We start from the raw sequence: 54,759 nt of genomic DNA, 5'->3' as shown, positions 1-54,759 counted from the left end.
GTCGATGAAGCGGCGGATCGCCTCCATGCCGTGCCAGAACACCAGAGCCTGCAGCACCCACATGACCATGAACGATACCCAGCCCAGGGTCGAGAGACCCGCGAAGCCGTGCTGCGCCACGTCGGCATAGGCGTCGAGCGAAGGGTAGAAGTGCAACGCCAGGATCATGAAGGCGCTGGAGGCAAGGTAGGTCTGGATGCCGTACCAGGCCACCGCGATCAGCCCACGGATGATGGCCGGGATGTTGGCGCCCAGCACGCCAAAAGAGGCGCGGCAGATCACCGGGTAGGGCACGCCCGTCACCTGGCTGGGCTTGGCCACCAGGTTGCAGAAGAACTGCACGATGACGATGCCGATGAGGAGCGCCGCCATCACGTGCCAGCTGGACAACCCCAGCGCGAACAGGCTGCCAGCCGTGACATAGCCGCCCACGCTGTGCACGTCGGACATCCAGAACGCGAAGATGTTGTATTGGCCCCAGGTCTGCTTTTTCAGCGGAGCGAGGTCTTCATTGGTCAGGCGCGGGTGGTAGTCGGGCTTGATGAGCGCGTTGCCGCCATGCGGCGAATGGCCAGACGGGGCCGTGGATGCTGGCATGGCGCCGGCAGGGGGTGTGGCTGTGGACATGGTCTCTCCTGGTGCATTGCTTTGGTGCGGTGGGTGATTTGTTTGCACACGTTTCATGCATCCATGTTTGTATACAAATATGGATGCAGTTCCTAGTCCCTGAACGAGTGCAAAAGCTAGGACTTACCCGCGCTGGGGTAGAGCTGAGCAAGACCCATGCGCGCCTGCAAGCCGGCTGGCGCTCAGGCCGATCTTCGCGGTAGATACCTTCCGTCGCTGTGCACTCCGTGGTTCGGTCCCGGTGCCACGTGGCGGCAGAATGCACGGCGGAGACCCTTCATGACCGCCACCGCTTCCACTGCATCGCCCGCACCCGACCCCGCCACCGAGCCCGCGCGCTTCCTCGAATACCTGCTGGGCGCCGCCATCCGCCGCGCGCTGCCGCTGCACAACACCGCCGCGTTCCTGCCCGAGCCGCCCAGCGCCGCGAGCGGCGGCAGCACCCTGGTGCTGGGCGCGGGCAAGGCAGGAGGCGCCATGGCGCAGGCGGTGGAGGCGCTCTGGCCGGCCGAGGCGCCGCTCGGCGGCCTGGTCGTCACCCGCTACGGCCACACGCCGCCCCGGCCCGCCGGCCTGCCCCGGCGCATCGAGGTGGTGGAGGCCGCGCACCCGGTGCCGGACGCGGCCGGGCTGCAGGCGGCCCGGCGCATGCTGGCGCTCACGCACGGGCTGACGCGAAACGACCTGGTGCTGTGCCTTATCTCCGGCGGCGGCTCGGCCCTGCTCACCCTGCCGGCAGACGGCCTGACGCTGGAGGACAAGCAGCGCATCAACCGCGCATTGCTGGAGAGCGGCGCCGCCATCGACGAGATGAACTGCGTGCGCAAGCACCTCTCGCGCATCAAGGGCGGGCGGCTGGCGGCGGCCTGCGCGCCGGCGCGCGTGGTCACCCTCACCATCAGCGACGTGCCGGGCGACGACCCGTCGATCATCGCGAGCGGCCCCACCGTGCCCGACGCGACCACCTGCGCCGACGCGCTGGCGATCCTGGAGCGCTACCGCATCGACGTGCCGGCCGACGTGCGCGCCGCGATGCAAGCCGGCGCGCTGGAGACGCCCAAGCCCGGCGACCCGCTCTTCGCCGGCCATGCCGTGCACCTGACAGCCACGCCCCGCCAGGCGCTGGAGGCGGCGGCCGAGGCGGCGCGCGCGGCGGGCGTGGCGGCCTACATCCTCTCGGACGCGATGGAAGGCGAATCCCGCGAAGTGGGCAAGGTGCATGCCGCCCTGGCCCGGGCGGTGGCGCGGCACGGCCAGCCATTCGCCCGGCCCTGCGTGATCCTGTCGGGTGGCGAGACCACGGTGACGGTGCGCCCGCAGGCGCCGGGCACGCCGCGTGGCCGGGGCGGCCGGGCGGGGGAGTTCTGCATGGGCCTGGCGCAGGCGCTGCAGGGCGAGCCCGGCGTATGGGCGCTGGCGGCCGACACCGACGGCATCGACGGCGTAGAGGACAACGCCGGCGCCCACGTGGCCCCGGACACCCTGTCCCGCGCCGGCGCGGCCGGCCTGCGCATCGCGGCGCACCTGGACCGCAACGATGCCTATGGCTTCTTCGGCGCCCTGGGCGACCTGGTGGTCACTGGCCCCACGCACACCAACGTCAACGACTTTCGTGCGCTATTGATTTTGTAGCTAAAGGCGCTTGTTCCATGAGCGCCGGCGGCCGATTCGGCCATGAAAAATGTCCGCTGTCAAGTCTTTAGTGCAGACAGACAGCACGATGAAAGGTCTTACGGGGCAATAGGTTAGACCAGATTTCAGCCTCCGCGTGCTCTTGCCGCTTTTTGAGCTAGGCGCCACATAGGCGCTTCGCGGTGGAAAGCTCAAGGGCACAGCAGCGAGCAAGGTCGCTGCATCCACATACCTTCGCGCGATGCAGGCGGCTTACCCCTACCTCAAGGCTAGCGGCGAAGGGCGCGTTATCTACTTCGGTTCGATGGCCGGTGTGGTCGGGCTGGTCGGCTACGGCCCTTACAACATGGCGAAGAGGCCATTCGCGCCCTGACCCGAACGGCTGCCCGCGAATAGGGTTGCGACAAGCTCACCGTGAACAACGTCCTGCCGGTCGCTGAAACGTGGGGTCCGGAAGTCAACGTGCCGGCGGCGACCAATGCCCTGGGTCGCTACGGTTCACCAGAAGAAGACACTGCCCCGGTCGTGCTGTTCCTCGCCAGCAAGGACAGCCAGTTCATTACCGGATCGAGCCTCACGCCCGTTGGTGGCTCCATCATCGACAGCGCCCGCTGATCTGTGGCCTCCTCGAAAAGGAAACGAGCATGGAAATTGTCCGCAGTCGCGGTGGTCAAGCCAAATGGAGGCAGACTTGGTCACCTGAAGGTGCGCGACAGAGCGGGCTGTTTAAGCCGAGCCTTTCGGAGGCGCGAGCGAAGTTCTTCGGCTACGGCGAAACGGTAACGCAGATGCCGAAGTTTCATCGCGTGTCACATTGAGGCGGTGGGAATACCGTGCGGATCTGGCGATGCCGAAAGGATCACCTGCTGCGATATCGCTGAACCACGTCCATTTAGGAAGTTGCGCAGCAAGGCTGGATTGTCCGGATGCGCGGCCTCGCGCATTGACACCTGCCCGGCGAGGACAGCGCGCTAGGCTAGGGCCTTGGGCAACCTCTCGAAGAAGCGAAACTCGCCTAGTTCGTCGAACACGTCGAAATAGCAGCCATAGTCCCGATCACTTCGGAGCCCTTGCCACGTAGCCGGCTCACGAGCGGTTCAACGAGGCCAGGATTTTGTCCCGGCACACTGTCAGGATTTCGTCAGCCAGCGGCGCATCGTCCGGGCATGCACGAGACAGCACGATGGCGCCGACCACATGCGCCAGCGCGTCGACGGCTTGCTCGCGCGACTGTCTGGCGTCGACTTCGTCCAACGCACTGTCCTCCCGGTTGAGTGCCGCCAGCAGGCACTCTATCCCCTCCGCGAAGCGCATTCGAACGGCTTCGGGCTGACGTGCGGCGTCCCCGCCCAGCGCCGCCATCGTGCATCCGGTGGACCGGCTGTCACGGTGCTCACGTGAGAGATACACCCGCACGAAGTCCCGCAGGTCCGCACCGGCGCTGAGCGCGGCGGTTTGCGCGATGCCACAGGCGGCCGACTCCGCCATCAGGTCCGCTTTGGATGCGAACTGCTTGTAGAAGCCCCCGTGGGTGAAACCGGCGGCCGCCATGAGATCGGACACGCCGACCCCGTCGTAGCCCCGTTCTCGAAACAACGCGGACGCTGTCTCGACAACGTGCGCCCGGTTGGCTTGTGCCTGCGCCTTGGTGACTTTCATGGTTCTGCCATCGTGGGTTCATGGGTGTGCGAGAGATCAACTATACATTGATGTCGATCATCATCAAAATATTGACTATTAAGATTACGAACGTCATCATAAAGGCTTTTTCAACACGACGAGTCGCTGCAACATGACCGAAAAGACACTGTTTGACGCTTACGCCCTGGGCGATTTGACCCTGGCCAACCGCATCGTCATGGGCCCGCTGACGCGCAATCGTGCGGGCGCCGGCCTAGTGCCGAGCGCGTTGGCCGCCACCTACTACGCCCAGCGCGCATCGGCTGGCTTGGTCATCACCGAGGCGACCCAGGTGTCGGCCCAGGCGCAGGGTTACCAGGACACGCCCGGCCTCTACACGCCCGAGCAGATCGCCGGTTGGCGCCAGGTCACCGATGCGGTGCATGCCAAAGGTGGCAAGATTTTCGTGCAGCTGTGGCATGTGGGCCGTGTCTCGCACGTGTCGGTGCAGCCCGGTGGCGCTGCGCCAGTGGCACCGTCGGCCATCCGCGCCCAGACCAAGACCTTCGTAAATAACGCTTTTGTCGACGTGTCCGAACCGCGTGCGCTGACGCTGGAAGAAATCCCGGACATCGTCGAGAGTTTCCGTCAGGCGGCGGCCAATGCCATCGCGGCCGGTTTCGATGGTGTGGAAGTGCACGGTGCCAACGGCTACCTGCTCGACCAGTTCCTGCGTGAAACCGCGAACGTCCGCACCGACGCCTACGGCGGCTCGGTCGAGAACCGTGCCCGGCTTCTGATCGAGGTGACCGCCGCAGTGGCCAAAGAGATTGGTGCCGAGCGCACGGGCGTGCGCATTTCCCCCGTGTCGCCGGCCAGCGGCATCGTGCCTTCTGCCAATGAGCAGGCCCAGTTCGACTACGTCGCGGAACAACTGAGTGCGCTGGGCATCGTCTACCTGCATGTGGTCGAAGGCGCGACCGGCGGCCCGCGCGATGCGACGCCGTTCGACTTCGATGCGCTGCGTAGCCGCTTCCAGCAGACCTACTTGGCCAACAACGGCTACACCCGCGATCTGGCTGAAACCCGCTTGCGGGAGGGAAAGGTCGATCTCGTCGCCTTCGGCCACGACTTCATCGCCAACCCCGACCTGGTCGAACGCCTGAAGACCGATGCCCCGCTGGCTCAGTTGAACCCGGCCACGCTCTATGGCGGTGGCGCTGCGGGCTACACCGACTATCCGGCGCTGTCCGCCTGAATTTCAGCAGCCCATTCACAGCACTTTTTGGAAGTCGATGCCATGAGCAACACCCACATCAGCGCACCCACCCAGTTCATCGAGGCCAACGGCGTACGTTTCGCCTATCGCCGCTTTGGCGCCGAGTCCGGCACGCCGCTGGTCTTCCTGCAGCACTTTCGCGGCGGCATGGACAACTGGGATCCCCTGGTCACCGATGGCCTCGGCCAGGGCCGCCCGGTGATCCTGGTCAATTACGCCGGCGTGGCCAGTTCCGGCGGCGCGCCCGCCACCACCGTCGATGGCATGGCCGATGGTATCGCCGATTTTGTCCAGGCGCTCGGCCTGCCGCAGGTGGACGTGCTGGGCTTTTCCATCGGTGGCTTCGTGGCGCAGAGCTTAACGCACCGCTATCCGGGCCTGGTACGCCGCCTGGTCCTGGTCGGCACGGGCCCGCGTAATGGGGAGGCCAACCCGGACAAGCGGGTGATGCAGGTGGCCGGCAATCCCGTACCGAGCGAGGATGATTTCCTGTACCTCTTCTTCTCGCCTTCCGAGGCCAGCCAGGCTGCAGGCCGTGCATTCTGGAAGCGCCGGCACGAGCGCCAGGACCAGGACCCGCCGTCCTCCGTCGAGGTCCTGAAAGCCCAGTTCGCCTCCATCATCGATTGGACGCAGCCGCGCGGCGAGCGTTACGCGTACCTGAAGGAGATTGGCCAGCCCACGCTGGTGGTCAACGGCCACAACGACATCATGGTGCCCAGCATCAACGCATTCACGCTGCAGCAGCACATTCCCAATGCGCAACTGCTTCTTTACCCCGACTCGGGGCACGGTTCGCAGTTCCAGTATCCCGAATTGTTCGTCGCCCACACGGCGCTGTTCCTGGACTCGCCGGCCGCCGCGTCCTGACCGGGTCACAGCGACCTCCCTCCACTTCTACCTCCTGGCGCAACCACCGTTGCGCCAGCTTTCCCGACACTGCCAGGAACCAACCATGACCATACTGCCCACGGTCCTCATCACCGGCGCCTCCACCGGCATCGGCGCCGCCTATGCCGAGCGTTTTGCACGCCGAGGCCACGACCTGGTGCTGGTCGCGCGTGACCAAGCACGGCTGGAAACGCTCGCGGCGCGCCTGCGCCAAGAAACCGGCGCTGCGGTCGACATCCTTGTCGCCGATCTGACCCAGCCCGGCGACTTGGCTGCCGTCGAAAAGCGTTTGCGCGAGGACGCCCGGATTGGCACCCTGGTCAACAACGCCGGGGCCGCGCTGTCCGGTCCGTTCATCGACCAGCGGACAGACGACGTCGCTCGCCTGGTCGCCCTCAACACCACCGCGCTGGTCAGGCTATCCAGTGCCATCGCCCCGCGTCTGGTGCAGGCCGGCCAAGGTGCCATCATCAACATCAGCTCCGTGGTCGGCCTGGCGCCTGAGTTCGGCATGTCGGTCTACGGCGCGACCAAGGCCTTCGTGCTATTCCTGTCCCAGGGGCTGAGCCTCGAACTCTCGCCCAAGGGCGTCTACGTCCAGGCGGTGTTGCCTGCAGGAACCCGTACCGAGATTTGGGAGCGTGCCGGCATCCCCGTCAACGCGATGTCCGACTTCATGGGCGTTGACGAGTTGGTGGATGCCGCGCTGCTCGGCTTCGACCGCCGTGAACTCGTGACGATCCCGCCGCTGCAGGACGGCGCCCACTGGGAGGCGCTGAACAAGGCCCGCCAGACGCTGATCGGAGACATCCGGCAGGCGCAGGTGGCAGAGCGCTATCGCACCACGAACTGAACCGCATGCGAGATTCGCCACCATGAACAAACAAGCCAGCAACACACCCGGCGGAGCCCCGTCACACGAATGGACGCGCCGCGGCTTCGTCGCCATGGCCGCAGCCGGCGTGACCTCAATTGCCGCATCCGTACCCGCTGTCGCACAGCCGCAGACGGGTTCCACCGCCAACGCAGCGCCCGAGCCGGGCGCTTCGTTGCTGCAGGTGACCAAACATACGCCTCAACTCTGGCGGATCACGGTCAGAAACCCACCCTTCAACCTCGTCGTGCCAGAGCTGGTATCTGCCTTGCACGCCCTGGTGCTGGAACTCGAACGCGACCCCAGCGTGCGGGTCGTGGTGTTCGACAGCATGGTCGAGGGCTACTTCATCAATCACTTCGACTTGGCCAAAGCAAAGGACTTCCCCGTATTGCCGGGCACGCCTGCCATGTCCACCTGGACCGACCTGGTGCTGCGCCTGAGCAAACTGCCGGTCGTCAGCATTGCCAGCGTTCGCGGGCGCACCCGAGGCGGCGGCAATGAGTTCGCACTGGCCTGCGACCTGCGTTATGCCAGCATCGAGAAGGCTTTCTTCGGCCAACCCGAAGTCGGCACGGGCATCTTGCCGGGCGGCGGCGGCACTGAGCGCCTGCCGCGCCTGGCAGGCCGCGACCGCGCCCTGGAGGTCATCCTGAGCAGCCAGGACTACGGCGGTGCCGATGCCGAGCGCCTGGGCATGGTCACCCGCGCGCTCCCTGACGCCGAACTCGATGCCTTTGTCGACGCACTGTCGCAGCGGCTGGCCAGCTTCGACAAACAGGCTCTGGCAGGCGCCAAGGCACAGGTCAATCGCGCCACGCTGCCACCGGACGGCGACTTGCACGCCGCCTACGCCGAATACAGCCAGTCGCTGGCCTGGCCGGGTTTTCAGGCGCAGCGGCCCCGCATGGGGCAACTTGCTGCCCAGCACGGCCCCGCTGAGCTTGAGCGTCGCCTGGGGCACTACATCGGTCAATCCAAGCAGTTGAAGTGAGCGTTTCGGCCAGGACAACCGCGCAAATGCCCTCAGTCACCGTCCCGATTTTCCAGAAACCTCCACCCATCTGACCCGGAGAAGAACCATGTCTTACCTTTCACGCGCCAGCCTGTGCCTGCTCGCGCTGTCTGCAGCGCTGCTGTCCGCCTGCGCCACGGCCGACAAGCCGTCGACGACCGCGCGCACCACCACCAGCGCAACGACCACGCAAAACGCCACATGGAAAACCGTGCCCACGCAGTTCATCACGGTCGACGGGATGGACTATGCCTACCGTGAGTTGGGGCAGCACAGCGGCACGCCGGTGATCTTCCTGGTGCACCTGGCAGCCGTGCTGGACAACTGGGATCCGCGTTTGGTGGATGGCATTGCAGCCACGCACCACGTCATCGCCTTCGACAATCGCGGCATCGGCGCCAGCACCGGCAAGCCGGCCGACACCATCGAACAGATGGCCGACGACGCCATTTCATTCATCCAGGCCAAGGGCTTCACGCAGGTCGATCTGCTCGGCTTCTCGATGGGCGGCATGATCGCCCAGGAGATCGTGCTGAAGGAGCCGCAACTGGTGCGCAAGCTCATCCTGGCAGGGACGGGACCCGCAGGGGGGCCGGGCATCAGCACGGTGGCGGGCGTGGCGAATTACGACCTGATGCGCGCGATCTTCACCGGCCAGGATCCCAAGCAGTACCTGTTCTTCACGCGCACACCCAACGGCATCGCGGCCGGCAGGAATTTCCTCGGCCGCCTGCAGGAGCGTACGGACAACCGCGACAAGGAGATCTCGGTGCGGGCGTATCTGGCCCAGCTCCGTGCCTTGAAGGCGTGGGGCCGGAAACCAGCGCAGGATCTCTCCGTGGTGACGCAACCCGCGCTCGTGGCCAACGGCGATCATGATCGCATGGTCCCGATCGAAAACACCTACGACCTGGCCAAGCGCTTGCCGAACAGTGAACTGATCGTCTATCCCGACGCTGGGCACGGCGGCATTTTCCAGTTTCACGAGGACTTCGTGCCTCGGGCACTCGCGTTCCTGGCGAAATGACTTGGCAACCCGAGGAACGGACAATGACCGACAGCCATATCACTGCACAGACCCGCCACGTCGAGGTCGATGGCGCCCGGTTCGCCTACCGCCGCTGGGGCAACACTGCCACCGCGCAGCCGCCCCTGCTGATGCTGCAGCACTTCCGTGGCGGCATGGACCACTGGGACCCGTTGATGACGGATGGCCTAGCTCAAGGCCGCGAGGTCATCCTTTTCAACGGCCGAGGCGTCGCATCCTCCACGGGCACGCCGCGCACGCGCATCGAGGACATGGCCGACGACGCAGCCGCAGCCGTTCATGCGCTCGGCCTGGAAAAGATCGACGTGCTGGGCTTTTCGCTCGGCGGCTTCCAGGCGCTGGACCTGACCTGGCGCCATCCGGACCTGGTGCGCAAGCTGATGCTGCTGGGCACCGGTCCGCGAGGCGGCGATCCCGAGATGGAACCCAAGGCCCTGACCACGGCGCCGCGCCCGATGCCGGTCTTCGAGGATTTCGAGTACCTGTTCTTCGGGCGCTCCGAGAAGGCCAGGCAGGCGGCACGTGCGTTCTGGGAGCGCCGCCACGCGCGCGCCGACCAGGATCCGCCCTCCTCGCAGGCGGTGGCCGCCGCGCAGATCGAAGCCAACATGCACTACCTGCCGCGCGTGTCGGAAGACGACCCGTTTGCCTACCTGCGCACGATCCACCAGCCGACCTTCATCCTGAACGGCGTGCACGACGTGATGGTGCCCACCGTCAACTCCTTCTACATGGCGCGCAACTTCCCCAATGCGCAGTTGTTCATCTACCCCGATGCAGGGCACGGTGCGCAGTTCCAGTACCCGCAGCGCTTCCTGCACCACGCCGTGCACTTCCTCGGCGAACAAGGGTGACGACCATGCTCAAGTTCAAATTCCTGCTGTGGATGCTCACGCAACTGTTGCAACGCCAGATCAAGACCAACCCCGATTGCGCCCGCTACGTCGCCGGCAAGGATCTGGTGTTCCAGATCCGCACCGAGGCCGGCGTCGGCCGGACCTTCTTCCTCCGCGACGGCGCCATCCGCTCCGTGGCCGGACTCGTGGACCAGCCGCGGTTCACCTTCAGCTTCAAGGACGCCGGCACGGGTTTCGCGACGCTGTCGGCCAAGGACAGCCAGGGGGCCTTCCTGCGTGCACTGGGCAACCAGGACCTGGTCATCCACGGCGACTTCCTGGAGGTCATGTGGTTCCAGCGCCTTACCGCGTTCCTGCAACCTCCGAAGAAGCCCTCACCGTACGAACGCACCGCGTTTTGACGACGCATTCTTTTCGATGCTTTCGCCCTGACCCGCAGCCTATCGAGATGCCCATGGATTCGAACCCGCTCAACCAGCCCCTGCAACTGCCCAACGGCAGCGTGCTGCGCAACCGCCTGGCCAAGGCGGCGATGAGCGAAACGCTGGGTACCTATGACAACCGGCCAACGCAGGAACTGGTGCGGTTGTACCGGCGCTGGGCCGCGTCGGGACTGGGCTTGATAGTGACCGGCAACGTGATGATCGACCGCCGCGCGCTCGGCGAACCAGGCAACGTGGTGATCGAAGACGATTCGGACCTGCCCGTGCTGCAGCAATGGGCGCAAGCGGCCACCGACCAGGGCGCGGCGATCTGGGCGCAGCTCAACCATCCCGGCAAGCAGTCGACCAAGGGCTTGAACGCTTACAACCTCGCGCCATCGGCCGTGCCCTTCCGCGAGGACATGGCGGCGTTCTTCGAGACGCCGCGCGAAGCCACGCCGGCCGAGATGCAGGACATCATCGCGCGCTTCGGGCGTAGCGCGGCCATCTGCAAGCAGGCAGGATTCAGTGGCGTGGAGATCCACGGGGCGCACGGTTATTTGGTCAACCAATTCCTTTCGCCGCACCACAACCGCCGCACCGACGAATGGGGCGGCAGTGCCGAGAAGCGGCGGCGCTTCGTGCTGGCGGTCTATGAGGAGATTCGACGCCAGGTCGGGCCGGACTTCGCCGTGGCGATCAAGCTCAATTCGGCCGACTTCCAGCGCGGTGGCTTTACGGAGGAAGAGTCGATCGAGACGATCCACGCGCTGGTGGAGGCAGGCATCGACCTGATCGAAATCTCCGGTGGTACCTACGAGGCGCCGGCCATGAGCGGCGCGATGCAGGCGCCGAAGAAGGCTTCCACTGCTTCCCGCGAGGCTTACTTCCTCGCATTCGCCGAGAAGGTGCGCGCCGCCGTAGCGGTGCCGCTGATGGTGACAGGCGGGTTCCGTACCGTTGCCGGCATGAACGCCGCCCTGCGCGCTGGCGCGCTCGACGTGGTGGGCCTGGCGCGGCTGTTGGCGATCGATCCCGACGCGCCTGCGGCATTGCTCCAGGGACGCGACAGCGACCAGCAGGTGCGCCCCATCCGCACTGGTCTGAAGGCAGTCGACCGCATGGGCATCATGGAGGTGCTGTGGTACACGCGCCAGCTCAAGCGCATCGCCAAAGGACAAGCCCCCCGGCCCGATGAGAGCGGACTAGCGGCTTTCCTGAAATCCGCCCTCCACAGTGGCTGGGGCACATTCCGTACGCGGCGCCTGCGGGCGCGCGGTTAAGCAAGGGCAAGACTTTGCAACGCAAACGTGACCTACCCAACGACGGCGCCGCACCCCAAGGCCGGTCGTCGAGGAAATCCAAGGAATCGACGCATGCCCGCATCGTCGAAGTCGGAGCGCGCGCAATCCGTCGCCACGGCTTCGACGGCATCGGAATTGCCGACATCATGAAACTGGCCGGACTCACGCACGGCGGCTTCTACGCCCACTTCCCTTCGCGCGAGGCGATGCTGGCCGAGCTGATCGACCGTGCAGGCGCTGAAGTGGTCGATACCTTCCTGTGCATCACGCAGACAGCGCCTGCAGGCCATGGGCATCGGGCCTTGTTGGAGGCTTATCTTTCCGACGCACACGTGCGTGACCCAGCGCATGGATGCCCGGCCGCGGCGCTGGGCACGGAGATACCGCGCCAATCGCCCACGGTGCGGCGCGCCGCGACTGGGCGCATCAAAGCACTATTGGACATCGTCGCGCGCCACGCACCCGATGCGGGCAGTCAGGCGTCGCGCGAGCGCGCGTTGGCGACTGCTGCCACGATGATTGGAGCGGTGGTATTGGCTCGCGCCGTCGACGAACCCGTACTGTCCGACGCGATCCTTCACGCCGCGCGACACCGTCTCGTCGTCGTGCCATGAAAGGCACGCTCTTTTTTGCCCGACGACATGATGATCGACATATGACCCCCGACCACAAGGAGAGACGACCATGACATTCAAGGCACTGCTGAGCCGCAAAAGCGGCGATGCGATCACCACCTCGCTCGTCGATTTCGACGAGACCGAACTCATGCCAGGTGACGTCACCGTCGCCATCGACTACTCGACGTTCAACTACAAGGACGCCTTGGCGCTCAGTGGCCGATCACCGGTGATCCGCCAGTTTTCGCTGATCCCTGGCATCGACTTCGCCGGCACGGTGGAATCGTCGTCGCACCCCGGCTTTGCGATCGGCGAGCGCGTGGTCGCCAACGGCTGGGGGCTGAGTCAGACCCACCATGGTGGTTTCGCGCAGAAAGCGCGCGTGCCGGGGGACTGGCTGATCAAGCTTCCACCGGTACTTTCGACGCGGGATGCCATGGCCGTTGGCACGGCGGGCTACACGGCCATGCTGTCCGTGCTTGCGCTGGAGCATGCTGGTGTGACGCCGGACAGGGGTGACGTGCTGGTGACGGGAGCGGGTGGCGGTGCCGGCTCCGTGGCCATCGCCTTGCTGTCCCAGCTCGGGTATCGGGTCGTGGCCTCGACGGGGCGTCTTGAAGAGACCGCCTATCTGCAAGCGCTGGGCGCCGCCGAGGTGATCGACCGTCGCACGTTGTCCGAGGCGGGCGCGCCCATCGCCAAGGAGCGCTGGGCAGGAGCCATCGACTCGGTGGGCAGCCACACGTTGGCCAATGTTCTGGCACAAACGCGCTACCGCGGTGCCGTCGCTGCTTTCGGTCTTGCGCAGGGTGCCGATTTGCCCGGCTCGGTATTGCCTTTCATCCTGCGCAACGTGACGCTTGCCGGCATCGACTCGGTCAATGCGCCTCGCGAGGCGCGGGAAGATGCCTGGGCGCGTCTGGCCCGCGATCTGGACTTGGGCAAGCTCGCACGTGCCACGCAGGTGGTGGGGCTGGCAGACGTCCTGAATCTTTCGGCACCGGTTCTACAAGGCCAGGTGCGTGGTCGCACGGTCGTGGATGTCAATGGATGAGCTGCCGGGGTGGCAACTCCATAGGGCCACACATCGCTCTCTTTTCAGTTCCTTCGAACTTCCATTAACACCCATGAGGCCTACCATGAAAGCGCTCACCTTCAAACGCTACGGCAAATCGCCCGACATCGGATTCACCGACATCGCCGTTCCCACACTCCAGCCCGACGAGATGCTCGTCGAGGTGCATGCGGTGGGCTTGAATCCGATCGACAACATGATTCCCACCGGCATGTTCAAGGCCGTGCTGAAATTCGATCTGCCCGCCACCATGGGCAGCGACCTGGCCGGCGTGGTGAAGCAGGTCGGCGGCCGTGTGACGCGATTCAAGCCGGGCGATGCCGTGTTTGCCTGCCTGTTCGATCTCGGCAAAGGCTCACTCGCCGAGTTCGCGGTGGTGCCTGAACACGCGGCGGCTCCCAAACCGAGCAAGCTGGATTTCGTTCAGGCAGCCTCCGTCCCCATGGTGGGGCTGACTTCGTGGCAAGCCATGAAGGAGCGCGCAAAGCTGCAAAGAGGCCAGAAGGTCTTCGTCCCGGCGGGATCGGGCGGCATCGGCACCTTCGCGATCCAGTTGGCCAAGCACATGGGGGCCAAGGTCGGAACCTCCACCAGCACTTCCAATGTGCAGTTGGTCAGTGAGCTTGGTGCCGACGAAGTGGTCGACTATAAGAAGCAGCAGTTCGAGAAAGTGCTGCGCGGCTACGACATGGTGCTCGGTACCCTCCGAGGCGACGAGATCGAGAAGTCCGTGGGCATTTTGAGATCCGGCGGCAAGATCGTCTCGCTCATCGGGCCTCTGGACGCACAGTTTGCGCGCGCGCGTGGGCTGAACTTCGTTCTGCGGTTCGTGTTCAGTTTGATGAGTCGCAAGATCAAAGGGCTGGCTGCCAGAAAGGGCGTCGACTACTCGTTCCTCTTCGTGCGACCTGATGGTAAGCAACTGAGTGAAATCAGCGATTTGCTGGAATCGGGACAGATTCGACCGGTCATCGACAGGGTGTTTCCCTTCGAACAGGCCAAGGAAGGTTTGGAATACCTGGCGCAGGGTCGAGCCAAAGGAAAAGTGGTCGTTCGGTTGAAGTGATGCCTAGCGAATCCTGCCGGCCATGAGCTACGGCTTGGTCGGCGCGGCCTTGAATTTGGCCGATCTCCTAAATCCCGATCCCCGGTTATGAAGGCTTCGAGCATGTGCGAGATGGGCCTGCTCGCCTGCGCTACGCCGCTGCGGTTGCAGCGACACATCAGCGCGCCGAGTACGGCGACCGACAGGTCGCCGGCGAGGGTGGCCCGCGTGCGCCGGCTTGCCAGTTTCCCTGGGCATCTCCTCGCGCCGTTGTGTGGGGGTCAGGCAATAACCTTAGGCGCCACACCCTCGGCCCAAGGGATCGGCGTCCGCGCCGGCGCCAAGGCGACGGGGCTGCTCACCTTATCGAGCCGCCCGACCTGTTCGGCTGACAGCGTGAGCGATAGAGCTCCCAGATTGTCCGCCAGTTGCTCTGGCGACCGGGGCCCGATGATTGGTACGGAACCGTGGGTGCCTGCCCAAGCAATCGCGACTTGACCCGGTGTCGCGCCGAGTTCTCCGGCGATGGCAATCACCGTGTTGAGCACATCAGTGCGCTGCGCGGAGTTCTCGGGCTGGAACACCTTGCCGCCAAAGCCCTCCGCTCGGCCTTTCTCGCCCTTGCGGTACTTGCCGGTCAGCATGCCACCTCCCAGCGGCGACCAGGTGACGATGCCGAGGCCTAAGGCATGCGACGCCGGGAACAGGTCGACCTCGGCTTCGCGCCGGACCAGGCTGTGCTCGAACTGCGCGGCCGCGATCGGAACGGCCCTGCTAAGTTCGGCCAGCGTCACCGCACGGGCCAAACGCCAGGCCGGGAAGTTCGAGAGGCCTGCATAGAGGATCTTGCCGGCGCGCGCCAAGTCCTCGAAGCCTCGGACGATCTCCTCCGTGGGCGTAACACCATCGGGCCAATGTACCCAGTAGATGTCGATCCGGTCGGTTCTCAGCCGCTTCAGGCTCGCCTCCAGCGAGGCGATCATGGCCTTGCGGCTGTTGCCAATGACCAACTGGTTGGCGTTGGGGTCGGCGCCACGGGTGAACTTGGTAGCCAGCACGAAGTTGTCTCGCCGGCCCTCCAGCAAGGTACCAAGCAACTCCTCGGATTGTCCGAATTGGTAGACGTCGGCCGAATCGATGAAGTTGCCGCCAGCCTCAGCATAGGCATTGAAAATGCTCGTGCTGACATCGGGATCGGCACCGTAGCCCCAGCCGGTTCCAAAGTTTCCCGTGCCAAGTGATACCTGTGACACCTTGAGGCCGGTACTGCCAAAGGCGGTGTATTTCATAGATTTCTCCAATGGTGAGGAACAAGCGCGGCATGCTGGCACTACGACCCAGGGCGGCAGGGAACCAAGACGTTGCCTACCGAAATCTGCACGGGCTCGCCGTCTTGATTGAGCGTGGTGGTGCGCAGTTTGACCAGCCCCTGTTCGGGCCTGGATTTCGATGGACGCACTTCCAGCACTTCGCTTTCAACGCGCAGCTCGTCGCCTGGTCGCAACGGCCGCGGCCAACGCAGCTCATCGAAGCCCGCGCCGACGATGCCACCTGCAGGCTTGAACTCACTGTCCACAAGCAGTCGCATCGTCACGGCGGCGGTGTGCCAGCCACTGGCGGCCAGGCCGCGGAAGATTGAAGCAGCGGCAGCCGCTTCGTCGAGGTGGAAAGGCTGGGGATCGAATTCAGCGGCGAAAGTCCTGATGCGGTCATCCTCGATGCGTATGCGCGTGGTGCCGTTGAATCGCTGGCCCGGCGCGATGTCGTCAAGATAGAGGGGCATGGAGGTGTCCTTTCAGAGCGCTTCGAGCGCGAGCGCAATGCCTTGGCCGCCACCGATGCACAGCGTCACGACGCCACGCTTGATGCCATCACGGCGCATCGAATGCAGCAGGCGCGTGGTCAGCACCGCACCTGTCGCCCCGATGGCGTGGCCGTGGGCGATCGCGCCGCCTTCGACGTTGACGACATCCTCCGGTAGTCCCAGCTCGCGCAGGCAGGCCAGCGCGATCGCGGCGAAGGCCTCGTTGATCTCGATGCGCTCGATGTCCGTATGCCGCCACCGCGCGCGCTCCAGCGCGAGCTTGACGGCGGGGATCGGGCCGAGTCCGAACAGGCCCGGCTCGACGGCCGCCACCGCGTGGGAGACCAGTCGCGCCCACGGGCGCAGCCCGTGCTTCTCGGCGAAGCCGCGTTCGGCCACGATCATGGCCGACGCGCCGCTGTTGAGCCCCGGTGCGTTGCCTGCGGTGATGGTGCCGTCCTTGCGGAATGCAGGCTTGAGCTTGGCGAGCGTCTCAACCGTCGTCTCCGGCCGATTGGCTTCATCCCTCGCGAAGTTCACCGGCCCCTTGCGGCTGGCCAGTTCAACCGGGACGATTTCCTCGTCGAACTTCCCTTCGGCCTGGGCGGCGCTAAAGCGCTGCTGCGAACGCGCCGCCCAACGGTCCTGGTCCTCGCGTGTGATCGCGAACTGAGCCACCAGGTCCTCGGTGTGCCAACCCGAGTGCTGACCGCTGAACGCATCGTTGAGGCCGTCGCGCAGCAAACTGTCGAGCATCTGCGCATCGCCCATGCGGTTGCCCCAACGTGCGCCCGGAGCCAGATAGGGTGCCTGGTCCATGTTCTCCATGCCTCCGGCGATCACCGCGCGGGCATGGCCGGCCGCGATTTCGAGCGCCGCGCTCGCGATGCCCTGGGCGCCCGAGCCGCACACGCGGTTGACGGTCAATGCCGGCACGCTCACCGGCAGTCCGCCGCCGATGGCGGCCTGGCGCGCGGGGTTCATCCTGGCGCCGGCCTGGATCACCTGGCCGAGCACCACGGCATCGATGGCGTCGGGCGCGAGCGCTGCGCGGCGCAGGGTTTCGCGGACCACCACCGCACCCAGCGCGGGTGCCGGCGTGTCTTTCAGCGCACCGCCAAAGGTGCCGATCGCTGTGCGGACGGGCGAGCAAAGAACGATGTCGGTTTGGGCCATGAGAGTCTCCAGAAAAACGATGACGGCGGCTTTCAAGCCGCGTCGCGAGAAACTGCGTGATCGAAGATCAGGCAGGTCGTGGTGGCGTGCGCGTAGATCTTTCCGTCCGGGCCGACGATCTGGCCGTCGGCCACAGCGACCTGGCGCCCGGCGTGAATCAACTTGCCTTCGGCGCGCACCAAGGGCACATCCGTATTGAGAGCGCGCAGCATGTTCACCTTGAGTTCCAGGGTCGTGAAGCCCTTTCCCGCGGGTAAGGTCGAATGGACTGCACAGCCCAGGGCCGAGTCGAGCAGCGTGGCGAACCAGCCGCCATGCACGGTGCCCAGCGGGTTGTAGTGGCGCCGGTCCGGCCGCCCCTGGAAGACCGCGATCCCCGGCTCGATGTGAATCCCGAGGATGTCGGCCGTCTCGTTGATCGGCGGAGGTGGCAGCTCGCCAGCGAAGATCGCCTCGAACATCTCCATGCCTGAGCGGCCGAAGACCTTGCCCCTGGGCTCTGCACCTGGCGCACTCTGGCGTGCGCGCACACGCGCTTAGTCCGCTTCCCATTGAGCGACGATTTCATCGACTTGCATCCGCTACCGCCTTTTCTCCAATTAATTGCATATACAACAATTGTAGGTACAATATATCACATGAAGACCACCGCCAAGCCTCAAGGCTGCACGAATCTCAAGCTGCGCCAGCTCACGCGCGTGGTGACGCGCCACTACGACCGCTTTGCCAGTGAGACGGGCCTGAAGAACACGCAGTACGCATTGCTGTCGCACGTCGTCGGCCTCGGACCTATCCGCCCGGGTGACCTGGCCAAGCGGATGCACATGGACGCTTCGACATTGACACGCAACTTGCAGCCGCTGGTGGCGCAGGGGTGGTTGAAGATCGGCGCCGGCAACGATGCCCGCAGCCGTCATGTCGAAGCGACCGAGGCCGGACGAGCGAAGCGAGCCGAGGGGCAGCGCGCGTGGAAAGCGGCGCAGGTGGCGCTCAACGAGCGGCTTGGCATCGAGCGCGTTGCCGCGTTGCACGAACTACTTGAAGCCTGCATCGAACGCCTGGACGACGACGGCGAAGGCGCCACCGACGACGAAACCGAATTGACTGGCAGCGGCGTTCGCCACACACGACCTCTGAGATAACCGCATGATGCAAGAGCAAACATCCGCGCCGTTCCAGCCCGCACGGAAGGAACCGGCCAAGGTCGCGGCCAGGTCTTCGGCCGGCTGCTGGCCGCAAGCGGTCAGCAGTACGGCCAGCAGGACACCAATCCCGTAATACTCGTCTGTGGTCAGGTGCTTGCCGGGATGGCGCGGCGACGGCAGGACGTAGGGCATGCCTTCCCGGCGCGGCGCTTTCGAAAGCAGCCGGTAAGCTTCCTCGCTCAAGGGCTTGGACATGCCACCGGTCTTGCTGTCAGGCCAAACCACGCGCCGGTTCTCCAAGTCCACCCAGGTCCATTCGAACGCGACGATTTCGGAGCGACGACCGGCGAACTCGAACTGCAGGCGGATCGCCAGCGGGATGACGTAGTTCTCCAGCCCCTCGGCCTCGATCCGGTCGAGGTGCCGGAACAGCTTGCCCATGTCCTCGTCGCTGATGAGGTGGGTCGCCTTGCCATTGGGGAACATCGGCACGTGACGGCACGGATTCGTGCCGTCGGGCCGGTAGCCCCACACTTCGGCCAAGTTGAACATCGTGCGCATGACGCTGAACGCGCGGTTCGCCTCGGCGGGCTTGTGGGCCATCTTCTTCATCGCGCCGGCCACGTCTGGCCGCTTCACGTCTTGCACCTTCATGCGGCCCAGCATCGGAACGATGCAACGGTCGATTACGCCTTGATAGCCTCGGCGGGTGCTGGGCTTGTTGCGCTGCTTGGAGTGATCCTCCATGAACTTTGCGCACAGTTCCTTGACCGTGGGCGCCTTGCGCGCCTCGGCCTTATCGGCGCCGGGATCACCGCCCCGGCGGACCTGGGCCAGCCATTCTTGAGCCAGCGAGCGGGCTTGGTCGATCGTCAGCTCGCCGTAGAGGCCCAAGGCCGGCTTGCGCCGCTCGCCGGCATTGGTCCGGTACTGCAGCATGAAGACCTTGCGACCCGCCGGTGTAACCTTGCACAGGAAGCCGGGGACCAAGGTGTCGCGCAGTTCGATGGCCTGCGCCTGGGGTTGTGCCGCATCGACAGCGGACTTGGTGAGTTTGATTTTTGCCATGATGACTCCTTGAACGACCCCGGTTTCCAAGGGCCACGTGGGAGCCACGCGACAGGGAACTGGGTCAAGTTTCGGAAAGCACCGGCATATGTTGAACTCGCCTAAGTCCTTGATAAACCTGTTGTATCTGGCTGCGGCGTAGTCCAGCGAAGTCCGGTGCTGGAGTCATCCTGAAATGAAAAAACCCGCTGGCTGTGCGGTCAGCGGGTGGGGTGGGCCAAGGCGCGGCGGCTGCCGCGCCTCGCGGCCGGTCAGTAACCCAGGGTTTTGCCGTCGGGATTGCGCGGGTCCGAGTAGCCATACAGCGCGTCGCCCCGCAGCTGGATGGTCTGCGTGCGCCCCATCGAGGCCTTGAGCTGCACGTTGTGGCCACGTGCCTTCAGCAGCGCGATGGTGTCGGGCGAGAGGCCCTTTTCGATGCGCAGCTCGTCCGGCGTCCACTGGTGGTGCACGCGCGGCGTGCTGGCGGCTTCGGCCGGATTCATGCCGAAGTCGATCACGTTCACCACGGTCTGCAGTACGGTGGTGATGATGCGGGCGCCGCCCGGGCTGCCCGTCACCAGCACCGGCTTGCCGTCCTTGAGCACCATGGTGGGCGTCATCGACGACAGGGGGCGCTTGCCGGCGGCCACCGCGTTGGCGTCGCCGCCCACCAGGCCGTAGGCGTTGGCCACGCCGGGCTTGGCCGAGAAGTCGTCCATCTCGTTGTTGAGCAGGATGCCCGTGCCCTTGGCGACGATGCCGCTGCCGAAGTTGGTGTTGAGCGTGTACGTCACCGCCACCGCATTGCCGGCCTTGTCCACCACCGAGTAGTGCGTGGTCTGGTCGCTTTCATAGGGCTGCGGCTTGCCGGGCTTGATGCTTCTGCCCGAACGTGCGGCGTTGGGGTCGATGGTCTTGAGCAGCTCGTTCGCGTAGGCCTTGGAGGTCAGCCCCTTCAGCGGAATCTTCACGAAGGCGGGGTCGCCCAGGTATTCGGAGCGGTCGGCGTAGGCCAGCTTCATGCTCTCGGCCAGGTAGTGGATGGTCTGCGCGCTGTTGGCGCCCCATTGCGCCAGCGGCAGGGGTTCCAGCATGTTCAGTATCTGCACTAGGTGCGGGCCGCCGGAGGAGGGCGGCGGCATGGTGACGATCTGGTAGCCGCGGTAGGTGCCGGTGGTGGGCGTGCGCTCCACCACCTGGTAGTCGCGCAGGTCCGCCAGCGTGACGGCGCCGGCATGCGGCGCGGTCTCGGCCGCGATCTTCTGGGCAATCGCGCCCTGGTAGAAGGCGCGTGCGCCCTGCTGGCCGATCAGGCGCATCGAGGCCGCCAGATCCTTTTGCACCAGCGTGTCGCCGGCTTTGAGCGGCTCGCCGTTCTTCCAGAAGATGGCGCGGGTGGCGGGCCACTGGCCCATGTTCTTCTTTTCCTGCTGCAGGATCTTGGCCAGCGTCTCGCTGACCGGGAATCCCTTGTCCGCCAGCGCGGCGGCCGGGGCGATCACCTTGGCCAGCGGCATCGTGCCCCAGCTCTTCAAGGCGTGTTCCATGCCCGCCACGGTGCCAGGCACGCCGATGGCGTAGTGCGTGTAGAGCGACTTGCCGTCCACCACCTTGCCGCTCGCGTCCAGGTACATGTCGCGGGTGGCACCCTTGGGCGCGATCTCGCGGAAGTCGAGCGCGATGTTCTTGCCGGTCTTGGCGTCGTGCACCACCATGAAGCCGCCGCCGCCCAGGTTGCCCGCGTTGGGCAGCGCCACCGCCAGCGCGAAGCCGATGCCCACAGCCGCGTCCACCGCGTTGCCGCCGGCCTTCAGGATGTCCAGGCCGATCTTCGAGGCCAGTTCCTGCTCGGTCGCCACCATGCCGTTGCGCGCGACGACCGGGTGGAAGACGTCCATGTCGAAGTCGTAGGCCGCGCTGGCCGCCTGGGCCGCCGCAGTCTGCTGCACGGCGGCCGGGGCGGCTGCCACGGCCGGTGCGGCGGGTGCGGGCGCAGCGGCGGGGCGCGGGTCTGCCGCCGGCTGCACTACGGCGGCCTGGGGCGCGGCAGGGGCCTGTGCGGACGTGCCGCAGGCGGTCAGGCTGGCAAGGGCCAGCGCAAGGCTGCTGGCCAGCAGCGTAGGGCGAAGTCGCATGGGAAGGGTCTCCTCGGTGATCGGGTCGTTGTTGGATGCGGGGCCGCCGCCATCGAACACGGCCGCCGCAGAACCCGCGAGGAGTTTAGGGCAACGCTGAACAAGCCCTTCGCGCGCGGCGCATCTCTGCCGGGGGCGGTCTGCTGCGTTGCCAATCCTCGCAATAGCTGCGGCTATTGCTGCGGTTGGCGCCTTGCAGCCCATCCCCCGAGCAGAGCGCGCCGCATTGCGGGGACTTGTTCAGCGTTGCCTTAGGCCGGGCTTCACGAGCCCCGGCGGATTGCTGCACTTGGTTACGTCGCTGTCCGCGGTGCTGCAAGCTGCGCAGCGCGGTCCGTTCCGGTGCGTCAGGCCAGCAGGTCGCTCAGCGCCCGCGCGATCACCTTGGTCGCACGGCGCAGGTCTTCCAGGTCCAGGCGCTCGTCGGCACGCTTGGCGTGCGATTCCAGCACGGTGCGCGGGCCGGCGCCGTAGATCACGCCGGGAATGCCGGCCTCGCCGTAGAGGCGCACGTCGGTATAGAGCGGCGTGCCCATGGCGGGCATGGGTTGGCCGAAGAGGGCCTCGCCGTGGCGCTGGATGGCGCTCACCAGCGGCGCGTTGCCGGCCAGCGGCTTCATCGAGTTGGCCAGCAGCAGGCGCTTGATCTCCACCGTGATGCCGGACTTGGCGGCGGCCGCCTCGGCGATCACGCGGCGGATGTCGGCTTCCACGTCGACCGGGTTCTCTTCGGGGATCATGCGGCGGTCGAGCTTAAACACCACCTTGCCGGGCACGACGTTGGTGTTGGTGCCGCCTTCGATGCGGCCCACGTTCAGGTAGGGGTGCTTGATGCCCTCGACCCTGGACGTGATCTGCTGGTAGGCCGTGTTCTGCTTGTAGAGCGCGTTCAGGATGTGCACGGCGCCCTGCAGCGCGTCCACGCCCGTGTGCGGCACGGCGGCATGGGCCATCTTGCCGTGCACGGTCACTTCCATCTGCAGGCAGCCGTTGTGGGCGGTGACCACTTCGTAGCTGAAGCCGGCGGCGATCATCAGGTCGGGCTTCGTCAGCCCTTTCTTCAGCAGCCAGCCCGGGCCGAGTTCGCCGCCGAATTCCTCGTCATAGGTGAAGTGCAGCTCCACCGCGCCCTTGGCGGGTTTGGCCACCGCTTCGAGCGCCCGCACGGCGAAGGTGAACGAGGCGAAGTCGCTCTTGCTCACCGCCGTGGCGCGGCCGTACATCTTGCCGTCCACGATCTCGGCGCCGTAGGGGTCGTGCGTCCAGCCCTCGCCGGGCGGCACCACGTCGCCGTGGGCGTTGAGCGCGATGGTCCTGCCGCCGCTGCCGTAGGGGCGGCGCACGATCAGGTTGGTGATCGACTCCATGCCGTAGTCGCGCACCTCGGCCTCGGGCACGGCGTGCTTTTCGGCCTCGAAGCCGAAGCCCTGGAGCAGCTCGGCCGTGCGTTCGGCGTGGGGCGCGTTGTTGCCCGGCGGCGTGTCGGTGGGCACCTGCACGAGGGCCTGAAGGAAGCGCACTTCCTCGTCGAAATGCTGGTCGATCCAGGCGTCGAGTTGCTGGTAGTTGCTCATGGGGTTTCCGTGGCGAGTTGGTTCAATACGTGGGTGAAGGCGTCGACGGCCAGCTGCATGTCGTCGGCAGTCGTGCTCTCCAGCGGGTTGTGGCTGATGCCGCCGTTCAGGCCGCGCGTGAACAGCATGGCCTGGGGCATGATCTCGTGCAGCTTCATGGCGTCGTGGCCGGCGCCGCTGGGCATGCGGAAGACGGGCACGCCCAGCGCGTCCACGGCGCGCTCCCAGCGCTGCTGCCAGGCCGGCGCGCTGGGCGCCGCCGCTGCCTTCATGGCTTGTTCCGCCTTGTAGCCGAGGCCCCGGCGCTGGGCGATGGCGGCCAGTTCGGCCAGCACGTCGCGCTCCAGCGCGTTGCGCTGCGGGTCGGTGGGTGCGCGCAGGTCCAGGCTGAAGAGGCAGCGGCCCGGCACCACGTTGATGGAGCCGCTGGGCACCTGCAGCTGCCCGATGGTGCCGACCGAGTCGCCGTCCTGTGCGGCGCGGGCCTCCACATACAGCGCGAGTTCGGCCACGCCCACGGCGGCGTCGCGCCGGCGGCCCATGGGCGTGGTGCCGGCGTGGCTGGCCATGCCGGTCATCTCGCACACGTAGCGCACGCCGCCGTTGATGGAGGTGACCACGCCCAGCGGAATGCCCAGCTCGTTCAGCACCGGGCCCTGTTCGATGTGCACTTCGATGAAGCCCAGGTAGCGGGCCGGGTCGCGCCGCAGCTTGGGGATGTCGTCGATGCACAGGCCCGCCTGCTGCATCGCCTCGCGCATGGTGATGCCGTCCGCGTCCTGCTGGTCGAGCCAGGCGTTGTTGAAGTGGCCGATGAGCGCGCCGGAGCCCAGGAAGGTGGCCTTGTAGCGCTGGCCTTCTTCCTCGGCGAAGCCCACCACCTCGATGCCGAAGGGCAGGCGGCGGCCGGCGCGGTGCAGCTCGCGCACGCAGGCCATGGGCACGAAGATGCCGAGGCGCCCGTCGTACTTGCCGCCGTTGCGCACGGTGTCGTAGTGGCTGCCGGTCATCAGGATCCTGGCATCCGGCGTGGCGCCGTGGTAGCGGCCCACCACGTTGCCCACCGCGTCCACCTCGACCTCGTCGAAGCCGCAGTCGCGCATCCAGTGGCTGATGCGCTGCGCACAGGCGCGGTGCGCGTCGGTCAGGTAGGTGACGGTGAGCTGGCCCAGCTCGGCAAAGCCCGGGTCGCTGTGCACGGCCAGCTTTTCCTGCCAGTCCCACACGTCGTTGCCCAGCGTGGGTTCGACGCCGAACTTGTCGTTCAGGCGGATCTCGGCGATGCGGTGTATGTTGCGCAGCGCCTCCGCCATCTCGAAGTCCACCGGGTTGCCCAGGCGCCGGGCGAAGGTGTCGATGATTTCCTGCTTCGGTAACCCGGTGCCGCGCGGCCCGCGCACCGCCAGGATGAACGGGAAGCCGAAGCGCGCGTTGTACTCGGCGTTGAGCTGCTGGATGCGGGCGAACTCTTCCGGCGTGCATTGCGTGAGGCCCGCCTTGCTCTGCTCGTTGGTCGATTCGGCGGTGAGCGATTGCGCCACCATGGCCTTGCCCGCGAGTTCCGGGTGGGCGCGGATCAGCGCCAGCTGGGCTTCATGGGGCGCTTGCGCGAGCACGCGCACCAGGGCGTATTTCAGCTGCGCCAGCGAGCGAAAGGGCCGCTCGGCGAGCGCGGCCTCGGCGATCCAGGGCGAGTGCTCGTAGAGCCCGTCCAGCAGGGCCAGGGCCTGGGCGGCGGGCGCGGCGTTGAGTTGTTCCAGCGTCAGTGGCATGGTGCTTTGCTCCTGAAAAGTGAGCTGTTGGCGCAGGTGGGACGGGCGCCAGAGGCCGTTTGTTTGCTTGTCAGAGGGCCGGTGCCGGGTACTGCTGCGCCCAGTGCCGCGCCAGGTCGAGCCGGCGGCACACCCACACCTGGTCGTGCTGCTGGATGTGGTCGAGGAAGCGCTGCAGCGCGGTGATGCGGCCGGGCCGGCCCAGCAGGCGGCAGTGCATGCCGATGCTCATCATCTTCGGGCGGTCTTCGCCGGCCGGGTCGCCCTCGGCATACAGCGCATCGAAGGTATCGCGCATGTACTGGAAGAACGGGTCGGCATGCGAATAGCCCTGCGGCAGCGCGAAGCGCATGTCGTTGCAATCAAGCGTGTAGGGCACGATCAGCTGCGGCACGGCGCTGCCGTCGGTCTTTTGCACCTTCATCCAGAAGGGCAGGTCGTCGCCGTAGTAGTCGCTGTCGTAGGCGAAGCCGCCGTAGTCGGCCACCAGGCGGCGGGTGCGCGGGCTGTCGCGGCCGGTGTACCAGCCCAGGGGGCGGTTGCCGGTCAGGCGCCGGATGATGTCCATCGCCTCGGCCATGTGAGCGCGCTCCACGTCTTCGGGCACGTTCTGGTAGTGGATCCACTTCAGGCCGTGGCAGGCGATGTCGTGGCCCAGTTCGCCGAATGCGGCGGCTACGTCGGGGTGGCGCTGCAGCGCGGTGGCCACGCCGAACACGGTGAGCGGCAAGCCCCGGCGCTCGAATTCCCGCAGCAGGCGCCACACGCCGGCGCGCGAGCCGTATTCATAGATGCCTTCCATGCTGATGTGGCGCTCGGGGTAGGCGGCGGGGTTGAACATTTCCGAGAGGAACTGTTCGCTGCCCGCGTCGCCGTGCAGCACGGAGTTTTCGCCGCCTTCCTCGTAGTTCAGCACGAACTGCACGGCGATACGGGCGCCGCCGGGCCAGCGGGCGTGGGGCGGGTTGCGGCCGTATCCGACCAGGTCGCGCGGGTAGGGCAGGGTGGAGTCGTAGAGCGTCATGGGGGTATCAGGGTTGCAGCAGCGGCGACAGCGCCACGGACAGATCGTTCAGGGGGCGTTTGTGGTCGAAGGCCAGGCTTGTCTCCACATGCAGCAAATGGGCCTGCATCAGTTGCACGGCCCCTTCCTCGTCGCCAGCGGCCAGCGCATCGACGATGGCGCCGTGCTCTTCGTGCGAATGCGCGGCGGCGCTGGCGGACTGGTACATCAGCGTGATGAGTGCGCAGCGGGAAATCAGGTCGCCCAGCAGTTGGGCCAGCACTTCGTTGCCCATCAGCTCGGCCATGCGCACGTGGAAGTCGCCCAGCAGCTCGGTGCGGCTGGTGGCGTCGGTGCCCTCCACGGCGGCCTGTTCGCGCCGCACGTGGTCGCGCAGGGCACGGATCTTGGTGGGCGTGCTGCCCTGCACGAAGGCGCGCGTCATCTCGGCCTCCAGCATGCGGCGCACGGCGAACACCTGCCGGGCTTCTTCTTCCGAAGGGGTGGAGACGAAGGCGCCGCGCGCGGGCTCCAGCGTCACCAGCCGGTTCTGCGCCAGCTGGAAGAGCGCCTGCCGCACCAGCGTGCGCGACACGCCGAAGTGATCGGCCAGCTTCTGCTCGGCCAACTTGGTGCCGGGCTGCAGCCGATGCGTGGCGATCGCGCGGGTGAGCGATTCGACGATGGCGTTGGTGGAGGAGGTTTCCATGGAAGATACGCGAGTGCGGATGGACCAAAAGTGTATACACTTTTGGTCCACACCGCGTTCCGCACGGTGGCCACCCTCATAGGAGATTCCCCATGGGCCTGAGTACCCACGTTCTCGACACCATGCATGGCTGCCCCGCCGCCGGCATGGTGGTGTCGCTGTATTCCACCGCCAGCGGGCAGGCCACGCTGATCAAGCGGCTGGTGCTCAACCACGACGGCCGCACCGACACGCCGCTCTTCGACAACGCCAGCCTACGCGCCGGCACCTACCGGCTGAGTTTCGAGGTGGCCGGTTACTTCCAGGCGCGGGGCGTGGAACTGCCCGAGCCCAACTTCCTCGACGTGGTGCACCTGGACTTCGGCGTGGCGCATGCCGACCAGCACTACCACGTGCCGCTGTTGGTCAGCCCCTGGAGCTATTCCACCTACCGCGGCTCCTGATTGCTATTGAAACTATAGCTGTACGCGCTTGATGCGCAAGCGCGTGCGGCCGTTTTGACATGGAAACCCGGCCACCAGGCCTACAGCTGTCCCTCGGTCTTCGTGTCGAGCTGGAACCGCCCCGACTTGTCCCACAGCCAGGTGTCGGTGTAGGTGACCTTTCCCATGCGCGCCGGTGCCGGGAAGGGCGCCGCCTCGCGCACCAGGCGCTCGATCTCCTTCATCACCTCGGGCGCATGGCGCGGGGCGCGCAGCCAGCGCACGGCGGTCACCCGGCCGGCCTTGTCGATGTCCACTTCCAGCACGCCGATGGCATAGAGCAGCGGCGGCAGCTTGCCCTTGTGGATGCGGTCGGCGTTGAGCCCGTAGAGGTGGGTGGCCGCGTCCTGGCGATAGGCGCGCGGCGTGGCGGCGGCAGACGCGCGGGCCGACCCGCGCTCGGCCGGCACCGGCCCGACCACGGCGGGCGGCTCGCTGCTGGCGGGGCGCGTCTCCTCGGGTCGCGGCGGCGCGGCGGGAGGGCGGCAGGCGCTCATCAGCGCGGCGGCGGCGGCCATCAGGCTGGCCGGCAACCAGAAGGGGCGCTTGCGGCGTGGCGGCTGGGAAGGCGAGGGCGGCTGGGTCATGGTGGGTGTAATCGCTCGCTATGCTGTGCTGCCCCGGCCGCGCCGGCAGGCTGAGCGGCTGGTGGGCATCCCGGCACATGGAAGGACTCGAATGGGTGGCGATATGACGGCGTGGCAGCGCCTGCAGGACGAGCTGGCCGGCGCACCGGCCTGCCTGGTGACGGTGGAGTCTACCCAAGGCTCGGTGCCGCGGGAGGCCGGCGCCTGGATGGCCGTGTTCGCCGGGGGCGGGCCGGTCATCGGCACCATCGGCGGCGGGCATCTCGAGTGGCAGTCGATCGCCGACGCGCGCGACTGGCTGGCCGCCGCGCGGCCGGCCGGCGCGGGCGCCAGCCTGCTGGTGCGCCATGCGCTCGGCCCCAGCCTGGGGCAGTGCTGCGGCGGCGTGGTGCAGGTGCGGCTCGAATGCATCACGGCGGAGCAACTGCCGGCCCTGCGCGAGCGCCTGGGGCCCCGGGGCCAGCCCGTGGCGCTCTTCGGCGGCGGCCACGTCGGCCATGCGCTAGCCCGGGTGCTGGCCCCGCTGCCCTTCGCTCTGCACTGGATCGACAGCCGCGACGGCATCTTCCCGGCCGATGCGCCGGCGGGCGCCGTCTGCGAGCACTCCGAGCCGGTGCAGGGCGCGGTGCCCACGCTGGCGGCAGGCTCGATGGTGCTGGTGATGAGCTTCAGCCACGCCGAGGACCTGGACATCGTCGCCGCCTGCCTGCAGCGCCGCCGCACCCGGGGCGACCTGCCCTTCATCGGCCTGATCGGTAGCCGCACCAAGTGGGCGACCTTCCGCCGGCGGCTGGCCGAGCGCGGCTTCACCGAGGCCGAGCTGGCCCAGGTGACCTGCCCCATCGGCGTGCCGGGCATCACCGGCAAGGCGCCCGAGGTGATCGCCATCGCCGTGGCGGCGCAACTGCTGCAGTGCCTGCCCGGCCCGGGCTGAAGACGGCCGGAGTCGCGGGCCCAGGTCGTCAACAAATTCCTGGCACGCCCCGATGGAAGGCGGCGCAGGCTGGTCGTGGGAACAATTCCTGCATACACTTCGCGTCACCCATCAGGTCGCAGCGGTGCCCCGGCGGACGTCCTTGCACAACGACGCCAAGGTGCGCGGCCCCATTCGACTGCTCAGAGCGCCCGCAGTGGTGAGCAGATCGCATCGAGCGGCGCCCCACGCGCCGCCGGAAAGCTGAGAACCTATGGAAACCTATCTTCTGGACTGGGCCAACCTGCTGCTGCGCTGGGTCCACGTCATCACCGCCATCGCCTGGGTCGGCTCGTCGTTCTATTTCGTCTTCCTCGACTCCAGCCTCACGCCGCCGGTCGATGACGACCTGAAGAAGCAGGGCGTGAGTGGCGAGCTCTGGGCGGTGCACGGCGGCGGCTTCTACCACCCGGTCAAGTTCGCCGGCGCGCCGCCCCAGTTGCCCAAGCACCTGCACTGGTTCTTCTGGGAAAGCTACAGCACCTGGATCAGCGGCTTCGCGCTGTTCACCGTGTCGTACCTCTGGAGCGCCAGCACCTATCTCATCGACAAGTCGCGCATGGACTGGGCGTCCGCGACGGCCATCGTGGTCGCGCTGGCCTTCCTGGTGGTCTTCTGGCTGCTGTACGACGCCATCTGCCGCATCTTCGGCCAGCGCAAGAACGGCGACGCCATCGTCGGCGCGCTGGTCTTCGTGCTGGTGTGCGTCGCCTCCTGGCTGGCATGCCACTGGTTCGCCGGGCGCGCCGCCTTCCTGCTGGTGGGCGCCATGATCGCCACCGCCATGAGCGCCAACGTGTTCTTCTGGATCATTCCCGGCCAGCGCAAGGTCATCGCGCAAATGAAGGCCGGCGAGCCGGTGGACCCGATCCACGGCAAGCGCGGCAAGCAGCGCAGCGTGCACAACACCTATTTCACGCTGCCGGTGCTGTTCTGCATGCTGTCCAACCACTACAGCTTCACCTGGAGCCATCCGCAGAACTGGTTGATCCTCATCCTGATGATGTTCGCCGGCGCCGCCATCCGCCAGTTCTTCGTGATGCGCCACGGCTGGAAGCTCGGCCGCAACGCGCACCCGCTGCCCTATGCGCTGGTGGGGCTGGCGGTGATCATCGGCACCCTCATCGGCCTGAAGCCCTCCGTGGTCCCCGCCACGCCGCCCGCCGGGGCCGCCCCCATGGCGGATGCCCAGCCCGTCGGCTACGACCAGCTGCAGCCGGTGCTGGCCCAGCGCTGCTACCTCTGCCATGGCGAGCAAGTGCAGATGAAGAACCTGCGGGTGGATTCGCCAGCGGCCGTGCAGCAGCACGCCCAGGCCATCTACCAGCAGGTGGCGATGCAAAAGCTCATGCCCATGAACAACGCCACCGGCATGACCGACGAAGAACGGGCGCTGGTCAAGCGCTGGTTCGAGGGCGGCGCCAAGACGCAGTAGGCCACCGCCGGCCGCCGGTTCCCGCAAAAAGGCGCTGCGGTACATTACCGCGCTGCTTTTTTGAAAGGAACCGGCTTGGAACTCGTGAGCTTTCTGATCGACTTCATCGTGCATGTCGACAAGCACCTGGCGGCCTTCGTGGCCAGCTACGGCCCATGGGTCTACGCGCTGCTGTTCATCATCGTGTTCGTGGAGACCGGCGTGGTGGTGATGCCCTTCCTGCCGGGCGATTCGCTGCTGTTCATCGTGGGCGCGCTCAGCGGCGCCGGGCTCATGAATTTCTCCATCGCCTGCGTGGTTCTGCTCGCCGCCGCCATCCTGGGCGACCAGTGCAACTACACCATCGGCCGCAAGCTCGGCCCCAAGGTGTTCCAGTGGGAAGACTCCCGCTGGTTCAACCGCCGGGCGTTCGACCAGGCGCACGATTTCTATGAGAAGTACGGCGGCATCACCATCGTCATCGCCCGCTTCATGCCGTTCATCCGCACCTTCGCGCCCTTCGTGGCCGGTGTCGCGGCCATGGGCCGGGCGAAGTTCACGGCATTCAACGTGGGCGGGGCCTTGCTCTGGGTGCTGGGCATCTGCACGGCCGGCTACTTCTTCGGCAACTTCCCCTGGGTGCAGCAGCATCTGGACAAGATCATCTGGGCGATGATCTTCATCCCCGGCGTGATCGCGCTCTTCGGCGCCTGGCGGGCCGGCCGCCAGAAGGCCGCCGCCGTCTGAGCCATCGTTTCATCCGCTCCAGTCCCATGCAGCTCGAATGTCCTCTCCAGAAACGGCCCCGACCTTGCAGCCACCTGCACTGCCGCCAGCGGAGGGCCTGGGCATGAAGGTCTGCATCGTCGGCGCGGGTGCCATCGGCGGCTTCATCGGCACGCGGCTCGCCGCCGCCGGCCAGGCCCGCGTGAGCGCCCTGGCACGTGGCGCCACGCTGGCGGCACTGCGCACGCACGGCTGGCGTCTGGACGGCGCCGGTGGCCGGCTGCAGGGCCCCGTGGAGCAGGCGAGCGAACACGCGGCCGAGCTCGGGGCGTACGACCTGGTCGTCATCGCCGTGAAGGGGCCGGCCCTGCCGCAGGTGGCGCAGGCCATCGGCCCGCTGATCGGGCCGGACACCGTGGTGCTGCCCGCCATGAACGGCGTGCCCTGGTGGTTCTGCATCGGCGTCGACGGCCCGGCCGGCGGCCCGCTGCAGAGCGTGGACCCGGGCGGCGCCATCGCCGCGGCGATTCCGTTCGACCAGGTGGTCGGCTGCGTGGTGCATGCGGGCGCCGCCCTGTCCGAGCCCGGGCTGGTGCAGCACCGCTCCGGCCAGGGCCTGATCGTCGGCGAGCCACGCGGCGGCGCCAGCGCCCGTGCCAGCCGCGTCGCCGCGCTGCTGGCGCAGGCCGGATTCGAGGCGACCGCCAGCAGCGACGTGCGCCAGGACATCTGGTACAAGCTCTGGGGCAACATGACGATGAACCCGATCAGCGCCTTCACCGGCGCTACCCTGGACCGCATCCTCGCCGACCCCCTGGTCCGGGACTTCTGCGCGGCGGCCATGGGCGAGGCGGCGGCCATCGGCGAGCGCATCGGTTGCCCCATCGCGCAGAGCGCGGAGGAACGCCAGGCGCTGACGGCCCGGCTGGGCGCCTTCAAGACCTCGATGCTGCAGGACGTCGAAGCCGGCCGTCCCCTGGAGCTGGACGCCATCGTCGGCGCGGCCTACGAGATCGGCCAGCGGCTGGGCCTGGCCACCCCGAACATCGCCGCCCTGCTGGGCCTCGGCCGCCTTTTCGGGCGCGTGCAGGGCCTGTATCCCGAGCAGGTCCGGGCCTGAGCCGCTGATCCACGCCTGCGGTGCCGCAGCGCCGCGGCAGTGAGCGGCTTGCGCAAGCGGGCTCACCCGCCGGGCGTGCCCCCCGGCCGGCCGGGGCCGATGGCCGGCGTGGCGGTCTCCTGCAGCAGATCCACGAAGGCCCGCACCTTCGCGGGCCGAAAGCGCGCCGGCGGAAACACCGCGTGGATGCCCCCCGACGGCAGCGTCCATTGCGGCAGCACGTGGACCAGCCGGCCCAGGGCGATGTCTTCGGCCACCGCATAGTCCGGCAGCACGGAGAGGCCGGCGCCCAGGCGCACGGCCTCGCGCACGGCCAGCGTCGCATCGATCGACACAACGGCCTGCAGGGCGACGCTCCGGTGTTCCAGCGCGCCACGCGAGAACGTCCATCGCGTGGGCTCGCGCAGGGCGGTGTGGGCGACGAACGGCAGCCGGGCCAGGTCCTGCGGCCCCTCCAGGGCGGCAGCCGGCTCTCGCCACCCGGGCGCGGCGACCAGCAGTTGCCGGAATGCGCCGATCTGCCGCGCCTGCACCCCCGGCTCGGTCAGCCAGCCCACCCGGATCGCCAGCTCCACCTGGCCGGACATCACGTCGAGCGACTGGTCGCTCAGGATCGCGTCCACCTGGCACAGCGGGTACCTGCGCGTGAATTCGGTGATGGCCGGCACGATGGTGGTGATGCCGTAGTCCAGCGCGGCCGTGAGCCGCAGCGTGCCGCGCGGCTCCGCCACCCCGTCGCCCAGTTCGTCGAACGCATCATGCGCCTCCTTCAGCACCAGCGCGCACCGCGCATGGAAGGCGCGGCCCGCATCGGTGGGCGTGACCCTGCGCGTGGTGCGCGTCAGCAGCGTCGTGCGGAATTCCCGCTCCAGCCGCGCCACCTGCTGGCTGACCACGGCCTTGGTGATGCCCAGCCGCTCGGCCGCTGCCGTGAAGCTGCCGGTCTCGACCACCGCCGCGAAGTACGCCATGCGCTTGAGGTTGGCCAGGTGGCTGGCGTCTGCTTCCCGTTCATTGTTTGCTGTTGGCATACGGATTATCAGTCTCGGCAGGATTTATTTGTCAATGAGCGCTGCCTACCATCGCTGCATTCCCTGCATACCCCTGCCTGAACGACCCCTCCGGACCCGACCATGACCAAGACCCTGCACTATCTGTTCGACCCTCTCTGCGGCTGGTGCTATGGCGCCGGCGGCACGGTGGCGGAAATCGCGGCCCTGCCGGGCGTCTCGCTGCGGCTCCTGCCCAGCGGCCTCTTCGCGGGCACCGGGGCGCGCCCCATGACCGCCGATTTCGCGGACTACGCCTGGAACAACGACCAGCGCATCGAGCGCCTCACCGGCCAGCGGTTCACGGAGAAGTACCAGCGCGACGTGCTGGGCGACCTCGGCCAGATGTTCGACAGCGGCCCCGCCACCCTCGCGCTGACGGCCGTGGCCCTGACCGCGCCCGAGCGCGAGTTGCAGGCGCTCAAGGCCATCCAGCAGGCCCGCTACGTGCACGGCCTGGACATCACCCAGTCGCACATGCTGGCGGACGCCTTGACGCAGCTGGGCCTCGGCGCCGCCGCCGACCGGCTGGCGCGGCCGGATGCCGCCCTGCTCGACGCCAACCGGGCGCGCATCGCCCAGGCGCAGGCGCTGTCGGAACGGTTCGGCGCACGCGGCGTGCCGGCCTTCGTGCTGGAGCAGTCCGGGCAGCAGCAGGTGCTGCACTCCAGCGCCGTGTTCTCCAACCCGCAGGCCTTCCTGGCGCAGGTGGCGGGCGCCTGACGCCTCCGCCCCTTCCCTCATTTCTTTTCTTCTTCACCCCAAGGACCGACCATGATGACCCGCCGACATTTCGTTCAAACCGCCGCCGCCGCCGGCGCCGCCACCGCCCTCGCGGGCTGCGCCGCCACCACGCCGGCCACCGCCACGCCGCTGCAGTGGCAGCACTTCCCGGCCGGCGAGCAGGGCTTCTTCCGCGCCCCCGTGCTGCTCTCGGGCGCCCGCGAGGCCATCCTCATCGACGCCGGCTTCTCCCTGTCCGACGGCCGCGCCGTGGCCGAGGCGATCCGGGCGTCTGGCAAGACGCTGACCACCATCTACATCACCCAGGGCGACCCCGACTACTACTTCAGCCTGGGCGCGATCAAGGCCGCCTTCCCCACCGCCCGGGTGCTGGCCGCGTCCGACACCATCGCCGCGATCCGCGCCAGCGTGCAAAAGAAGATCGACACCTGGTCTCCGCAGCTCAAGGACAACGGCCCGCAGAAGCTGTCGGACATCGTCTTCCCCGAGCCCTTCGACGGCCCTTCGCTGAGCCTGGAAGGCAACGTGATCGAGATCGTGCACGCGCAGGAACTGGGCGCCCGCCGCTACCTGCGGGTGCCTTCGCTCAACGCGGTGTTCGGCGGCGTGCTGGTCTTCTCGGGCCTGCACGTCTGGACGGCCGACACCCCAACGCCCGCCTCGCGCGCGGCCTGGGTGCGGCACCTCGAGGCCATCGCCGCCCGCCAGCCGGCCGTGGTCGTGCCTGGCCATCTCTCGGCCGGCGGTGTGCTGGATGTCTCCGCCGTGAACTACACCCGCGACTACCTGGTGGCCTTCGAGGAAGAAGTCGCCAAGGCAGCCGACAGTGCCGGCGTGATCGCCGCGATGACCCGGCGCTATCCCCAGGCGGGCCTGCCCGTCGCGCTGCAATTGGGCGCGAAGGTGGCCAAGGGCGAGATGAAGTGGGGCTGATGTGGGCATGCGTGCCCGCGCGGCATGCCACCTGCCCGGAGATGGCCCTGCGCCAATGACTCACCTTCGTCCGCGATGCTACGGCACCCTCCGTGCAGGCATGCGTACTGCCTGCGGCGGTGGCGCGACGAAAGTTGAAAAGCCCTTCCCAGGTGGCCTGGAAAGGGCTTTGGAGAACGTGTGCCCCGGTGGGGCAAGGGCTCAACGGCGGCGCTGGTCGCGGTCTTCGCCGAGTTCGTGGCCGATCAGGGCGCCGGCTGCAGCGCCGCCCACGGTGGCGGCCGTGCCGCCCAGTGCGCTGCCGACCACACCGCCGGCGACCGCGCCGACACCGGTCCCGACCTGGGCGCTGGTGGGGTTGGTGGAGCAGCCGGCGAGGCCCAGGGCGGCAACGCAGACGGTGGCGGACAGAAGATGGCGGAAGTTCATGGTGTGCTCCTATGTGCGTGTGCGAAAGGCGGGTGGAGTGCGGGAGTGCTGCGCGGGGGCAGGGGACTCATCCAGCACGTGATCCAACTATCCCGCCGCGCCGGTGCGCAGGGTGTCAGCAGAAGAAGCCGGCTCCTGTAGGACTCATCCCGCCGGGTCGGCGGGTGCCACCGCGACCACGCCGGCAGGGTCCATCAGCTGCCCACCAGGGCGATGGTGACCAGCAACGAGGCGTCGCTCAGCGCCCGCAGCGAATGCGGCGCCCGGGGCGCCAGGTGCAGGAAGTCGCCCGCGGCCAGCAGATGCGCGGAGCTGCCGGTGTGGAATTCCACCTCGCCCTCCAGGCACTGCACGGTGATCTCGCCCGGCGTGTCGTGCTGGCGCATCTCCTGGCCGGCGCGCAGCACCACCCGGATCACTTCGAGCTGCGTGGCCTTGATGATGGCGGCGGTGGCCGTGGTGGCGATCTTCTCGCGCAGGGGGAAGGAGGCTGACGACGTCTCCCGAGCGGGCGTGTGGCAGTGCCATGGTGCTTCTCCTCGTGGGTGGCGGGGCGCCCCTGCGCGGCGCGGCCGCGGCTACACCGACCGGCTGCGCGCGAGGGGCGGGTTCTTGGCGAAGTATCGCGTGATGCCGCGCATCAGCGCGTCAGCCAACTGCTGCTGGTAGCTGGCCGTGCGCAGCTTCGCTTCTTCCTCGGGGTTGCTGATGAAGGCGGTCTCCACCAGCACGCTCGGAATGTCGGGCGCCTTCAGCACCGCGAAGCCGGCCTGTTCCACCCGCGGCTTGTGCAGCCGCGCCATGCCGCCGATCTCGCCCAGCAGCACGCTGCCGAGCTTCAGGCTGTCGTTGATCTGCGCGGTGGTGCTCATGTCCAGCAGCATGCGCTGCACGTGCTGGTCCTGCGCCTTCACGTTCAGGCCGCCCACCAGGTCGGCCTGGTTTTCCTTGTTGGCCAGCCACCGGGCGGCGGTGCTGGAGGCGCCGCCCTGGCTGAGCGCGAAGACGCTGGCGCCGCGCGCGGCCGGCGTCGTGAAGGCGTCCGCATGGATCGACACGAACAGGTCGGCCTGCACGCGGCGGGCCTTCTCGACGCGCACGCCCAGCGGCACGAAGAAGTCGGCATCGCGCGTGAGAAAGGCGCGCATCGGGTTGCCCCCCACGGTGGTGGCGTTGATGCGGTCGCGCAGCAGATGCGCCACCTTGAGCACCACGTCCTTTTCTCGCGTGCCGCCCGGGCCGATGGCGCCCGGGTCCTCCCCGCCGTGGCCCGGGTCCAGCGCCACGATGATGAGCCGGTCGGTCGCCCGGGCGATGGCGGGAGCCGAGGGCACGGCCGGTTCCGGCCGCAGCGGCGGTGGTGGAGGCGGGGCCGGCGGGGCGGTGGCGACGAGCGGCGGCGCGGCCGGGGCCACGCCCGGCACCGGGGCGGGCGCGGGCGCGCCCGGGCGCTGCCCGGTCTGGGCGATCAGGTCGCCGAGCGGATCGGTGGGCGAGCCGGGCTTGGCGGCGATGTGGGGCAGCGGCGCCGGGGTGGGCGCCTCGCGCAGGCGCTCGGCGATCAGGGCCTCCAGCGGGTCCTCGGCCACGGCCGGGTACAGGTCGAACACCAGCCGGTGCTGGTAGGCGGCCACGGGCTGCAGCGAGAACACCTGCGGGCGGGCCGCGCGCTTCAGATCGACCACCAGGCGCACCACGCCGGGCGCGTTCTGCCCCACGCGGATGCCGGCGATGTTCGGGTCGTCGGCCTTGACCTTGGCGACCAGCTCGCGCAATTCCGGGTTCAAGTCGATGCCTTCGATGTCCACCGCCAGCCGGGGCGGGGTGGCGACGAAGAACTGCTTGGCCACCAGCGGGCGGTCGGATTCGATGGTGACGCGGGAATAGTCCTGCGCGGGCCAGACGCGCACGGCCACGATGCCGGCGCCCCGTGCGATCTGCTGGGCGCCCAGCAGCAGCACCAGCGAGCCGGCCTGCATCAGCAGCCGGCGGCGCGAGGCCCCGGCCAGGCCCGCGGCGGCGGTGGTTCCCGTCGCGCCGCTCATGCGCTCAGTCCTTGCAGCAGTTCGCGGCCACGCGGCGTGCCGGCGTGCAGCGTGACGCGCCGGTGCACGTCGTCCACCGCATCGATGTGGATGGCCAGGTCGGCCGGCGGCAGCAGCGCGGCGGCCTTGTCAGGCCACTCGGCCAGCTTCAGGCCGGGGCTGGCGAAGATGTCGCGAAAGCCCGCGTCTTCCCATTCGCGCGGGTCGCTGAAACGGTAGAAGTCGAAGTGCGAGATGGCCAGGCCCTGCGCGTCGTGCGGCTCCACCACCGCGTAGGTGGGGCTCTTGATGCGGCCCTGCACGCCCAGGGCGCGCAGTAGGTGGCGCACCAGCGTGGTCTTGCCCGCACCCAGGTCGCCGTGCAGCGTGATGAAGGCGTCGCGCACCGCGCCCAGGGCGGCCAGGCGCTCGGCGAAGCGCACGGTGTCGTCCTCGCCCTGCCAGTCGATGCGGGCAGGGTCGGCGGTCGGCTCCACGCCGGCGTGCGCGGGCAGGGGGCTTTCTACAATCTGGCCGTGATGTCGTTCAGCAGTCAACTCGTTCCTCAAATGCAAGGCTGGGCCCGCGAACTGGGATTCTCCCAAATCGGCGTCGCGGGCGTGGATTTGTCCTCGGCCGAACCCGGGTTGATGCAGTGGCTGGGGCAAGGGTTCCATGGCGAGATGCAATACATGCAGGCGCACGGGCTCAAGCGCGCCAGGCCCGCCGAGCTGGTGCCCGGCACGGTGAGCGTCATCACCGCGCGCATGGACTACCTGCCCGCCGCGACTTTCGCCGATTCCACGGCGCGGCAAGGCTGGCAGGCCATCGAATTCGCCCGCCTCGGTCGCCCGGCCGAGGGCATCGTCTCGGTCTATGCCCGGGGCCGCGACTACCACAAGGTGCTGCGCGCCCGCCTGCAGAAGCTGGCCGACCGCATCGCCCAGGCGGTGGGGCCCTTCGGCCACCGCGTGTTCACCGACTCGGCGCCGGTGCTGGAGGCGGAGCTCGCGAGCCGCAGCGGCCAGGGCTGGCGCGGCAAGCACACGCTGGTGCTGCACCGCGAGGCGGGCTCGATGTTCTTCCTGGGGGAAATCTACGTCGACATGGCGCTGGCCCCCAGCGCGCCGGTCACGCCGCACTGCGGCAGCTGTCAGGCCTGCATCGACGTGTGCCCCACGCGGGCCATCGTGGCGCCGCACCGGGTCGATGCGCGGCGCTGCATCTCGTACCTCACCATCGAGCATGCGGGCGCCATTCCCGAGCCGCTGCGCCCGCTGATGGGCAACCGCATCTACGGCTGCGACGACTGCCAGCTGATCTGCCCGTGGAACAAGTTCGCCCAGGCGAGCCGGCTGCCCGACTTCGATGCGCGGGCCGGGCTGGTGGGCCAGCAGCTGGTGCATCTCTTCGGCTGGGACGAAGCCACCTTCCTGCGCCTGACCGAAGGCGGCCCGATCCGGCGCATCGGCCACGAGCGCTGGCTGCGCAACGTGGCCGTGGCGCTGGGCAATGCGCTGCGCCAGACCGGCGACGCCGCAGTGCGCGCCGCGCTCGCCGCCCGTGCGGAGCACGCCAGTCCGCTGGTGCGCGAGCACGTAGCCTGGGCGCTGGCGCAGGAATTCGATGCCCAATAGGGCTCTGGCGCCCATATAGCAAGCGCCGGTAGCTATTGTTTTGATAGCGATGGGCCTTTTGCTCCACCGCTGCCGACGGCGGCTCACAGGGGCCTGAGCACCCCCAGCGCGAACGGCAGGCTCACCATGCCCAGCACGGTGGACAGCGTGACCAGCCCTGCCACGTAGGGGCCGTTGTAGCCCATGCGCGCCGCCAGCACGTAGCAGGTCGACGCCGTGGGCAGGGCCGTGAACGCCAGCAGCACGGTGGTCTGCACGGCATCGAGCCCCAGCAGGCGGGCCATGCACCAGGCCAGCACCGGCTGCACCAGGTGCCGGATCACCAGCACCGACACCGCCAGCAGCTTGCCGCGCGCCAGCGTGCCGAACTGCATGCCCGCGCCGGCGGCCATCAGCCCCAGCGCCAGCGATGACGCGCTGATGCGGCTGACCGTGGGCTCCACCCAGCCCGGAATGCGAAAGCCCAGCAGGTTGGCGACCAGCCCCGTGGCCGTCGCCACGATCAGCGGGTTGCGCACCAGCTCGCGCAGGAAGCCGGTCTGCCCGGCGCGCGCCATCGGCCACACGGCCGCCACGTTGAAGAGTGGCACGCACACGCCGATCAGCACGGCGATCAGCAGCAGCCCCTGCGGGCCGGCCAGTCGCTCGGCCAGCGCCAGGGCGATGAAGGAATTGAAGCGGAAGGCGATCTGCGCGCTGGCGGCGTGGTCGCGCAAGTCGATGCGCCCGCGCAGGCCCGGCATGCGCGGCAGCAGGTAGGCCAGGCCGATGCCCGCGAGGCCCACCAGCACGCCGGCCACGATCAGCCCGGAGGCCTCGCCCACTCGGATCGGGCTCTTCACGATGGACTGGAAGAGCAGCACCGGAAAGAGCAGGAAGTACACCAGTGTTTCCACCGGCTGCCACACCGAGCGCCCCAGCGGCGTGAAGCAGCAGAGCAAATAGCCCACCAAAATGAGCGAGAAATCGGGCAGCAGCAACTGGGCGTAGTTCACCCGCCGAGCATACCCGCCGCCCTCGGCCATGGAAGCCTTGCGGCACGCTGACAGTTAGCCCCGCTTCCAGGGAAACCCCTCATCGAAACCCGGTACGCCCGCCACGATCTGCCGGCAGTCAACGTATAGGATGCGGCCTCACGGTTGTCACCGCTGTTACTCGAATACAGGAGATCGACTCATGCAACGCAGAACTTGGATCGCAGCGGCTGTGGCGCTGTCCGCCGGCACGGCGATGGCGCAGAGCTACCCCAACAAGCCAGTCCGCCTGGTGGTGCCCTTCGCGCCTGGCGGCACGACGGACATCATCGCCCGCGTGATCTCGGAGCCCCTGGGCAAGGCCCTGGGCCAGTCGGTGATCGTGGAGAACAAGCCCGGCGGCGGCGGCATCGTGGGCGCGGCCGAGACCGCCCGCGCCACCCCCGACGGCTACGCGCTGGGCATCGCCACGGTGTCGTCCACCGCCGCCAACCCGGCCATCAACCCCAAGACGCCGTACAACCCGCTGACCGACTTCACGCCGATCATCAACATCGCGGCCACGCCCAACATCATCGCGGTCAACCCGAGCTTTCCCGCCAAGGACTACAAGGCCTTCGTCGCCGAGCTGAAGAAGTCGCCCGGCAAGTACTCGTATTCGTCCTCCGGCACGGGGGGCATCGGCCACCTGCAGATGGAGCTCTACAAGAGCCTGAGCGACACCTTCGTCACGCACATCCCCTACCGCGGCGCCGGCCCGGCGCTGAACGACACGGTGGCCGGCCAGGTGCCGATGATCTTCGACAACCTGCCCTCGGCGCTGCCTTTCATCAAGGAAGGGCGCCTGGTGCCCATCGTGGTGGCCGCGCCCCAGCGCGTGGCGGCCCTGCCCAACGTGCCCACCTTCAAGGAAGTGGGCCTGGAGCCGGTCAACCGCATGGCCTACTACGGCATCCTCGGCCCCAAGGGCCTGCCCAAGGAAGTGGTCGACAAGATCAACGCCGGCGTGCGCAAGGCGCTGGAAGACCCGGCCGTGAAGAAGCGCATCGAGGACACCGGCTCCATCGTCATCGCCAACACGCCCGAGCAGTTCGCCGAGCAGATCAAGGCCGAGTACGCCATCTACAAGCAGGTCGTGCAAAAGCAGAAGCTGGCGCTGGACTGATCGATCGCCTCCCATCCGCGGTCAAAACAGGCCGCCCCGCCCCCGGGGCGGCTTTTTTTGCTATGGTTTTTGCATGCTCGCCACCAGCCAGACCGCCATCGACACCTTCATCGACGCCCTTTGGCTGGAAGACGGCCTCTCGCGCAACACGCTGGCCGCCTACCGGCAGGACCTGACGCTGTATGCCGCGTGGCTCGCGGAGCGGACGCCCGCGCTGGCGCTGGATGCCACCGCCGAGGACGATCTGTCAGGCTACTTCGCCGCCCGGCACGCCGGCACCAAGGCCACGTCCGCCAACCGGCGGCTGACCGTGCTGCGCCGCTACTTCCACTGGGCGCTGCGCGAGGGGCGCATCGCCGCCGACCCCACGGCCCGGCTGCAGGCGGCGCGTCAGCCGCTGCGCGTGCCCAAGACGTTGACGCAGGCCCAGGTCGAGGCCCTGCTGCACGCGCCCGACACCGCCGCCCCGCTGGGCCTGCGCGACCGCGCCATGCTGGAGCTTATGTATGCCAGCGGCCTGCGCGTGACCGAGCTCGTCACGCTCAAGACCTTCCAGGTGGGGCTGCAGGAGGGCGTGCTGCGGGTGCTGGGCAAGGGCGGCAAGGAGCGGCTCGTGCCCTTCGGCGAAGAGGCCGGCCGCTGGCTGGAGCGCTACCTGGCCGAGGCCCGGCCGGCCATCCTGGCGGGCCAGCAGACCGACGACCTGTTCGTCACCCAGCGCGGCGCCGCCATGACGCGGGCCATGTTCTGGGTCATCGTGAAGAAGAACGCGCAGCTGGCCGGCATCGGCGCGCCGCCGTCGCCCCACACGCTGCGCCATGCCTTCGCCACCCACCTGCTCAACCACGGCGCCGACCTGCGCGTGGTGCAGCTGCTGCTGGGCCATGCCGACATCTCCACCACCACCATCTACACCCACGTTGCCCGCGAGCGGCTCAAGCAGCTGCACGCCCGGCACCATCCGCGCGGCTGACCCGCGGCGGGTGGGCCGCCGCCCTCAGGGCCGCCCGTCATCACCGTTGGATGGGTGGGGAAGTGGCGGATTCCTCTGCGCGGTGCGGCGCGTTTCCGTCGCGGTGCGCAGCGTTTCCATAATGGCGCTCGGCGCGCCCGTGGCCGCTCTGGGGCCGGCGCGCTTTTTCATCCCTACACGGAGACTCGACACATGGCCATCACCTTCAAGCATTGGGCCGGCGCGTGCGCGCTGGCGCTGCTGTCCACCGTCGCCTCGGCGCAGGCCTGGCCCACGGCCAAGCCGATCCGGCTGATCGTCGGCTACCCGCCCGGCGGCGGCATCGACTTCGCCGCGCGCACCGTGCAGGTGCCGCTGCAGCAGGCGCTGGGCCAGCAGATCGTGATGGACTACAAACCCGGCGCCAGCGGCATGATCGCCGCCACCGAGCTGACCCGCGCCGCGCCCGACGGCTACACGCTGCTGCTGGCCAACACCGGCCCCTTCGCCATCGCGCCCTATCTGCAAAAGAAGATGCCCTACGACCCGGTGCGCCAGTTCACGTACATCGGGCAGATCAGCCAGGGCAGCTACATCGCGGTGACGCGGCCCGACCACCCCGCGAAGGACCTGCGCGCCTGGGTGGAGTGGGCGCGCAGCCACAAGGCCGAAGCCAACTACGCCTCCGGCGGCGCGGGCACCTCGACCCACCTGAACGGCGAGCTGATGAACCAGGCCACCGGCATGAACGTGACGCACGTGCCCTACAAGGGCAGCGCGCCCGCCATCCAGGACCTGATCGGCGGGCAGACGCAGCTGCTCATCGACGCCGGCACCGTGCTCCTGCCGCAGATTCGCGGCGGCAAGCTGCGGGCGCTTGCCGTGACCGGCCCCCGACGCGACCCGCAGCTGCCCGACGTGCCCACGGTGCGCGAGCTGGGCCTGGGCGCGATGGAGTCGGTGGGCTTCCAGGGCCTGGTGGGCCCGGCCGGCATGCCACGCGAGGTGACCGAGCGGCTGGCGCAGGAGCTGGCGCGCGTGCTGGCCCAGCCGGACGTGCAGGCCAAGTTCGTGGCCGCCGGCGCCGAGGTGCATTCGCTGGGCTCGGCCGATTTCGCGGCCTTCGTGAAGGCCGACAATGAGAAATGGTCGCGCCTGATCCGCGACCGGCAGTTGCAGCTAGCCGATTGATCGACCGGCCGGCCGGGCAGCCCGGCCGGTGCAGGGGCGGGTCCGGTTGCTATCCCCTTTCTTTGTTCTTTACCTCCGAAGTTCTCCATGTCTCCCATGTCCCGGCGCCTTGCGCTCTGCATTTCCGGCCTGCTGGCCACCGCTTCCTGGCCCGCCTTCGCGCAGGCGCCCTGGCCTTCCAAGCCGATCCGCATCGTGGTCGCCTACCCGGCGGGCGGGGTGAGCGACGTGGTCGCCCGCGCGCTGGGCGACAAGCTCGCCGCCCAACTCAACACCCCGGTGGTGGTGGACAACAAGGCCGGCGCGGGCGGCAGCATCGGCATGGACGCGGTGGCCAAGGCCGCGCCGGATGGCTACACGCTGGGCTTTTCGGCCATCAGCCCGCTGGTGCTGAACCCGCACCTGGGCAAGTCGCCGTTCGACCCGGTACGCGACATCGCCCCGGTGGCGAGCGTGATGTATTCGCCGGTGCTGCTCGTGGGCACCTCGGCCACGCAGGCCAAGGACTTCCGCCAGCTCATGGCGGCCGCCAAGGTCCGCCCGGGCGAGGTGCGCTGGGCAACGTCGGGGCTGGCCTCGCTCGGCCACATCATGCTCGAGCAGATCATGCTGGCCAGCCAGGCGCAGATCACGCACGTGCCCTACAAGGGCGGCGGCCAGCAGCTCAATGACGCGCTGAGCGGGCAGTTCGAGGTGCTCTCCACCAACGCCGGGCCGGCCGTGATGCAGCAGATGAAGGCGGGCAAGCTGCACGCCCTGGCGGTGGGCGCGCCCCGCCGCCTGGAGACGCTGCCCGAGGTGCCCACCCTGGCCGAGCTGGGCTTTCCCGCGGCCAACCTCACCTCGCTCTTCGGCGTCTTCGCGCCGGCGCAGACCCCGGCGCCGGTGCTCGAGCGGCTCAACGCCGAGATCAACAAGGCGCTGGCCCAGCCCGACCTGCGCGCCCGGCTGGAGGCATCCGACAACGTGCCCACCGGCGGCAAGGCGGCCGACTTCGCACGGCAGATCGCGGCGGAATCGGCGAGCAACCTGAAGGTCATCCGCGCCGCGAACATTCGCGCGCAGTAAGGCGGCCCTGCGTTGGCCGGGCTGGTCGAAATATCAGCTTGAATCGGCCCCCGGCGCTTGATGCGCCTGGGCCTGGTGCTCACTTATTGATAGCAAATGCAGCGCCGCCTGGCCGGGTGCGTGGGCCGGGCGGCGCCCGTCGGCGCGTCACTCGGCCGTCAGGCTCTCGGCCCAGGTCAGCGCCTGCAGGTGGGCCCAGTTGATCTGGCGGTTGGACAGGTGCAGGGTCTCGGCGGCGCGGGCGAAGGCCACGTCGTCGCCGGTCTCGCAGGCCTTCGTCAGCTCCAGGAAGGGTGCGAACACGCCGCTGTTGTGAAGCAGCGCGTCGGTCACCGGCTGGGGCAGGGCGACGGTTTCCAGCGCTTTTTCCAGCGGCACGCCCAGCATGGTGTCGAGCAGCGAGAACACGCCCACCACGAAGGCGTTGTCGCATTCCTCGGGGGGCAGCAGCTCGGCGGCCAGCAGCTCCATCAACCGGCCGCGCACCACGGCGGTCTGCCCCACGGCCGGTGGCGAGCCGCCGGCGCGCGAGGTGGTCATGAGCAGCGCCGCCCAGCGGAACAGCTTTTTCAGCCCCAGGATCATCACTGCGTGGCGGAACGAAGTGATCTCGCACGACAGGCCGAAGCCGGACGAATTGATGAAGCGCAGCAGGTTGAAGGAGAGCGTCGGGTCCTTCTTGAGCAGGTCTTCGATCTCGGACGTGGACGCCTGGCGCCGCACCAGGTTGATGAGCTGCAGGATGGTGGCCTGCGAGGGGCGGATGGTCTGCGCCTTGACCAGCGACGGGTGGGCGAACCAGTAGCCCTGGAAGAGCTTCACGCCCAGCGCGGCCATGCGCTCGTGCTGCTCGGCGGTCTCGATCTTCTCGGCCACCAGCGTGGCCTGGGTGTGGGTGCGGGCGAACTTCACCAGCGGCTCGGCCAGTTCGGGCCGGAAGGCCTGGGTGTCGAGCTTGATGAAGGCCGCCAGCGGCAGCCATTGCGCATAGGCCCGGCGCAGCACCTTCTGGTTGAACGCGAGCCGAAAGCCCCGGGCGCGCAGGGCCTCCAGCGCGGGAATGCGGCCTTCGATCTCTTCGGGCGTGGCGGTCTCGGGCAGCGTGGGCACCTCCAGCACCACCTTTTCGGGGTGGATGAGTTCCAGGTGGCCGCCCGCCAGGCTTTCGTGGGTGCAGTTGATGAACACTGTCTTGCGGCCGACCAGCGCCTCGGTGCCCGCATACGACAGCGCATTGAAGAGCAGGGCGGCGTCGCTGGCGGCGGTGTGCGAATTCAGGGCGGTGGAGCGGTCGAACAGCTCATAGCCGAACACGGCGCGGGTTTCGTCCAGGATGGCCTGGCGCGCGATGACGACATGCTGTCCCGAATCGTCGGCGGCCAGCGGGTCGAGCAGTTCCAGTCCCGCGGGTTCGGTAGGTTGGAAGTCGGGCGAAGAGGAGGGGGTGGAGCTCGACATGGAAGGGGCTGACGGTAGCAAAGGATTGTTTACATTCTAGAAGCAGCCACCTCCAACGAATGTCATCCGGCGCGCCGTGTTGGCGCGCAGGTCGCCCCGCGCGACGTCGTCAGCCCTCGTCGCCCAGATGGTCCGCCCAGGCCAGCGCCTGCAGATGCGCCCAGTTGATCTGCTGGCTGGTCAGGCCCAGCTGCTGCGCCGCCTGGTCGAAGGCCGCATCGTCGTGCGACTCGCAGGCCTCGGCCAGGATCAGCAGCTGGCCCAGGGTACCCGTGCGCTCGAGCAGCGCCTCGGCCACCGGCTGGGGCACGTGCAGCAGCCCGACGGCCGACGCGAGCGGCATGCTGAGCATCACGTCCAGCAGCGAGAAGATGCCGACGACGAAAGCCTGGTCGGCTTCCTCGGCCGGCAGGATTTCCAGCGCCAGCAGTTCCATCAGCCGCCCCCGCACCACCGCGGTGTGGCCCACGGCCGAGGGAATGCCCCCGCTGCGCGAGGCGGTGAGCAGCAGTGCCGCCCAGCGGAACAGCTTCTTCAGGCCCATCAGCATGACGGCCTGGCGGAAAGAGGTGATCTCGCGCGCCAGGCCGAAGCCGGTGGAGTTGATCAGCCGCATCAGGTTGAAGGCCAGGCCCGCGTCCTTCTTCAGCACTTCCTCGATCTCGTCCGTGCTGGCCTGGTTGCGCACCAGGTTGATGAGCTGAATGATGCTGTGCTGCCCGGGGTTGAGCAGCTTGGCCTCGACCAGCGAGGGGCGCGAGAACCAGAATCCCTGGAACAGCTGCACGCCCTTGCTGGCGGCCATCTCGTACTGCTGGGCGGTTTCGACCTTCTCGGCGATCAGCTCGGCGCGGGACTGCCGGCCGGCATAGTTGATCAGCACCGCCAGCTGGTCGTGCGCCAGCACGGAGAGGTCGAGCTTGATGTAGTCGGCGAGCGGCAGCCACGGCGCGTAGGCCGACTGCAGCACCGTGTGGTTGAAGGCGAGGTGAAAGCCCCGGTCGCGCAGCTCGGTCAGGATGGGCAGGCGGGTGGAAACCTCTTCCGCGGCGGCATGGCCCAGCGGCGGAATCTCCAGCACGACCTTCTCCGGGTCCACCAGTTCCAGGTGGCCGCCCGCCAGGCTTTCGTGCGTGCAATTCACGAAGATCAGCTTCTTGCCGACCAGGTCTTCCGTGCCGGCGTGCGAGAGCGCGGTGAACACCAGGATGACGTCGCTGGCCGCGGTGTGGTCCACCGCCGCGCGCGACCGGTTGAACAGCTCGTAGCCGATGACGGCCTGCTGGTCGTTCACGATGGCCTGCCGCGCGATCATCGACCCCGTGGTGGAGCCGCTGGCGGCAGAAGAGGGGTTCGCGGCTTCGGCAGAGGGCTGGATGGTGGACATGAGAGAAGTGGGGGATGGAGCCGCGGCAGGCAGCAGGGGCCGCGCCACACGCCAGGGCTGCGCAAGTGTCAACACATTGTAGGAAAGAACGGGGCGCCCACCCAACTGCCGCACCGCGTGGGGCCGGGCGTGAGGGCGGGGCGAACTGCCGGCCCCGGCATGGCGCAATGCGCGTCAGCCGTGCTGCAGCCAGTCCATTTCCGCGTCGCTGAAGCCCGCGGCCCTGCGCGCGGTGGCGTTGAAGGGCGGTTTGAGGCGCGGCGCTTCGTAGCGGCGCACGAGCACGGCGTAGTACTGCTCGGCGTCGAGCTTGTCACGTTCACAAACGAATCGATACCAGTGGTTACCAATCGCGACGTGGCCGATCTCCTCGCGCAGGATGACGTCGAGGATGCCCACCGCCGCGAGCGCGTCCGGCGCGCCGATCTGGCGCAGCTTGTTCTGGATCTGCGGCGTCGCGTCCAGGCCACGCGCCTCCAGTGTGCGCGGCACCAGCGCCATGCGCGCCACGATGTCGTGCGCCGTCTTCTCGCACATCGTCCACAGGCCCTGATGGGCGGGAAAGTCGCCGTAGGCATGGCCCAGCGTCTGCAGGTGCGCCTGCAGCATGCCGAAGTGGCTGGCCTCCTCGGCGGCCACGCGCAGCCAGTCGCGGTAATAGGCGTCCGGCATGCCGGCGAAGCGCCAGACGGCGTCGAGCGCCAGGTTGATCGCGTTGAACTCGATGTGGGCGATGGCATGCATCAGCACCGCCCGGCCGTGCGGCGTGGCCGGGGAGCGGCGCGCCATCTCGGTATGGCGCCGCAATTCGGGCCGGGCCGGGCGGCCGGGCAAGTCGATCTCCGGCGGCGCGTGGAGCACGGCGTCGGTTGCTATCGAAAGAGTAGCTGCTCGCACATGCAGTTCGAGCGCTGCAGCCGCTTTTTGTTCAGGTTCTGCGATGCACAAGACCTGCAGGGCACGTTGGCGAATCTCCATCCCTACAATTCTAGGAGGCCGCGCCCCGCGCCTTGGGCGCCTGCCCCGCAGGCCGCTGCCCGGCATTCATTCACCCCACACCTCCAGGAGACTCCCGATGGCACTCTACGAACTCGACGGCTCGACCCCGCAGGTGGCGGAATCCGCCTGGGTGGCCGACAGCGCTGAAGTCATGGGCAACGTGCATCTGGCGGCGGACAGCAGCATCTGGTTCGGCGCGGTGCTGCGGGGCGACAACGACCCGATCACCATCGGCGCCGGCACCAACGTGCAGGACGGCAGCGTGCTGCATTCCGACTTCGGCCAGCCGCTGACGCTGGGCGAGCGGGTGACCGTCGGCCACAAGGTGATGCTGCACGGCTGCACCGTGGGCGACGAATCGCTGATCGGCATCGGCGCGGTGGTCTTGAATGGAGCGCGCATCGGCCGCAACTGTCTGGTCGGGGCCGGCGCGCTGGTCACCGAGGGCAAGGAGTTTCCCGACGGCTCGATGATCCTCGGCAGCCCTGCCAAGGCGGTGCGGCAACTGACGCCCGAGCAGATGCAGGGCCTGCGCCGCAGTGCCGAGGGCTATATCGACAACGCCCGCCGGTTCCGGGCCGGCCTGCACCGCATCGGTTGACGGCCGGGTGCGCCGGGCGGCGCATGGCGGGTGGCCCGGAGCCGCCCCGCCACCGTTTTCTTTTATCTTTCTCCAGGAATTCCCAGGGTGTCTGAACTCCACAAGTTTCTCTTCGATGGCCTGCCCGTGCGCGGCATGCTGGTGCGGCTGACCGATGCGTGGACGGACATCCTCGCGCGCCGTGCCGGCAACACCACCACCGGCCCCTACCCGGCCCCGGTGCGCGATCTGCTGGGCGAGATGGCGGCTGCCGCCGTGCTGATGCAGTCCAACATCAAGTTCAACGGCGCGCTGGTGCTGCAGGTGTTCGGCGACGGCCCGGTCAAGCTGGCCGTGGCCGAGGTGCAGTCCGACCTGAGCCTGCGCGCCACCGCGTCGGTGCCGGGCGAGGTCGACGACGCGGCCCGCCTGTCCGACCTGGTGAACGTGGGCGGCGGCGGCCGCTGCGCCATCACGCTCGACCCCAAGAACCGCCTGCCCGGCCAGCAGCCCTACCAGGGCGTGGTGCCGCTGCACGGCGATCACCATGAAAAGCTCGACAAGCTGAGCGACGTGCTGCAGCACTACATGCTGCAGTCGGAGCAGCTGGACACCACGCTGGTGCTGGCGGCCGACGGCAACGTGGCGGCCGGCCTGCTGATCCAGCGCATGCCCATCAAGGGGGAGGGCAACCTGGCCGCCGAGATGAGCCACAGCGAGAACGAAGACCAGATCGGCCACAACGAGGACTACAACCGCATCGCCACGCTGGCCGCGAGCCTGACGCAGAGCGAGCTGCTGACGCTGGACACCGACACCATCCTGCGCCGCCTGTTCTGGGAAGAGAAGCTGCTGCGCTTCGTGCCCCAGCAAGGCGTGGACGGCCCGCGCTTCGCCTGCACATGCAGCCGCGAGCGCGTGAGCAACATGCTGCGCAGCCTGGGCACCGAAGAGGTGGACAGCATCATCGCCGAGCGCGGCGACATCGAGGTGGCGTGCGAATTCTGCGGCCAGCAGTACCGCTACGACGCGGTGGACGCCGCCCAGATCTTCACCGGGGCAGGGCAGCTGCCGCCCGGCACGAGCGCGGTTCAGTGAACGCCCGGGAGGGCGGCGGCCATATGTGGCGAATGCTGCCTCTGGCTGGGTGATTCACAAGGGCCGGATAGGGCCCTTGCGCTCATGGAATAAGCGCTTCTAGCTATTGAAATGGTAGCGTCATGAGATGGATGCGGCCGGGCCGGTGCTACCGGGCGGCCAGCAGCTGCCGAAAGAGCTGGTGCTCGCATTCCGGATCGCTGCACTTCTCGCAGCCGTAGGCGCGCAGGCGGGCACGCCGCTCGCGCATCATCGCCGCGCCGGCCGCCGGGGCGGGCTCGGCGGGCGATGCGGGCAGGACCGGGCCCGTGCCGCATGCCGCGTGGATGGCGGCCAGGGCCTGGAGCCGCCGGGCCTGTGCATCGCCATACAGCACCTGGTACGCAATGCCGGCTTCGCTCAACGCGCTGCGCAACCGGCTCTGCCCCGCCTCGGCGGCGGCCGGGTCCATGCCGGCTTCGCCGATCGTTCCCGGCTCCTGGGCCCGGCGCGCGGGCACGTCCTCGAGGCCGCAGAGCAGCGTCAGCTGGTAGGTCCGCGCATGGGCGCTCGCCGCATCGCGCAGGGCGGTGCTGGACGCATCCCGCTGCGCGCACGCGGTCAGCAGGGGCGACCGCGCATCGGCGCTCCAGGCCGCCTGCCGGCCTGCGCCGCAAACGCCTGGAAGGTTCTGGCCCGCGCTGGTGGCCGAAGGGGGAGTGGCGGGCTGGCAAAGATCGCGCGCCAGCGCCTCGGCCTCTTGCGTGAAGGCAGACAGCACGGCGACCCGCAGCGGGGTGGCCGCCGGCTGGGCCGGGGTGGCGGTAGTAGTGGGTTTGGAGCAGTCAGCCCAAGCCGTTTTCTCGGCCGATGGATGGGGCGGCGCAGCCGGTGCCGGGGGCATCAGCGGCGCGGGCTGGTGATCTGCACGTAGATCTCGTTGGGCTTGACCATGCCGAGTTCGCTGCGCGCCTTTTCCTCGACCATGTCCAGCCCCTCGCGCAGGTCGTGCACCTCGGAGGCCAGCCGCTCGTTCGCTTCACGCGCCTCTTTGTTGGCGGCGTTCTGCGCGGCGATCTTGTCCCGCATCTCCTGCACGTGCGCGATGCTGCCGCGGCCCGTCCAGAGCTGCGCGTGCACGCCGGCCAGCAACAGCAGCAGCACGAGCGGAACGATGCGTTGCGTCATGCCTGCACCCCTGGCCGGGCGCCGCCCCGGCAGCCGGCCGGCAGCTGCGCCGGCGCACCCGCCGGGCGGGCCGCTGCCGCGCGCGGGACGCCAGCGCGCCGGGCGGCAGCATGAAGGGCTTCAGGGTCGGCCCGCAGCATCGCGTCGCCAGGCTTCAGCGCAGGTTGTAGAACGCAGCGCGGCCAGGGTAGTGGGCGATGTCGCCCAGGTCTTCCTCGATGCGCAGCAGCTGGTTGTACTTGGCGATGCGGTCCGAGCGCGACAGCGAGCCCGTCTTGATCTGGCCGGCGTTGGTGCCCACCGAGATGTCGGCGATGGTGGAGTCTTCCGTCTCGCCCGAGCGGTGCGAGATCACGGCCGTGTAGCCGGCGCGCTTGGCCATCTCGATGGCGGCGAAGGTCTCGGTCAGCGTGCCGATCTGATTGATCTTGATGAGGATCGAGTTGCCGATGCCCTTGTCGATGCCTTCCTTCAGGATCTTGGTGTTGGTGACGAACAGGTCGTCGCCCACCAGCTGCACGTTCTTGCCCAGGCGCTCGGTCAGGTGCTTCCAGCCGTCCCAGTCGCCTTCGGCCATGCCGTCCTCGATGGAGATGATGGGGTACTTGTCGACCCAGGTGGCCAGCATGTCGGTCCATTGCTGGGCCGTGAGGCGAATGCCGCCTTCGCCTTCCAGCACGTAGTGGCCGTCCTTGTAGAACTCGCTGGCGGCGCAGTCCAGGCCCAGGGCGATCTGCTCGCCCGCCGTGTAGCCGGCGGCGTCGATGGCCTGCAGGATCAGCTGAATGGCGGCTTCGTGGTTCTCGACGCTGGGAGCGAAGCCGCCCTCGTCGCCCACGGCCGTGCTCATGCCCTTGTCGTTGATGATCTTCTTCAGGGCGTGGAACACCTCGGCGCCCCAGCGCATGGCTTCGCGGAAGCTGGGCGCGCCCACCGGGATGATCATGAATTCCTGCAGGTCCAGGCTGTTGTTGGCGTGCGCGCCGCCGTTGATGACGTTCATCATCGGCACGGGCAGCTGCATGCCGCCCATGCCGCCCAGGTAGCGATAGAGAGGCAGGCCGGACTCTTCGGCGGCGGCGCGGGCCACGGCCATGGAGACGGCCAGCATGGCGTTGGCGCCCAGGCGGCCCTTGTTGTCGGTGCCGTCCAGGTCGATCAGGGTCTTGTCCAGGAAGGCCTGCTCGGAGGCGTCCAGACCCAGTACGGCTTCGGAGATCTCGGTGTTGATGTGCTCCACGGCCTTGAGCACGCCCTTGCCCAGGTAGCGGCCCTTGTCGCCGTCGCGCAGCTCGATGGCTTCACGGCTGCCGGTGGAGGCGCCCGAGGGCACGGCCGCACGGCCCATCACGCCCGATTCGAGCAGCACGTCGCATTCGACGGTGGGGTTGCCCCGGCTGTCCAGCACTTCGCGGCCTACGATGTCAACGATCGCACTCATGGGTTTCCTTCAGGGAGAGTTTCAAAACCGGGTGGGTGGGGCCGATGTTCAATGTCCGAATCGGCCGCCAGCGCTTGATTCGCTTGCGCAGTTTGCTATCTAAAGAATAGCATTCTCGGGTCAGACGCCTTCGACGCACACCATGCGCATCACGGCCGCGCCCTCGCGGGCCGCCTTGGCTTTCTGGTATTCGGGGGTGTCGTAGAAGGCCTGGGCGGCCTCGAACGAGGGGAATTTCAGCACGACCATGCGGCCGGGGTTCCAGTCGCCTTCCAGCACCTCGACCTTGCCGCCGCGGATGCAGACCTCGGCGCCATGCACCTGCATGGCGTGGGTGCTCCACTTCTTGTACTCCTCGTACTGCTCGGGGTGGGTGACGTTGACGCTGGCGATGACGTATCCGCTGGGCATGGTGCTTGTCTCTTTATGGTTGCGGTGGCAGGAATCAGGCGGCGAAGTCGTTTTCGAGGAAGCCGTTCTTCTTAGTGACGTCGTCCAGCGCCACCAGGGTTTCCAGCAGCGCCTTCATGCGGCCCAGGGGCACGGCGTTGGGGCCGTCGGACCAGGCTTCGGCGGGGCGAGGGTGGGTTTCCATGAAGAGACCCGCCACCCCGGCGGCCACGCCGGCGCGGGCCAGCACGGGCACCATCTCGCGGGCGCCGCCGCTGACCGTGCCCTGGCCGCCGGGCTTTTGCACCGAGTGGGTGACGTCGAACACCACCGGCGCGCCGGAGTTGCGCATCTCGGCCAGGCTGGTCATGTCGGCCACCAGGTTGTTGTAGCCGAAGCTCACGCCCCGCTCGCAGGCCAGGAACCGGTCGGGCGAGAGGCCGGCCTCTTCGGCGGCGGCGCGGGCCTTGTCGATGACGTTCTTCATGTCCCAGGGCGCGAGGAACTGGCCCTTCTTGATGTTCACCGGCTTGCCCGACTGCGCCACGGCGCGGATGAAGTCGGTCTGGCGGCACAGGAAGGCGGGGGTCTGCAGCACGTCGACCACGCTCGCGACCTCGGCGACGTGGGATGTGTCGTGCACGTCGGTCAGGATGGGCAGCTGCAACTGGCGGCGCACTTCATCGAGGATCTTCAGCCCCGCCTCCAGCCCCACGCCGCGCTTGCTGGTGCCCGACGAACGGTTGGCCTTGTCGAACGAGCCCTTGTAGATCAGCGGAATGCCCAGCGGCTCGCAGATGGCCTTGAGCTGGCCGGCGACGTCGAGCGACATCTGCTGCCCCTCGATGGAGCAGGTGCCCGCGATCAGGAAGAAGCGCCGGTCCAGGCCGACGTCGAAACCGCACAGTTGCATGGCTTGTCTCTCCTGCCCGGTCAGGCCGCCGCCGCCGCCGCTGCCGCGGTGGCCGAAGCGAGGGCCGGCGCGCGGCCGGCCTGGTGCTCGACCGCGGCCTTGATGAAGGCGTTGAACAGCGGGTGGCCGTTCCAGGGGGTGGACTTGAACTCGGGGTGGAACTGCACGCCGATGTACCAGGGGTGCACGCTCTGCGGCAGCTCGACGATCTCGGTGAGCTGTTCGCGCTGCGTGAGCGCGGAGATCACGAGGCCTGCACGGCGCAACTGGTCCAGGTAGTTCACGTTGGCTTCGTAGCGGTGGCGGTGGCGCTCGGTCACCACGTTGCCGTAGATCTGGTGGGCCAGCGTGCCGGGGGCGACGTCGGAGCTTTGCGCGCCCAGGCGCATGGTGCCGCCCAAGTCGGAATTGGCATCGCGCTTCTTGATCGTGCCGTCCTCGTCCTTCCATTCGGTGATGAGGGCGATCACCGGATGCGGCGTGGTGGCCTCGAACTCGGTGCTGTTGGCGTCCTTCAGGCCCGCCATGTTGCGCGCGTATTCGATGGTGGCGACCTGCATCCCCAGGCAGATGCCCAGGTAGGGCACCTTGTTCTCGCGGGCGAACTGGGCTGTGCTGATCTTGCCTTCCACGCCGCGCGCGCCGAAGCCGCCGGGCACCAGGATGGCGTCGTACTTCGCCAGCTTCTCGGCCGCGTCGGCCGCGCCGATGGTTTCGGAGTCGATGTGCTCGATCTTCACGCGCACATGGTTCTTCATGCCGGCATGGCGCAGGGCCTCGTTGACCGACTTGTAGCTGTCCGACAGATCGACGTACTTGCCCACCATGGCGATGGTGACCTCGCCCTGCGGGTGGGTGGTTTCATAGACCAGCTGGTCCCAGCGCTTCAGGCTGGTGGGCGGCGTATTCAGGCGCAGCTTGTCGCAGATCAGGCCGTCCAGACCCTGCTCGTGCAGCATGCGAGGCACCTTGTAGATGGTGTCCACGTCCCACATGCTGATCACGCCCCATTCGGCCACGTTGGTGAAGAGCGAGATCTTGGCGCGCTCTTCGTCGGGAATGCGGCGGTCGGCGCGGCACAGCAGCGCGTCGGGCTGGATGCCGATCTTGCGCAGCTCCTGCACCGTGTGCTGCGTGGGCTTGGTCTTGAGTTCACCGGCCGCGGCGATCCACGGCAGGTAGGT

At 68.0% G+C, this 54,759-nt stretch carries 55 protein-coding genes and 1 pseudogene (2 of these 56 cut by a window edge); 28 read left to right on the top strand and 28 right to left on the bottom strand.

Features of this window, described 5'->3' with window-relative positions; translation table 11 throughout:
• On the bottom strand, window positions 1–627 hold the beginning of the coding sequence (locus ABWV53_RS02560; protein WP_353362586.1) for an NCS1 family nucleobase:cation symporter-1. It extends 894 nt beyond the left edge of the window; 627 of the gene's 1,521 nt are visible here — the first part of the coding sequence; the start codon lies at window positions 625–627; its stop codon lies beyond the left edge, outside the window.
• Between the two features lie 279 nt (window positions 628–906).
• Here ABWV53_RS02560 and ABWV53_RS02555 point away from each other — a divergent pair, with 279 nt between their 5' ends.
• Window positions 907–2,259 (top strand): glycerate kinase type-2 family protein, encoded by a 1,353-nt coding sequence (locus ABWV53_RS02555; RefSeq protein WP_353362584.1) that lies wholly within the window; start codon window positions 907–909, stop codon window positions 2,257–2,259.
• A 414-nt stretch (window positions 2,260–2,673) separates the two neighbouring features.
• Window positions 2,674–2,874, top strand: coding sequence for a hypothetical protein (locus ABWV53_RS02550; protein WP_353362582.1), 201 nt, complete (start codon window positions 2,674–2,676; stop codon window positions 2,872–2,874).
• A gap of 471 nt (window positions 2,875–3,345) precedes the next feature.
• Here the strand turns inward: ABWV53_RS02550 and ABWV53_RS02545 are convergent, their stop codons facing one another.
• Window positions 3,346–3,918, bottom strand: a complete 573-nt coding sequence (locus tag ABWV53_RS02545; RefSeq protein ID WP_353362580.1) for a TetR/AcrR family transcriptional regulator — start codon at window positions 3,916–3,918, stop codon at window positions 3,346–3,348.
• A gap of 133 nt (window positions 3,919–4,051) precedes the next feature.
• On the opposite strand from ABWV53_RS02545, the gene ABWV53_RS02540 reads away from it, so the two are divergent.
• The 11 genes from ABWV53_RS02540 to ABWV53_RS02490 all read left to right on the top strand — a co-directional run bounded on the left by ABWV53_RS02540 (window position 4,052) and on the right by ABWV53_RS02490 (window position 14,327).
• Window positions 4,052–5,137 (top strand): alkene reductase, encoded by a 1,086-nt coding sequence (locus ABWV53_RS02540; protein WP_353362578.1) that lies wholly within the window; start codon window positions 4,052–4,054, stop codon window positions 5,135–5,137.
• Between the two features lie 42 nt (window positions 5,138–5,179).
• On the top strand, window positions 5,180–6,028 hold the full coding sequence (locus ABWV53_RS02535) for an alpha/beta fold hydrolase (RefSeq protein WP_353362576.1): 849 nt from the start codon (window positions 5,180–5,182) through the stop codon (window positions 6,026–6,028).
• Window positions 6,029–6,113: 85 nt separating this feature from the next.
• Window positions 6,114–6,902 carry an SDR family NAD(P)-dependent oxidoreductase gene (locus tag ABWV53_RS02530; RefSeq protein ID WP_353362574.1) on the top strand — a complete coding sequence of 263 codons (789 nt, stop codon included), beginning with the start codon at window positions 6,114–6,116 and terminating at the stop codon, window positions 6,900–6,902.
• A gap of 22 nt (window positions 6,903–6,924) precedes the next feature.
• Window positions 6,925–7,917 carry an enoyl-CoA hydratase/isomerase family protein gene (locus ABWV53_RS02525; RefSeq protein WP_353362572.1) on the top strand — a complete coding sequence of 331 codons (993 nt, stop codon included), beginning with the start codon at window positions 6,925–6,927 and terminating at the stop codon, window positions 7,915–7,917.
• 262 nt (window positions 7,918–8,179) lie between these two features.
• The gene (locus ABWV53_RS02520) at window positions 8,180–8,965 is read left to right on the top strand and encodes an alpha/beta fold hydrolase (protein WP_502903821.1); all 786 of its coding nucleotides are present in this window, start codon (window positions 8,180–8,182) and stop codon (window positions 8,963–8,965) included.
• Window positions 8,966–8,988: 23 nt separating this feature from the next.
• Complete coding sequence (locus ABWV53_RS02515; protein ID WP_353362568.1) at window positions 8,989–9,840, top strand: alpha/beta fold hydrolase; 852 nt, start codon at window positions 8,989–8,991, stop codon at window positions 9,838–9,840.
• Between the two features lie 5 nt (window positions 9,841–9,845).
• Entirely contained in the window at window positions 9,846–10,244 is a 399-nt protein-coding gene (locus ABWV53_RS02510; protein ID WP_353362566.1) for a helicase, read from the top strand.
• Between the two features lie 53 nt (window positions 10,245–10,297).
• Window positions 10,298–11,548, top strand: a complete 1,251-nt coding sequence (locus tag ABWV53_RS02505) for an NADH:flavin oxidoreductase/NADH oxidase family protein (protein ID WP_502903816.1) — start codon at window positions 10,298–10,300, stop codon at window positions 11,546–11,548.
• A gap of 14 nt (window positions 11,549–11,562) precedes the next feature.
• Window positions 11,563–12,183, top strand: coding sequence for a TetR/AcrR family transcriptional regulator (locus ABWV53_RS02500; protein WP_353362562.1), 621 nt, complete (start codon window positions 11,563–11,565; stop codon window positions 12,181–12,183).
• A gap of 70 nt (window positions 12,184–12,253) precedes the next feature.
• A complete protein-coding gene (acuI, locus tag ABWV53_RS02495; RefSeq protein WP_353362560.1) occupies window positions 12,254–13,240 on the top strand; it encodes an acrylyl-CoA reductase (NADPH) in 987 nt (328 codons plus the stop codon).
• 85 nt (window positions 13,241–13,325) lie between these two features.
• Window positions 13,326–14,327 carry an NADP-dependent oxidoreductase gene (locus tag ABWV53_RS02490; protein ID WP_353362558.1) on the top strand — a complete coding sequence of 334 codons (1,002 nt, stop codon included), beginning with the start codon at window positions 13,326–13,328 and terminating at the stop codon, window positions 14,325–14,327.
• 260 nt (window positions 14,328–14,587) lie between these two features.
• Here the strand turns inward: ABWV53_RS02490 and ABWV53_RS02485 are convergent, their stop codons facing one another.
• From ABWV53_RS02485 to ABWV53_RS02470, 4 genes are read right to left on the bottom strand one after another with little or no spacing between them, the layout of a single operon-like run.
• The gene (locus ABWV53_RS02485; protein WP_353362556.1) at window positions 14,588–15,595 is read right to left on the bottom strand and encodes an aldo/keto reductase; all 1,008 of its coding nucleotides are present in this window, start codon (window positions 15,593–15,595) and stop codon (window positions 14,588–14,590) included.
• A 41-nt stretch (window positions 15,596–15,636) separates the two neighbouring features.
• Window positions 15,637–16,089, bottom strand: a complete 453-nt coding sequence (locus ABWV53_RS02480) for a MaoC family dehydratase (RefSeq protein WP_353362554.1) — start codon at window positions 16,087–16,089, stop codon at window positions 15,637–15,639.
• Window positions 16,090–16,101: 12 nt separating this feature from the next.
• Window positions 16,102–17,286: a thiolase family protein gene (locus ABWV53_RS02475; protein ID WP_353362552.1), complete on the bottom strand. Its 1,185-nt coding sequence runs from the start codon at window positions 17,284–17,286 to the stop codon at window positions 16,102–16,104.
• 32 nt (window positions 17,287–17,318) lie between these two features.
• Window positions 17,319–17,753 (bottom strand): PaaI family thioesterase, encoded by a 435-nt coding sequence (locus ABWV53_RS02470; RefSeq protein WP_502903815.1) that lies wholly within the window; start codon window positions 17,751–17,753, stop codon window positions 17,319–17,321.
• A 171-nt stretch (window positions 17,754–17,924) separates the two neighbouring features.
• On the opposite strand from ABWV53_RS02470, the gene ABWV53_RS02465 reads away from it, so the two are divergent.
• Complete coding sequence (locus ABWV53_RS02465) at window positions 17,925–18,428, top strand: MarR family winged helix-turn-helix transcriptional regulator (RefSeq protein ID WP_353362548.1); 504 nt, start codon at window positions 17,925–17,927, stop codon at window positions 18,426–18,428.
• Here ABWV53_RS02465 and ABWV53_RS02460 read toward each other — a convergent pair.
• The 6 genes from ABWV53_RS02460 to ABWV53_RS02435 all read right to left on the bottom strand — a co-directional run bounded on the left by ABWV53_RS02460 (window position 18,321) and on the right by ABWV53_RS02435 (window position 26,674).
• On the bottom strand, window positions 18,321–19,499 hold the full coding sequence (locus ABWV53_RS02460; RefSeq protein ID WP_353362546.1) for a tyrosine-type recombinase/integrase: 1,179 nt from the start codon (window positions 19,497–19,499) through the stop codon (window positions 18,321–18,323). The two genes, ABWV53_RS02465 and ABWV53_RS02460, sit on opposite strands and share 108 nt — an antisense overlap.
• Window positions 19,500–19,750: 251 nt before the next feature.
• Window positions 19,751–21,616 (bottom strand): gamma-glutamyltransferase, encoded by a 1,866-nt coding sequence (ggt, locus tag ABWV53_RS02455; protein ID WP_353362544.1) that lies wholly within the window; start codon window positions 21,614–21,616, stop codon window positions 19,751–19,753.
• 347 nt (window positions 21,617–21,963) lie between these two features.
• Window positions 21,964–23,190, bottom strand: a complete 1,227-nt coding sequence (locus ABWV53_RS02450; RefSeq protein ID WP_353362542.1) for a M20 family metallopeptidase — start codon at window positions 23,188–23,190, stop codon at window positions 21,964–21,966.
• Window positions 23,187–24,962 carry a 2-oxo-4-hydroxy-4-carboxy-5-ureidoimidazoline decarboxylase gene (gene uraD, locus ABWV53_RS02445; RefSeq protein ID WP_353362540.1) on the bottom strand — a complete coding sequence of 592 codons (1,776 nt, stop codon included), beginning with the start codon at window positions 24,960–24,962 and terminating at the stop codon, window positions 23,187–23,189. Before uraD ends, ABWV53_RS02450 begins: the two co-directional genes overlap by 4 nt.
• A 70-nt stretch (window positions 24,963–25,032) precedes the next feature.
• Window positions 25,033–25,986, bottom strand: a complete 954-nt coding sequence (gene puuE / locus ABWV53_RS02440; RefSeq protein ID WP_353362538.1) for an allantoinase PuuE — start codon at window positions 25,984–25,986, stop codon at window positions 25,033–25,035.
• A 7-nt stretch (window positions 25,987–25,993) separates the two neighbouring features.
• Window positions 25,994–26,674 carry a GntR family transcriptional regulator gene (locus ABWV53_RS02435; protein ID WP_353362536.1) on the bottom strand — a complete coding sequence of 227 codons (681 nt, stop codon included), beginning with the start codon at window positions 26,672–26,674 and terminating at the stop codon, window positions 25,994–25,996.
• Between the two features lie 92 nt (window positions 26,675–26,766).
• Here ABWV53_RS02435 and uraH point away from each other — a divergent pair, with 92 nt between their 5' ends.
• Window positions 26,767–27,117, top strand: coding sequence for a hydroxyisourate hydrolase (gene uraH, locus ABWV53_RS02430; protein ID WP_353362534.1), 351 nt, complete (start codon window positions 26,767–26,769; stop codon window positions 27,115–27,117).
• An 80-nt stretch (window positions 27,118–27,197) separates the two neighbouring features.
• Here uraH and ABWV53_RS02425 read toward each other — a convergent pair whose 3' ends face one another.
• Window positions 27,198–27,743: an energy transducer TonB gene (locus ABWV53_RS02425; protein ID WP_502903814.1), complete on the bottom strand. Its 546-nt coding sequence runs from the start codon at window positions 27,741–27,743 to the stop codon at window positions 27,198–27,200.
• Between the two features lie 103 nt (window positions 27,744–27,846).
• Here ABWV53_RS02425 and xdhC point away from each other — a divergent pair, with 103 nt between their 5' ends.
• The 4 genes from xdhC (at window position 27,847) to ABWV53_RS02405 (ending at window position 31,976) form a co-directional block, all read left to right on the top strand.
• Window positions 27,847–28,677 carry a xanthine dehydrogenase accessory protein XdhC gene (xdhC, locus tag ABWV53_RS02420; protein ID WP_502903820.1) on the top strand — a complete coding sequence of 277 codons (831 nt, stop codon included), beginning with the start codon at window positions 27,847–27,849 and terminating at the stop codon, window positions 28,675–28,677.
• A 253-nt stretch (window positions 28,678–28,930) separates the two neighbouring features.
• On the top strand, window positions 28,931–30,151 hold the full coding sequence (locus ABWV53_RS02415; RefSeq protein WP_353362530.1) for a urate hydroxylase PuuD: 1,221 nt from the start codon (window positions 28,931–28,933) through the stop codon (window positions 30,149–30,151).
• A gap of 75 nt (window positions 30,152–30,226) precedes the next feature.
• Window positions 30,227–30,877 carry a DedA family protein gene (locus tag ABWV53_RS02410; RefSeq protein ID WP_353362528.1) on the top strand — a complete coding sequence of 217 codons (651 nt, stop codon included), beginning with the start codon at window positions 30,227–30,229 and terminating at the stop codon, window positions 30,875–30,877.
• A gap of 103 nt (window positions 30,878–30,980) precedes the next feature.
• Window positions 30,981–31,976: a 2-dehydropantoate 2-reductase gene (locus tag ABWV53_RS02405; RefSeq protein WP_353362746.1), complete on the top strand. Its 996-nt coding sequence runs from the start codon at window positions 30,981–30,983 to the stop codon at window positions 31,974–31,976.
• 62 nt (window positions 31,977–32,038) lie between these two features.
• Here the strand turns inward: ABWV53_RS02405 and ABWV53_RS02400 are convergent, their stop codons facing one another.
• Window positions 32,039–33,007: a LysR family transcriptional regulator gene (locus ABWV53_RS02400; protein WP_353362526.1), complete on the bottom strand. Its 969-nt coding sequence runs from the start codon at window positions 33,005–33,007 to the stop codon at window positions 32,039–32,041.
• A 102-nt stretch (window positions 33,008–33,109) separates the two neighbouring features.
• Between ABWV53_RS02400 and ABWV53_RS02395 the strand changes: the two genes are divergently transcribed.
• Complete coding sequence (locus ABWV53_RS02395) at window positions 33,110–33,748, top strand: DsbA family protein (protein ID WP_353362524.1); 639 nt, start codon at window positions 33,110–33,112, stop codon at window positions 33,746–33,748.
• A gap of 51 nt (window positions 33,749–33,799) precedes the next feature.
• A complete protein-coding gene (locus tag ABWV53_RS02390; protein WP_353362522.1) occupies window positions 33,800–34,702 on the top strand; it encodes an MBL fold metallo-hydrolase in 903 nt (300 codons plus the stop codon).
• Window positions 34,703–34,903: 201 nt separating this feature from the next.
• Here the strand turns inward: ABWV53_RS02390 and ABWV53_RS02385 are convergent, their stop codons facing one another.
• The 4 genes and pseudogenes from ABWV53_RS02385 to tsaE all read right to left on the bottom strand — a co-directional run bounded on the left by ABWV53_RS02385 (window position 34,904) and on the right by tsaE (window position 37,712).
• Complete coding sequence (locus ABWV53_RS02385; protein ID WP_353362520.1) at window positions 34,904–35,131, bottom strand: YMGG-like glycine zipper-containing protein; 228 nt, start codon at window positions 35,129–35,131, stop codon at window positions 34,904–34,906.
• Between the two features lie 194 nt (window positions 35,132–35,325).
• Window positions 35,326–35,659, bottom strand: a pseudogene (locus tag ABWV53_RS02380) (cupin domain-containing protein).
• A 50-nt stretch (window positions 35,660–35,709) separates the two neighbouring features.
• A complete protein-coding gene (locus tag ABWV53_RS02375; RefSeq protein ID WP_353362518.1) occupies window positions 35,710–37,176 on the bottom strand; it encodes an N-acetylmuramoyl-L-alanine amidase in 1,467 nt (488 codons plus the stop codon).
• Entirely contained in the window at window positions 37,173–37,712 is a 540-nt protein-coding gene (tsaE, locus tag ABWV53_RS02370; protein WP_502903813.1) for a tRNA (adenosine(37)-N6)-threonylcarbamoyltransferase complex ATPase subunit type 1 TsaE, read from the bottom strand. The genes ABWV53_RS02375 and tsaE overlap by 4 nt, the downstream gene beginning before the upstream one ends.
• 12 nt (window positions 37,713–37,724) lie before the next feature.
• Here tsaE and queG point away from each other — a divergent pair, with 12 nt between their 5' ends.
• A complete protein-coding gene (gene queG / locus ABWV53_RS02365; protein WP_353362514.1) occupies window positions 37,725–38,792 on the top strand; it encodes a tRNA epoxyqueuosine(34) reductase QueG in 1,068 nt (355 codons plus the stop codon).
• A gap of 83 nt (window positions 38,793–38,875) precedes the next feature.
• Here queG and ABWV53_RS02360 read toward each other — a convergent pair whose 3' ends face one another.
• Window positions 38,876–39,817, bottom strand: a complete 942-nt coding sequence (locus ABWV53_RS02360; protein WP_353362512.1) for an AEC family transporter — start codon at window positions 39,815–39,817, stop codon at window positions 38,876–38,878.
• Window positions 39,818–39,968: 151 nt separating this feature from the next.
• Here ABWV53_RS02360 and ABWV53_RS02355 point away from each other — a divergent pair, with 151 nt between their 5' ends.
• From ABWV53_RS02355 to ABWV53_RS02340, 4 genes are all read left to right on the top strand, one after another.
• Entirely contained in the window at window positions 39,969–40,931 is a 963-nt protein-coding gene (locus ABWV53_RS02355; protein ID WP_353362510.1) for a tripartite tricarboxylate transporter substrate binding protein BugE, read from the top strand.
• A 73-nt stretch (window positions 40,932–41,004) separates the two neighbouring features.
• Window positions 41,005–41,904 carry a site-specific tyrosine recombinase XerD gene (gene xerD / locus ABWV53_RS02350; protein WP_353362508.1) on the top strand — a complete coding sequence of 300 codons (900 nt, stop codon included), beginning with the start codon at window positions 41,005–41,007 and terminating at the stop codon, window positions 41,902–41,904.
• Between the two features lie 192 nt (window positions 41,905–42,096).
• Window positions 42,097–43,074: a Bug family tripartite tricarboxylate transporter substrate binding protein gene (locus tag ABWV53_RS02345; protein ID WP_353362506.1), complete on the top strand. Its 978-nt coding sequence runs from the start codon at window positions 42,097–42,099 to the stop codon at window positions 43,072–43,074.
• An 87-nt stretch (window positions 43,075–43,161) separates the two neighbouring features.
• Window positions 43,162–44,142 (top strand): Bug family tripartite tricarboxylate transporter substrate binding protein, encoded by a 981-nt coding sequence (locus tag ABWV53_RS02340; RefSeq protein WP_502903812.1) that lies wholly within the window; start codon window positions 43,162–43,164, stop codon window positions 44,140–44,142.
• A 147-nt stretch (window positions 44,143–44,289) separates the two neighbouring features.
• On the opposite strand, the gene ABWV53_RS02335 is transcribed toward ABWV53_RS02340, so the two are convergent.
• From ABWV53_RS02335 to ABWV53_RS02325, 3 genes are all read right to left on the bottom strand, one after another.
• Window positions 44,290–45,600 carry an EAL and HDOD domain-containing protein gene (locus ABWV53_RS02335; protein WP_353362502.1) on the bottom strand — a complete coding sequence of 437 codons (1,311 nt, stop codon included), beginning with the start codon at window positions 45,598–45,600 and terminating at the stop codon, window positions 44,290–44,292.
• A 109-nt stretch (window positions 45,601–45,709) separates the two neighbouring features.
• Window positions 45,710–46,987 carry an EAL and HDOD domain-containing protein gene (locus tag ABWV53_RS02330; protein ID WP_353362500.1) on the bottom strand — a complete coding sequence of 426 codons (1,278 nt, stop codon included), beginning with the start codon at window positions 46,985–46,987 and terminating at the stop codon, window positions 45,710–45,712.
• Window positions 46,988–47,161: 174 nt separating this feature from the next.
• Window positions 47,162–47,965, bottom strand: a complete 804-nt coding sequence (locus ABWV53_RS02325; RefSeq protein WP_353362498.1) for a ferritin-like domain-containing protein — start codon at window positions 47,963–47,965, stop codon at window positions 47,162–47,164.
• Window positions 47,966–48,062: 97 nt separating this feature from the next.
• Between ABWV53_RS02325 and ABWV53_RS02320 the strand changes: the two genes are divergently transcribed.
• Window positions 48,063–48,587 carry a gamma carbonic anhydrase family protein gene (locus ABWV53_RS02320; RefSeq protein WP_353362496.1) on the top strand — a complete coding sequence of 175 codons (525 nt, stop codon included), beginning with the start codon at window positions 48,063–48,065 and terminating at the stop codon, window positions 48,585–48,587.
• Window positions 48,588–48,674: 87 nt separating this feature from the next.
• A complete protein-coding gene (gene hslO, locus ABWV53_RS02315; protein WP_353362494.1) occupies window positions 48,675–49,664 on the top strand; it encodes an Hsp33 family molecular chaperone HslO in 990 nt (329 codons plus the stop codon).
• Between the two features lie 148 nt (window positions 49,665–49,812).
• Here hslO and ABWV53_RS02310 read toward each other — a convergent pair whose 3' ends face one another.
• From ABWV53_RS02310 to pyrG, 6 genes are all read right to left on the bottom strand, one after another.
• Window positions 49,813–50,424, bottom strand: a complete 612-nt coding sequence (locus ABWV53_RS02310; RefSeq protein ID WP_353362492.1) for a hypothetical protein — start codon at window positions 50,422–50,424, stop codon at window positions 49,813–49,815.
• A 122-nt stretch (window positions 50,425–50,546) separates the two neighbouring features.
• Window positions 50,547–50,831 (bottom strand): septum formation initiator family protein, encoded by a 285-nt coding sequence (locus ABWV53_RS02305; RefSeq protein WP_353362490.1) that lies wholly within the window; start codon window positions 50,829–50,831, stop codon window positions 50,547–50,549.
• Between the two features lie 154 nt (window positions 50,832–50,985).
• Window positions 50,986–52,272, bottom strand: coding sequence for a phosphopyruvate hydratase (gene eno / locus ABWV53_RS02300; RefSeq protein WP_353362488.1), 1,287 nt, complete (start codon window positions 52,270–52,272; stop codon window positions 50,986–50,988).
• Between the two features lie 120 nt (window positions 52,273–52,392).
• Window positions 52,393–52,683: a DUF1330 domain-containing protein gene (locus ABWV53_RS02295; RefSeq protein ID WP_353362486.1), complete on the bottom strand. Its 291-nt coding sequence runs from the start codon at window positions 52,681–52,683 to the stop codon at window positions 52,393–52,395.
• A gap of 34 nt (window positions 52,684–52,717) precedes the next feature.
• Window positions 52,718–53,575 carry a 3-deoxy-8-phosphooctulonate synthase gene (kdsA, locus tag ABWV53_RS02290; protein ID WP_353362484.1) on the bottom strand — a complete coding sequence of 286 codons (858 nt, stop codon included), beginning with the start codon at window positions 53,573–53,575 and terminating at the stop codon, window positions 52,718–52,720.
• Window positions 53,576–53,595: 20 nt separating this feature from the next.
• Window positions 53,596–54,759 carry the 3' portion of a CTP synthase gene (pyrG, locus tag ABWV53_RS02285; protein WP_353362482.1) on the bottom strand. 534 nt of this gene lie beyond the right edge of the window, so 1,164 of the gene's 1,698 nt are visible here — the last part of the coding sequence; its start codon lies off the right edge, out of view; the stop codon is at window positions 53,596–53,598.

Origin of the sequence: Acidovorax sp. FG27 (assembly GCF_040365715.1) — a bacterium.
Taxonomy (GTDB): domain Bacteria; phylum Pseudomonadota; class Gammaproteobacteria; order Burkholderiales; family Burkholderiaceae_C; genus Paracidovorax.
Note: the sequence above shows the minus strand (reverse complement) of the source record. Positions and strands in the feature narration are given on the sequence as shown.

Excerpts from the sequence above, each read along its gene's own strand:
- ABWV53_RS02555 (WP_353362584.1), top strand. The coding sequence starts at position 907 with ATGACCGCCACCGCTTCCACTGCATCGCCCGCACCCGACCCCGCCACC.
- ABWV53_RS02545 (WP_353362580.1), bottom strand. The coding sequence starts at position 3,918 with ATGAAAGTCACCAAGGCGCAGGCACAAGCCAACCGGGCGCACGTTGTC.
- ABWV53_RS02540 (WP_353362578.1), top strand. The coding sequence starts at position 4,052 with ATGACCGAAAAGACACTGTTTGACGCTTACGCCCTGGGCGATTTGACC.
- ABWV53_RS02535 (WP_353362576.1), top strand. The coding sequence starts at position 5,180 with ATGAGCAACACCCACATCAGCGCACCCACCCAGTTCATCGAGGCCAAC.
- ABWV53_RS02530 (WP_353362574.1), top strand. The coding sequence starts at position 6,114 with ATGACCATACTGCCCACGGTCCTCATCACCGGCGCCTCCACCGGCATC.
- ABWV53_RS02525 (WP_353362572.1), top strand. The coding sequence starts at position 6,925 with ATGAACAAACAAGCCAGCAACACACCCGGCGGAGCCCCGTCACACGAA.
- ABWV53_RS02520 (WP_502903821.1), top strand. The coding sequence starts at position 8,180 with ATGGACTATGCCTACCGTGAGTTGGGGCAGCACAGCGGCACGCCGGTG.
- ABWV53_RS02515 (WP_353362568.1), top strand. The coding sequence starts at position 8,989 with ATGACCGACAGCCATATCACTGCACAGACCCGCCACGTCGAGGTCGAT.
- ABWV53_RS02510 (WP_353362566.1), top strand. The coding sequence starts at position 9,846 with ATGCTCAAGTTCAAATTCCTGCTGTGGATGCTCACGCAACTGTTGCAA.
- ABWV53_RS02505 (WP_502903816.1), top strand. The coding sequence starts at position 10,298 with ATGGATTCGAACCCGCTCAACCAGCCCCTGCAACTGCCCAACGGCAGC.
- acuI (WP_353362560.1), top strand. The coding sequence starts at position 12,254 with ATGACATTCAAGGCACTGCTGAGCCGCAAAAGCGGCGATGCGATCACC.
- ABWV53_RS02490 (WP_353362558.1), top strand. The coding sequence starts at position 13,326 with ATGAAAGCGCTCACCTTCAAACGCTACGGCAAATCGCCCGACATCGGA.
- ABWV53_RS02485 (WP_353362556.1), bottom strand. The coding sequence starts at position 15,595 with ATGAAATACACCGCCTTTGGCAGTACCGGCCTCAAGGTGTCACAGGTA.
- ABWV53_RS02480 (WP_353362554.1), bottom strand. The coding sequence starts at position 16,089 with ATGCCCCTCTATCTTGACGACATCGCGCCGGGCCAGCGATTCAACGGC.
- ABWV53_RS02475 (WP_353362552.1), bottom strand. The coding sequence starts at position 17,286 with ATGGCCCAAACCGACATCGTTCTTTGCTCGCCCGTCCGCACAGCGATC.
- ABWV53_RS02470 (WP_502903815.1), bottom strand. The coding sequence starts at position 17,753 with ATGGAGATGTTCGAGGCGATCTTCGCTGGCGAGCTGCCACCTCCGCCG.
- ABWV53_RS02465 (WP_353362548.1), top strand. The coding sequence starts at position 17,925 with ATGAAGACCACCGCCAAGCCTCAAGGCTGCACGAATCTCAAGCTGCGC.
- ABWV53_RS02460 (WP_353362546.1), bottom strand. The coding sequence starts at position 19,499 with ATGGCAAAAATCAAACTCACCAAGTCCGCTGTCGATGCGGCACAACCC.
- ggt (WP_353362544.1), bottom strand. The coding sequence starts at position 21,616 with ATGCGACTTCGCCCTACGCTGCTGGCCAGCAGCCTTGCGCTGGCCCTT.
- ABWV53_RS02450 (WP_353362542.1), bottom strand. The coding sequence starts at position 23,190 with ATGAGCAACTACCAGCAACTCGACGCCTGGATCGACCAGCATTTCGAC.
- uraD (WP_353362540.1), bottom strand. The coding sequence starts at position 24,962 with ATGCCACTGACGCTGGAACAACTCAACGCCGCGCCCGCCGCCCAGGCC.
- puuE (WP_353362538.1), bottom strand. The coding sequence starts at position 25,986 with ATGACGCTCTACGACTCCACCCTGCCCTACCCGCGCGACCTGGTCGGA.
- ABWV53_RS02435 (WP_353362536.1), bottom strand. The coding sequence starts at position 26,674 with ATGGAAACCTCCTCCACCAACGCCATCGTCGAATCGCTCACCCGCGCG.
- uraH (WP_353362534.1), top strand. The coding sequence starts at position 26,767 with ATGGGCCTGAGTACCCACGTTCTCGACACCATGCATGGCTGCCCCGCC.
- ABWV53_RS02425 (WP_502903814.1), bottom strand. The coding sequence starts at position 27,743 with ATGACCCAGCCGCCCTCGCCTTCCCAGCCGCCACGCCGCAAGCGCCCC.
- xdhC (WP_502903820.1), top strand. The coding sequence starts at position 27,847 with ATGACGGCGTGGCAGCGCCTGCAGGACGAGCTGGCCGGCGCACCGGCC.
- ABWV53_RS02415 (WP_353362530.1), top strand. The coding sequence starts at position 28,931 with ATGGAAACCTATCTTCTGGACTGGGCCAACCTGCTGCTGCGCTGGGTC.
- ABWV53_RS02405 (WP_353362746.1), top strand. The coding sequence starts at position 30,981 with ATGAAGGTCTGCATCGTCGGCGCGGGTGCCATCGGCGGCTTCATCGGC.
- ABWV53_RS02400 (WP_353362526.1), bottom strand. The coding sequence starts at position 33,007 with ATGCCAACAGCAAACAATGAACGGGAAGCAGACGCCAGCCACCTGGCC.
- ABWV53_RS02395 (WP_353362524.1), top strand. The coding sequence starts at position 33,110 with ATGACCAAGACCCTGCACTATCTGTTCGACCCTCTCTGCGGCTGGTGC.
- ABWV53_RS02390 (WP_353362522.1), top strand. The coding sequence starts at position 33,800 with ATGATGACCCGCCGACATTTCGTTCAAACCGCCGCCGCCGCCGGCGCC.
- ABWV53_RS02385 (WP_353362520.1), bottom strand. The coding sequence starts at position 35,131 with ATGAACTTCCGCCATCTTCTGTCCGCCACCGTCTGCGTTGCCGCCCTG.
- ABWV53_RS02375 (WP_353362518.1), bottom strand. The coding sequence starts at position 37,176 with ATGAGCGGCGCGACGGGAACCACCGCCGCCGCGGGCCTGGCCGGGGCC.
- queG (WP_353362514.1), top strand. The coding sequence starts at position 37,725 with ATGCAAGGCTGGGCCCGCGAACTGGGATTCTCCCAAATCGGCGTCGCG.
- ABWV53_RS02360 (WP_353362512.1), bottom strand. The coding sequence starts at position 39,817 with ATGGCCGAGGGCGGCGGGTATGCTCGGCGGGTGAACTACGCCCAGTTG.
- ABWV53_RS02355 (WP_353362510.1), top strand. The coding sequence starts at position 39,969 with ATGCAACGCAGAACTTGGATCGCAGCGGCTGTGGCGCTGTCCGCCGGC.
- xerD (WP_353362508.1), top strand. The coding sequence starts at position 41,005 with ATGCTCGCCACCAGCCAGACCGCCATCGACACCTTCATCGACGCCCTT.
- ABWV53_RS02345 (WP_353362506.1), top strand. The coding sequence starts at position 42,097 with ATGGCCATCACCTTCAAGCATTGGGCCGGCGCGTGCGCGCTGGCGCTG.
- ABWV53_RS02340 (WP_502903812.1), top strand. The coding sequence starts at position 43,162 with ATGTCTCCCATGTCCCGGCGCCTTGCGCTCTGCATTTCCGGCCTGCTG.
- ABWV53_RS02335 (WP_353362502.1), bottom strand. The coding sequence starts at position 45,600 with ATGTCGAGCTCCACCCCCTCCTCTTCGCCCGACTTCCAACCTACCGAA.
- ABWV53_RS02330 (WP_353362500.1), bottom strand. The coding sequence starts at position 46,987 with ATGTCCACCATCCAGCCCTCTGCCGAAGCCGCGAACCCCTCTTCTGCC.
- ABWV53_RS02325 (WP_353362498.1), bottom strand. The coding sequence starts at position 47,965 with ATGGAGATTCGCCAACGTGCCCTGCAGGTCTTGTGCATCGCAGAACCT.
- ABWV53_RS02320 (WP_353362496.1), top strand. The coding sequence starts at position 48,063 with ATGGCACTCTACGAACTCGACGGCTCGACCCCGCAGGTGGCGGAATCC.
- ABWV53_RS02305 (WP_353362490.1), bottom strand. The coding sequence starts at position 50,831 with ATGACGCAACGCATCGTTCCGCTCGTGCTGCTGCTGTTGCTGGCCGGC.
- eno (WP_353362488.1), bottom strand. The coding sequence starts at position 52,272 with ATGAGTGCGATCGTTGACATCGTAGGCCGCGAAGTGCTGGACAGCCGG.
- ABWV53_RS02295 (WP_353362486.1), bottom strand. The coding sequence starts at position 52,683 with ATGCCCAGCGGATACGTCATCGCCAGCGTCAACGTCACCCACCCCGAG.
- kdsA (WP_353362484.1), bottom strand. The coding sequence starts at position 53,575 with ATGCAACTGTGCGGTTTCGACGTCGGCCTGGACCGGCGCTTCTTCCTG.